Genomic DNA, 57,671 nt, shown 5'->3' with positions numbered 1-57,671 from the left:
CACCGGTTGGCCGCCGGACGCATCGATGACCGCGGCTTGACGCTGCTTGATTTCGCGTCGCTGACCTTCGTGGACCATCAACAAACCGGGCGCCAGCAAGATCAGCAGGACGATGTCCAGATTCCGGACACTCCAGAATCGATGGAAGACAAAGTACAGACCTATGGTTAAAAACGACGACAGGTACACCCATGTCGTCGGCTCTGGTCGCCGATAATACAGCAGCAATTCGCTCATCGATTTTGTTCCCCGGCCGATTCCCCAGGATACTCTCGTCTATGGCCGGTGAATACCGTCGACCACCCGTCCCGGCGATCCTCGGAATCCCGTCTTGTCCCCAACGTTGGCTGGCCCCGCATCCAGGCAATCACCCGAAACACGTCAAGACGATCACGCCCAACAGGATGCCTGCGATGCACATTGCCTTTGCCGCGACTTGGCGTTCCTTCAACGCACCGATTCCATAGACAAACGCCACAACAACGCTGCAGCGACGCAAGGTGGAAATCACTGAAATCAACGCGTCGCTATCCGCCACGGCGTTGAAATAGACCAGGTCGGCGGCCAGCAACAATGGGCTGATCAGGCAAATACTGCGTCGCCACTGTAGCGGCATCCGGCGTCGGTCCATCCGAAACCACCACAGAAAACATGGCACCATCGCGGGCACCAAGTAAAGCGTGAACCAAGCTTGCAGGGTCGCCACCGGGATGCCCACGGTCTGCAACAAGTATTTGTCATAGATCGAACTGACCGCCCCGGTCACCGTCGCCAACATCATGCAGGCGACCCATCGGTCACGGATGAAATGGATGCCTTCGCGACGCCCCACAACCGAAAACATCCAGAACGAAAACAAGACGATCACGATCCCGGCCCACTGAACCGTCGTCGGCCGTTCTCCCAACACCACCGTTGCGATCAAAATCGTCCACAGCGGGCTGGTCGATCGAATCGGCGCAGCGATCGACAGTGGCAAATGCTTGAGCGCAAACAGCGCGAACGTCCATGACGAAGCCACCAGAACACTTTTGGCCACCACCAACCAATGCCCGTGAACGTCCAGCGGTTCAATGGCCAACCAAGCGACCGGCTGTGACGTGGGATCGACGAAGTACCACACGACCAGCGGCAACCACAGCGCGGCACCGATGGACGTGCTGATCAACAACACCGCGGGCACCGCGTTGGCCGAAGCCGCTTTCTTTTTGCTGATGTCGTAACAACCCAGCAAAACCGCGGACACCAGTGACAGCAGGATCCAGTTCATCGCGGCATCATCGGCCCCGAACCCGAAACTGTTAATGGGGGTCCACCTTGCACCGGCGCATCCCCCCGAATTCCCTAAGGTCCGCCGGCGCTGGAAATCGGATTCCGGGCCGCCACGCTGTAAGAATCGGGCCGCCACGCTGTGACAACCAGATCAAACGGTGGGGCTGGGGCGAATCGGCAAACCATTTAGAATTGGCGGTCGACCGCCGCAACCATCCAAGCAAGCTCTGACGCTATGAACACGCCCTCCAACCCCGTCCAGACCGCCACGGCCGCCATGCGAATGCGGAATGACCCGCGGATCGCACAAGCCAAACAACTGATCGCCCAAGCGATGGCCGATCACGCCGGCGAATTGACGGATGTCCGCCCGGCGGACGATGCCCTGGTGGCGGACTATCAAGCGTGGCTGGATCGTGCCGCCGCACCACGCGGCGGTCCGACGATTTGGCCGTACCTTTCGTCGGGGCTGGGCAACGGTCCCTACGTCGAATTGGCCGACGGCAGCGTCAAGTTGGATTTCATCGGGGGAATCGGTGTCCACGGGATGGGCCACAGCCACGAAACGATTGTCGACGCCGCCATCGATGCGGCCATCGAAGACACCGTGATGCAGGGGAATTTGCAACAAAACCCCGCCAGCGTCGTGATGGCCGAAAAACTGATCCAGTTGGCCAGCGCGACGGGCGCCCCGTTGGCCCACTGCATGCTGTCGACCAGCGGTGCAATGGCGAACGAAAACGCACTGAAGCTTGCCCTTCACCACCGCAGCCCCGCCGACCGAATCATCGCGTTTGACAATGCCTTTGCGGGACGGTCTCTGGCCCTGGCGGCTGTCACCGATCGACCCAACTATCGCAGCGGCCTGCCGCTGACGTTGGACGTGGACTACCTGCCATTCCTGGACCCCGATCATCCCCAGCGCAGCACCCGATGGGCCGTCGATGAACTGCAGCGATTGTTGAAGCGACACCCGGGTCGTTACGCCGCCTTTTGGGCCGAACCGATCGCCGGTGAAGGTGGCTACTATCCTGGCAGCCACGAATTCTTCGCCGCGCTTTGCCAGCCACTGCGTGATGCGGGCATCCCCATCATCTTCGATGAAATCCAAACCTTCAGCCGAACATCCTGCCCGTTCGCATTCCAACATTATCAGCTGGAATCGTTCGCCGACATCGTCACCGTTGGCAAGATCACGCAAGTCTGCGCGACGTTGTATCGTGCCGACTTTAAACCGGACGCCCCGATCCTAAGCCAAACGTTCACGGGATCCACCGCGTCGATCGCCACGGGCATTGCGACGTTGGATGCGTTGGAACAAGCCGGCTGTTACGGGCAAGATGGCGAAAACATGAAACGCCACCGCTACTTTGCCCAACAACTGCAAAGCTTGGCCGACAAGTATCCGGACAAGATCAGCGGCCCATTCGGCGAAGGCATGATGATCGCATTCACACCCGGCGGCGGCAGCTTTGACGAAGCCAAATCGTTGATGGATCAGATGTACCAGACGGGTTTGTTGGGATTCGTCTGCGGTTCCGCACCGACGCGTTTGCGTTTTTTGCCTCCACCGGCAACGACAACGACCCAGCACATCGATGCCGCCGTTTCATTGCTCGATCGCTGCCTGGCCGACTGGACCCCACCGGCCCCGCAGGACGCCTGATTGACCGTGCCGAACGTCATCGATGGGACCATCCGCCGACGACCGGTAACGACGCCGCCGTCTGCCCGTTCGTTGGACCATAATGATGAACACACCTGATGCGGCCGACGCCGGCCGCGGGACTTCATCACTTGCTTTTCGTTTGATACGACCGACGCCAGCACCTCGGGTCGGATCGGTCCGGAGAATCAGCCATGTTTCGGTGGACGCATTGGACCCCATTGGTTATCGGGCTTTTCGCCTTCGCGATGCCCCCACACGTCGGCCACTCGGTTTGCCGGGCCGAGCGTCCTCGCGTTTTTGTGCTGACGGACATCTCCAACGAACCGGACGATGAAGAATCGCTGGTCCGCTTTCTGGTCTACAGCAATGAATTCGACATCGAAGGTTTGGTGGCGACCACCAGCACTTGGCTGCGATCCGATCCCCGCGAAGATTTGATTCGCCGGCAAATCGACGCCTATGCGAAAGTCCGTGACAACCTTTCGGCTCATGCCGCGGGTTACCCCACGGCGGATCAATTGCGACTCGTCACCGCGACGGGACAAACCGAATACGGCATGGCGGGTGTCGGTGAAGGCAAATCGACACCAGGTTCGGAACTATTGATCGACGCGGCATTGATGCCCGACGAACGTCCGTTATGGGTTTGCATTTGGGGCGGCGCGAACACGTTGGCGCAAGCCCTGCGCGATGCAGGACGCAAACTGCGATACAACCAGTTCCACCAGATGGTCCGCCGGCTCAGGGTTTACACGATCAGCGACCAAGACGACGCCGGCCCCTGGCTGCGACGCGAATTTGCCGACTTGTTTTATATCGTCAGTCCCAGCACCGAAGACGGCGGGCTGTATCACCAAGCCACGTGGACGGGAATCAGTGGTGATCGGTTCTACAAGAACGGCCCCTTCGAATCCTTTGACATGGTCGACAATCCCTGGCTGGTCGAAAACGTGATCGAAGACCACGGTCCGCTGGGCGAACTGTATCCCGAAGCCAAGTACATCATGGAAGGCGACACACCGTCGTTCCTAGGCTTGATCGACAACGGACTGGGTTGGCACTACAGCCCCAGCTATGGCGGATGGGGTGGTCGCTATCAACTGTTTCAAACTTACGGTGAAACTCGTCCGATCTGGACCAACAACCGAAACAGTCGCGACACCGTATCGACCAGCGATGGAGTCACTGTCACCAGCGATCCGGCAACCATCTGGCGTTGGCGACGCCATTTCCAAAACGACTTTGCGGCGCGAATGGATCGATGTGTGTCCCGTCGATTCGAAGACGTCAATCACAACCCTGTCGCCGTCGTTAACGGCGACGAATCCCGACGCGTCGTTCGAATCGCCGCCCAACCCGAACAGACCATTGAACTGTCCAGCTCCGGCAGTCGCGATCCTGATGACGACCAACTGTCAATTCGTTGGTACATCTATCCCGAGGCGGGCAGCTATCCGGGCACGGTCCAACTGAAGAACGACAAGCGGCCGATCGCCACGATCCAGGTGCCCAAAGACGCGCGCGGTAAACAGACCATCCACATCATCTTGGAAATCGAAGACGACGGCACACCGCCGCTGGTCGCCTATCGGCGCGTGATCATCGACGTGGTGCAGTGAAATGCCCGATCAAGAACGACGAACCAACGCAAAAAAAATGTCTTGACGTGGCCTCGTGTGGTTTGTTAGCCGACCGTCATCGAAAAGCGTTCAAGACGCTGGGCTGACGAAGCAAGATTCTCATTGGAAACACGACGGCGATGACAAGCGAATCGGTGACCCGTTGGACTCAATGGCGCGAATTGTTTGCCGCCACACGTGAACTCTTGGTCGTTTCCGCAATCCTGTTGTTGCTGATCGCACCAGGATGGGTGAAAGAAACCTTGAAGGCGGCCGGAATCAGCAGTGTCGCGGGCATCGAATTTGAGCTGGAACAAGTCGTCACTTCCCAGGCAGAACTGGAAGCCGCGGAAACCGAGATCGAAAAGATTCGTGGCGAATTGCTGGCTCTGCAGTCGTCGATCCAGCAAAACCAATCCGTCATCACGGGGACAAGCACGACCGCGCCGGCGCGTCGCCAGTTCGACCCGGCCAACCGCGACATCAGCCGCATGTTGGCGTCAACGATCACTTCCTGTGACGACGCGAAAAAGCGAATCAGTGTCGCCCACAAACATCAGCAGGATGTCCTTGAACAGGCTGAACGGATGGGCATCAAAACGTCTGCGAATCTGAAGTCGCCCACCGAACTGGTGAAGCAAATCTCGCAACGACAAGCCGAATTGAACGCAGCTTCGGCACAGCAAACACGCTCCACTGATTCCACCACCGCATCGGTCGACATCACCGCATCGGCGGACATCGCGTCGCCGTTGATCGCCACCCCGGACGCAACATCCGTTTCGCAAGAATTGCCCGAACAGTGGCGTCGCTGACGTTCGCCGCACCGTTCGTCCCCATGGCGGCATCGGAGTATCCTGGAAGCATCGCCAGCAAACCGGCACTTCCTTGACTGATACAGGGCAGACCGATCCATCCTCACGCCGCCATGCCCACCTGGGTTGCCGATCTTCAACAACACGCCGACCAGATTCAAAGCGGCTTGGTGGAAATGCGCCGTCATCTTCACCGGAACCCGGAACTGTCCGGTCAAGAACACAAAACCACTCGGTTCCTGGCGGGCTTTCTGGAACAATTGGGTCTGCATCCACAACTGGCGGACGACGACCGCGGACTATTTGCCGATCTGGATGTGGCAACGACCGACGACGGTACGCCGGATCGCCGCATTGCGCTTCGCGGCGATATCGATGCGTTGCCCATCGCCGACCAAAAAATCGTCGACTATCACAGCCACAATCCGGGCGTGATGCATGCCTGTGGCCACGACGTTCATCCAAGTGTCGTCTGTGGTGCGGTGCAAATTTTGACGGCCATGGCCGAACGAAATCAATTGCCATGGCCCATCGCGCTGCGTGCCGTTTTACAGCCGGCGGAGGAAATCGCCCAAGGCGCCAGCCACATGATCCGCAGTGGTGCGATCGAGGGTGTCGATGCGATCTTGGCCCTGCATGTGGACCCGACGCGACCGATCGGCGAAATCGGATTGAAGGCGGGCGTGTTGACCGCTTCCTGCGACATGATCCATGTCGATTTCCTTGGCAAAGGAGGGCACGGCGCACGACCTCATCTTTGCAAAGACCCGATTGACGCTTGCACCTTGTGGGTTCAATCAGCCTTTCGCCGCATCCACCGCGTCGTGTCGGCGGACCAAACCGTTGTCTTCTCGGTCGGACAAATCAACGCCGGCCACAGCGCCAATGTGATCCCTGACCAGGCGGACGTCAGCGGTTCGCTTCGCACGCTTAGTACCGAAGCAAGATCCATCGCTTTGGACGCGTTGCACGATGTCAGCCGTTCAGTCAAACAACAAACCGGCTGTGAAGTCCGCAGTCGGTTGGGCGTCAGCGCGCCCGCGGTGATCAACGACCAGTCGCTGATTCAATTGATCAGCGACGCCGCCGTCTTGGTCGCGGGCCCCAACGCCCCCACGCCGATCGCTGAACCCAGCATGGGCAGCGAGGACTTTTCGTACTACCTGCAAAAGATCCCCGGTGCCATGTTCCGCTTGGGGGTCGCCGGCGATGCGTGCGGGCACCATCCGTTACACACCGCCCAGTTCGATGTTGATGAACGTTGTCTGGCAATCGGTGCAAAGATCATGGCCACCGCGATCATCCAGTACTTTCGTCCTCAATAGGGCATCCGAAACCACGGCAGCCTCGTCCGGTCGGCCACTACGTATCGGCGATAGCGTCTACAATACCAAGGTCTTCTCCCCCCGCTTGTCTTTCGGCGACGTCCGGTAACTCCGCTGCGTCGGATCCGCCGAAGCATTCGTTTACCGAAACGGCATCGCCTATGGCCAAGCTATCGTTCAATGGAAACGAGACTCATTCCATCGGCGTCGAATTGGAACTCGGGATCGTCGACTGCGAAACCTGTGCCCTGGCCAGCCGATCAAGCGATGTCTTGGAAAAGCTGGAAACCAGTGAACCCGACTGTTTCAAGCATGAATTGGCACAATCGTGTGTCGAAGTCATCACGGGCGTTTGCGAAACCGTATCGGACGCCACTGCCGATTTTCGACACAAAACCGATGTCTTGGCATCCACGGCCCAGTCGTGTGGCTTGAAACTTTGGTGGGGCGGAACGCATCCCTTCAGCTTGTGGGAAAACCAACGGATCACCGACCAGGCTCGCTATCAAAGTCTGGTCGAAATGCTTCAGGAAATGGCGCGTCGTCTGATCACCTTCGGCTTACACGTCCACGTCGGTGTTGATTCGGGCGACAAAGCGGTCATGATCTGCGACCGAATCATGCAGCACTTGCCGACCCTGCTGGCGTTATCCGCCAGCAGCCCGTATTGGCAAAACCGCGACACCGGCCTGCATTCGTATCGCTCCAAATTGATGGAAGGCCTGCCCACCGCAGGACTGCCCAGCTTGATGCGAAACTGGAGCGAATATGTTTGGCTGGTCAATCACATGGAAGACACCGGATTCATTCGATCGATTCGTGAAATCTGGTGGGACGTGCGGCCACACCACAACTTCGGCACGGTGGAAGTCCGCATGTGCGACATGCCGGGATGCTTGGATCACGTCGCAGGATTGACCGCTCTGGTGCAATGCCTTGTCAAGGCACTCAACGATGAAATCGACGAAGGCACCTATCAGTTCGATTGCCATCCAATGATGGTTCGGCAAAACAAATGGCGCGCGGCACGACACGGCCTGGACGCACACCTGGTCGATGCTTCGGACTATGGCGTACGGTCGGTCCGCGACATCGCGTTCGGTTTGGTCGATTCGCTGACGGGCATTGCACAAGACCTGCGTTGCGAATCCGAACTCCGGTTCGTCCGCGAAATCGCCGCAGGCCCCAGTTGGGCGACTCGCCAACGAGAAATCTTGCAACAATCCGGCAACCCCGCAGACATCGTTCGACATCTGGGAGCGTGACCATTCCACGCCGCCGACTGATCCGACATTGTTTTTACAATTGCCTGACACCGAAACCACTTTCCCGCCGCGACAAAGTCGTTCAATGCATGTGGGACCGGATTCGCATCCGGTGGGTAAACGACCTTCGAAGGAAAGCATGGTGATTGAATGTCTGTCACATCGATTCATCCGAGAATGAAACCTGCCACATCGGCTTGCCGGATTTTTACCGGATCATGGCTCATACTCGGTCTTCTGTTCGGTTCAAATCTTCACGCCGAACAAGTCCAACTGGACGTTCGCCTGGTCAATCCGACGATCAAGTCGGGTGCGAAACAAACCAATTATTTACGCGTCGCGTTGACCGGGTTTGACATGCCCAGCGATAAGGAACGACCACCCGTCAACGTCGCACTGGTTCTGGATCGCAGCGGATCGATGAGCGGTGAAAAGATCGCTCGTGCGAAAGAAGCCGCCATCACCGCGATCAATCGCCTGAGCGATCAAGACATCGTTTCGGTGATCCTGTACGACTCCAACGTCGAAGTTTTGGTTCCCGCAACCAAGGCCAGCGACCGCGAATCCATCAAGGCGGCGATCCGCAGCGTCCAAGCGAACGGATCGACCGCGTTGTTCGCGGGCGTCAGCAAAGGGGCCGCCGAAGTCCGCAAGTTCCTTGCCGATGACCAAGTCAACCGTGTCATCTTGCTGTCCGACGGACTGGCCAACGTCGGCCCCAAGAGCCCCCAAGACCTCGAAAGCTTGGGGCGTTCGCTGATCAAGGAAGGCATCAGCGTCAGCACGTTGGGTTTGGGACTGAACTACAACGAAGACCTGATGGTCGCGTTAGCATCGGTCGGTGGCGGCAACCACGCCTTTATCGAACAAGCCGACGATTTGGTTGCGGTGTTCAATCAAGAATTCGACGGGTTGCTGAGCGTCGTGGCCAACGAGTTCGAAATCAACATCGATCTGGATCCTTCGGTTCGTCCCGTACGCTTGATCGGCAGCGAAGGTGACATCGACGGCCAATCGGTTCACATTCCGCTGGCGCAGCTTTATGCCAAGCAAGAACGATACTTCATCTTGGAAACCGAAATCGACGCGGGTGAATCCGACACCACACGACCGGTCGCCGACGTGGCGGTGAAGTACCGCAACCTTAAAACCGAAACGATGGACAAGCTGACCAGTCACGTCGAAGTCCGCTTCAGCGATTCAGACACGGAAATCGAAAAGGCTCGTGATCTGGAGATCCTGGCTTACTGCACTTTGCAAGTGACCACCGAACGCAACCGCCGCGCGACCGCACTTCGCGATGCGGGACAAGTCCAAGAAGCCCAGAAGTTGCTGCGGCAAAATGCCGACGAACTTTCGGTCGTCCGATTGCAGTGCGCCGACGCCGGAGTTGATGTGGTTCTGCCCGAATTGTCACAAGTCGAAAAATCGAATTCCGTGCAAGCGGAATCGATCATCGACGTCAAAAAATGGGGCATGCTTCGAAAGGGAATGCGGGCGATGCAAAACCGCGTCGAACAGCAACAAACGTACGGCGAATAGATCGCCGCACCAACGATTTGGAAAGTCACTTTGCCGCTGCGATATGCCATTGCGTTACTTCTGTTGACGGTCGTCCCCCTGGTCGTGATCGGCTGGCTGGGGTCAAGAGTCGTCGCACGACAGAATGAACAACAACGTGCGCAATTGCAGCGGCTGATGCGGTCGCGTTTGGATGAACTGGATCAACGCTTCATCGCACTTTCCAGGCTGTACCAAACTCAACTGACCGCCAACTTGTCCCAGGCCGATCGCAATGTGGATTCGTTGCGTGATTTGCGCCGCCAATCGCCACTGGTCCACGCCACGATGTTGGTCGACCGCGACGGACGATTGATCTATCCCGAACGTCCCGCGACCGATGCTTCCCACGACATCCTTTGGCACGCCGTTCTAAGCGAACTTGCCAGACGCCGGCCGATCGGCGCTGCCGATGACAGTAAACCCGCCGACGATCGGTTGCTGACCTCCATACTTTCACGAAAGTTGGCGACCGGACGCCGCAGCACGGCCAAGCAACCACCGCGTCAATCACGTTGGCAAACCTGTTATCACGACAACGGACTGCAACTGGCCTTATGGCTGCCACGCGACGACCAATCCGCCACAGGAGTCGTCTTGGAACGTGGTCGATGGATGGCTGACTTGATTCAATCGGTCCCGGACAGCGGGGAAAAGGGCGAATCCTTTGCACTTCACAACAGCGACAACGAAACGATTTATCGCTGGGGTGACCCTGTGCCCGATGACGACGCCATTCGGGAAAGCATTCGCATGTCGGCACCCTGGTCGTCTTGGAGCCTGTCCTATGCCTTACCCGAATCGTCGCAATTGCAATGGCCCACCGCACCGTGGCTACCGCTTGCGGCATTATTGGTTTCCATCGTCACGTGCCTGTCACTGTTGGGCATCTACTTGATGACCGCCATGCAACGTCAAATGGCGCTCGCGCAACAACAAGTCAGTTTTGCCAGTCACGTTTCACACGAACTGCGGACACCACTGACAAACATTCGCCTGTACACCGACTTGGCACGTCGTGATTTGGCCAAGTCAAAAGAATCCCCCACGGAATCTGCAGCCAGCAAGCGGTTGGACGTCATCGAAGAAGAAAGTCGCCGTCTATCGCGGATTGTTTCCGGTGTTTTGGAAATGGTATCGGGCAAGAACAAGCTTCGCCTGATTCAGCGTGTCCCCGATGATGTCATTCGTACCACGATCGAAAGCTTTCTGCCCTCGTTACAGCATCGACAGATCCGAACGGACCTGCGACTTGATGCATCGCGTGCAGTGCAACTGGACGAAGACCTGTTGGACATCATCCTGGTCAACCTGATCAGCAACGTCGAAAAATATGCGGGGCAGGGCGGTCGCCTAGAAATCCGATCGGCCCAGACACCCAGCGACACGATCATCGATATCATCGACGACGGACCTGGGATCCCGAGATCGTCCATCCGGAAGGTGTTCGCCCCCTTTCAACGATTGGACGACTCGCTGGAATCCCCCGCCGGTACGGGCCTCGGTTTGGCGATCGCTCGAAACGCCGCTCGCCGACACGATGGTGATTTGGTCTACGTCACGAAACGACAAGGCGCACATTTTCGTTTGACACTGCGGCATGGAAACCAAGTGAAAAGTAACGCCGATGTTCCGACGTTTAAACGGAGCCAATCATGACGCCGCGTATTCTGATCGCCGAGGACGATCGACACACCCGGTCGGCTTTGCAGGAATTGCTGGAATCCGAAGGCTATCACGTCGCGGCGTTCGGTGACGGGCTGAGCGCAGCCGATGCGATCAAGCAACACGCTTTTGATTTGCTGTGCCTGGACGTGATGATGCCTATCAAGAGTGGTTTCGACCTGTGCCGCCAAGTTCGTCAACATGACCAACGCACACCCATCATCTTTATCACGGCAAAGGGAGAACAAATAGACAAGGTGATCGGCTTCGAAATCGGTGCCGACGATTACATCGCCAAGCCCTTTGGTTCGCACGAAGTCATTGCCCGTGTCAAAGCGGTGCTGCGACGCTGCTATCCCGAATCATCAGGGACGTCCCACGATGAGTGTGAGGTCACACAGCATCCGCCCTTTGAAATGTCGGACCTTCGCGTCATACCATCGCAAATGAAAGCCGTGCGAGGTGAACAAACCTATGACCTGACACGACGCGAAATCTTGATTCTGACCATGCTTTTTGACGCCAACGGCGATGTCGTCAGCCGAAAAGATCTGTATCACCGTTGTTGGGGTACCGACAAAATGCCCAACAGCCGCAGCGTCGATCAAACGGTCAGCCAACTCCGCAAAGCCATTGAATGTGATCCGAAACAGCCGGTCATCATCCAAACCGTTTACGGCGTCGGCTATCGATATCCGGTTGCCCCGGCGTGATCGCAACGGCCTGTCATGTGCGAACTGGTTCTTGCCGGGCTAACCCGACTTGCTGACACCCAATCGTCGCTGGATCTCTTCCAAGGGAACCCCCTTCGTCTCGGGCACCAGAAAGATCACCCACAACAGTTGCAACACCATCATGAAACAGAAGAAGCCGAACACGACTGCCGGATGAAATAGTCCGACCATCGTCGGAAACAACAACGTCAACAGGGCGGCAAAGATCCAGTGGGTGAAGCTGCCCAGTGCTTGTCCGGCGGCGCGATGCTGATTGGGAAACACTTCCGAAATCAGAACCCAAATGACGGCCCCTTGACCGACGGCATGGGCGGCAATGAAGGCAAAAATGCATGCCGGCACGACCTGGAAGGTCTCCGAAGCGAACGCCCATGCGCAAGCCCCCAGCGACACGATGTAACCCACCGACCCGATCAACAACAGCGTGCGACGCCCCAACCGATCGATCAGCCACAGACCCACAAAGGTGAAAATCAGGTTGGTGATCCCGATCCCCACTGACTGCAATAAAGCGGCTTGCTTGCCCAAACCCGTCAGTTCAAAGATACGTGGCGAAAAGTACAGAATGGCATTGATCCCAGACAGTTGGTTAAAGAACGCCACCAAAAACGCCAAAGCAATGGGCACCTTCAGAGATCGATCCCAAAACGATTCTCTCGTTCCCGATAGGCCCGATGCGGTCTGGATCTCGTTGACCAGCGAATCGATGGCGACTTCATCCGAATCAGGCATTGCCTGTCGAAAGACAGACTTGGCCGCGTCCACATCTGACCGTTTTGCGATCAGCCAACGCGGGCTTTCCGGCAACGACAGGCACATCACCCAATAGATTAACGCCGGAACCGCTTCGACCCCCAACATCCATCGCCAAGCGGAATCGCCCAGGCCACCCAGCATCGCATTGGAAGCAAAGGCGATCAAAATCCCAAACACAATGTTGAACTGGAACATCCCGGCCAGCCGACCTCGCTGCGCCGGCGGAGCGATCTCCGAAATAAACAACGGGGCGGCGACGGTTGAAATCCCAACCCCCAAGCCGCCGATGAACCGAGCAAGCATGAAAGAATAAACGTCACCGGCCAGCGCCGACCAAACTGCCGAAACGAAATACAGGATTCCAATCCAGATCAAAGTCTTGCGACGCCCCAGATGGTCGGTCGGCCATCCGCCGACCAGCGATCCGACGACGGTGCCCCACAGCGCCATGCTCATCGCCAAGCCATGCTGGACGTCGCCTAATCCCCACAGCGATTGAATCGTTTTCTCGGCTCCGGAGATGACCACCGTGTCAAATCCGAACAAAAAGCCGGCCAACGCCGAGGTGATGGACCAAACGAACAATCGATTTGACATTCGAATTCAATACTTGGGTTCGAAAAGCGGCCAGATTCGGTCAAGCTTCCTGGTGGATTGGAGTGCCCGCAGGGATCAACCGGTCAAAAGTCTTCGCTCACAGAATATCGAATCGCCGCATCGGATTGGGACGCGTCATCAACCATGCGTCTCTCACTGCGAAACCACCATCAAAAAAAGGCCGTGTCGATTGGATTGGATCGACACGGCCTTCGCGAATTTCATCTCGGGCGAACCATCGCCGCGCGTGTCACGGATGTGACGGGCATTGAACCTGGCCACCGATGTACCGGTAACTCATCCCCGTCGAAGGACACGTCGGCAACACGTTTCCCGCGTACTCGCTGGTTTGCAGTTCCCGCAGATCGCGACCGGGTGTTGCACCGGTGATGTCCTGATACCGGGCCACTTGCTCGGCCAATACTTCGCGTCGCAACTCGCAAGCGCGATCCTTCGCCGAATCGCCGGGCAGTCGCAGATAGCTGATCGTCAATGCTGCGGCAGCGGCCGACAACGTCACCGCAAAGATCACCTCGATCAGTGTCAAACCGTTGCGTTGCATCATCATTCCAAGACCTCAAACATATGGAACATGGGGGTATAGATCGACAACACGATGCCCCCGATCAAGATGGCCAAGCCAATCGTCAGTGTCGGCTCCAGCAGGCCAACCGAAGCGTCAATACGACTCTCCAACCGTTCCCTCAAGTGCTTTGCCGTTCCCCGCAACGCTTTGCCCAACTCTCCCGACTGTTCACCCACGGCCACCAATTGGCACAAGGTGGGCGGGAAATACTTTTCGTGACGCGACAATTCGACGCTCAGCTTTTCGCCGCGATTCACGCTTCGGCAAACCTCCTCCACCGAACTCCGCACATCCCGATTGCGAACGCACGCGGCGGCCATCTCAACGGATTCGACTGGGGTGTAGCCGCACTGGATCATCGCAGAAGTGGCGTCGACAAACTGCAACACCGCGGCGTCTCGCAGCCAGGGCCCGACAACCGGCAATCGCAGCAACATGCGATCCATTTGGCGACTGACACGAGGTCGCGATCGACCGATCGCCCACAGCAAACCAACCAATCCGCCGATCGGCAGAACCAACCAGCCCCATGCCATCAATGCACGACTCACCCCCGTAACAACCCGTGTCACCGGAGGCAAATCCACACCGCTGGTGCTGTAGACGCCTTCGAATTCGGGCACGACGAAAGTGCACATGAAGATGGTCAGCCCGATCCCGGCGATGGTGATCAAAATGGGATAGCTGACTTTCTTGACAATTCGCTTCCGCAATGCAACTCGGTTTTCCAGTTGCTCGCAGACCTGTTCCAGCGTGGTTTCCAGCGATCCACTGTTCTCGCCGATGCGGATCTGCTGAACCTGCATCGAAGAAAACGATTTCGGGAAACAAGCCATGCCTTCGCTCAGTCGACCACCGGCTTCGATGGTCCTTCGCATTCGATCCAAGACGTGGCGGTATCGACGGGCCGATCGATCTGACGCCAGCGATTGCAGGGCACGGGGCAGGGTCAAGCCGTTCTGCAGCAGCATCAACAACAGACGCAACAGTTGCGAAAGCGCCGCCGGGCGAATTTTGGTGGAATCGACGCCGGGCTTTTTCGATCCGCCGATTTCGATCGAATGAAGCTTCCGCAACAATCCCATCAAACCGCCTTCGGATCGACCTCGGTTCGATCCGACCGTTTGCCGCGTGCGTGTACCCGCAAAGACTGAATTGCTCATTGATGATTCCTTAGGCTTTGCGATGCTTGTCAAACCGTGGCCAACCGGTCCGTCTCACGGCGTCCCGCTTCCATCGATTCCTGTTGTTCACTGCGGCGATCGCCCGCCGTCTTGAAATAGACTTCTTCAAGGGATGTGGTTCCGGCAATCGCTTGCTGCAACCCGGCGCGATACAGTTCCACCATGCCGTGGCGAACTGCCAGTTCACGAAGCCGGCTGTGGGGAACCCCGGCTTCGACGGCCGACATGATTTCCGGATTGACGGGCATGATTTCAAAAATCGGCAGTCGCCCGGAGAATCCGGTTCCCAAACACTTGTTGCATCCTCTTCCGCGATAAAACGGACGCGCCAGATCGATGGTGCCCTCTGGATCAAGGGCCCGCAACAGATTCTCGTTTGCCTGCACCTCACACTTGCAGTTGTCACAGATGCGTCGCAGCAATCGCTGGGCAACGCTTCCCAGCAACGACCCTGCGATTTTGAAGTTATCCACTCCCAAGTCGGCCAACCGCTGTACCGCCCCCACCGCATCGTTGGTATGCAGCGTGCTGATCACCAGGTGACCGGTCAACGCAGCCTGGATCGCAGTGGTTGCCGTTTCACTGTCGCGAATTTCCCCCAACATGATCACATCGGGGTCCTGACGCATGATGAACTTCAGTGCGTTGGCGAACCCCATTCCGAACTCATTGTCGCTTTGCACCTGGTTGATACCGGGAAGACGAAACTCAACCGGGTCTTCCACCGTCACGATGTTGCGATCTTCGCAGTTCAGATATTCCAACACCGCATACAGCGTGGTGCTTTTTCCGCTTCCCGTCGGACCGGTCACCACCAACATGCCGTGCGGTTTATCGATGATTTGGCTAAGTGTCTGATAGTCGGCATCGGGCAGCCCGATCCCCGCCAAATCGAATGTTTGGCCACCTTCATCCAACAATCGCAACACCAGTTTTTGACCATCCACGGTGGGAATGCAGCTGACTCGAAAGCCGACACGTTTGCCGTTTTCAAACACGGTCAAATGGCCGTCCTGCGGTCGTCTGTTTTCGGTGGTGTCCATATCACCCATCACCTTGATCCGGCTGATCACCGGACTTTCAATGTGATTGGGAATGGTCATCACTTGCTGCAGTTCACCATCAACCCGGTAACGCACCCGCATTTCGGGTTTGTGTGGCTCCAAGTGGATATCGCTGGCACCTGCCGTCACGGCCCCGGCCAGGATTGCCTGGACCAGACGTACCACGGGCGCATCTTCTTGTTCGGCCACCACCACAGCGTTCAGGTCGGCTTCCCCCGAAAGCCGGGCCTCTTCCAATTCAGCGAACTTCATATCGACGATCGTCTGACGCGCGAAAGCACGATCGTCGTAAACGCGGCTGATCAATGCCTCGATGGCGTCACCGAGCGCGACGACGGGTCGAATGCGATACCCCGTCATCAATTCCGCTTCGGCGATGGTTTCGATATTGTCCGGTGCGACCATCGCCAAAGTCATCTCACGACCTTCGACGGAAATCGCTCCGGCGGCTTGGCTGCGCGCAAAGTCTTCGGGCAGCAAACGCGCCACTTGCAGATCGACCGAAGCCGGATCAACGTCCAGATACGGGACCATGAATTGTTCGGCCAGCGCTTCGCCCAATTGCTGCGTGTTCAACAGTTTCCGTTGAACCAACCAATCGCCCAGCATGATGTCGCGGGGCTTGCTTGCGAAAGCCTCTTCCAACTGCGCTTGTGTCAAACGCTGCTGCTCGATCAGGATGTCGCCCAAACGTCTCATCGTGGTTTCCTCAACATTCCGGCGTTGTCGCCGTGCGGCTTCGTGCGTGTCTTACGATTCACTGGATGAGTCACTGGGCCGGGCTCAAGCTGAACTTGGAATCCAACAATCTTTCCACCTTCTGTTCCAACACCGTCGGATCAAACGGCGTCAGCAAATAATCCTGCGCACCGGACATGAACGCCCGCTCAACGGTTTCCAACGACGGGTCTTGTGAAAAGACCAGCGCCGGCAAATCGCCCGGCGCATATTCGGCTCGCAGCCGCGTCAACCATTCCAAACCATCCATATCCGACAAAGTGGTGTCGACGATGATCAAGTCAGGAACAGACTTGGAAATCTCCGACAATGCATCCGTCCCGCTGGAACAAACACGAATGCCATACCCCAGCAGTTCCAAACGAAAGCAGGTGATTTCCGCCAACCGAGCATCGGAATGCACCAGCAACAGATCAGCGTTTCTGACAATCGACACGGATCGACCTAGCAATGAATGATCGGACGAAGGCATCCATTCGATGCCGACGCTCCACCCCGGAGCGCACGTTCACTGGTTAAACGTAGGTCACTCTCCGGTGCATTTGATCGACTGCACACGTGTTTCAGGCCTTCCCCGTCCCCTACAGACCGATCATTCGGTCCATTCGTTACGATCGCCAGCTTCGTTGGATCCCAACATGATTTTGGGTCCCCCAAGGGCCAGACTTTGCTAAGGATGACGAAAGTTTTATTAGCGGACAGACTCGCCATTCATCAGCTTCGCTTTTCTGCTCGGCGGCCCCAACACGCCTCAGGTCGATCACTTCCGTGAACCCGTTCACCGACGTCGTGAACAAGTTCACCAACGCCATGAAACTGAATTTCGCAAATCTCCGGCTCGCGCTCGCCTTTGTCGCTCTAGCGACCACGTTGTTGCTTGTTTTGGCGCAGTGGGGACCGGCCCCGATTGATCACGAAAACCAAACGCTTTCCCCGACCTTTCTGTTGGCGTTCGCCGGGTTAGCCTGGTTGACCTTTGCGTGCTTCACCGGCTTTGTAGCCCCACGTTTCGAAGCGGTCGATGTCGTTCCCAACCGTGTACGCGATGCACTGAACACCTTCACCGAAGGGTTGCTGTTGATCGATGAACAAGAACGCATCGTGCTGGCCAACGACGCATTCGCCCAGATGATCGAACAGCAACCCAACCGCTTGCTGGGAAAACGCGCAAGCCGGCTACGGTGGGTATGCAGCCATGACGCGGGAATCCACGATTTTCCGTGGATGCGTGTGCTGGACCATCATGAACCGGGCAAACCACTTGGCGACCACAGCGGCGAACAACTGCTGCGGTATCAAATGCGAAACGGACAACTGCGTTTTATGGCAGTGACCGCTGCCCGCGTTCGCTCAGCCCGCGATCAATCCCGTGGCGTGCTGGCCACGTTTCGCGATGTGACGCATGTCGAAGAAGAACGCGCGGACATGGAACGCATGCTGGCCGTCTTACGCGCGAATCGAAAGGAAATCAGCGATCGTAATCGCGAACTCGAAAAATTGGCCAGCCATGATGCGTTGACCGACTGTTTCAATCGTCGGTCTTTCATGGCCCAATTGCATCACAGCTTTGATGCCGCCATCGGACGTTCTGGCAGTCTTTCCTGCCTGATGTTCGACAATGACCACTTCAAAAATGTGAACGACACCTATGGGCACAGTGTCGGCGATGAAGTCCTGCGTCGCGTTTCCAGAACACTCAAGGACGCGTTCGATGACGAGGGGTTGGTATGCCGATACGGCGGCGAAGAATTCTGCGTTGCCTTGCCGGGTGTTGCACTCGAAGAAGCTAGCCAGATGGCGGAAGCCGCACGAAAAAGCATCGAAGCCATTCGATTGGACAACCCTGCCGAACTGCGTCTGACCGCCAGCATCGGTGTGACCGATCTGACGTTCAAAGCCCCATCGCCGCAAGCGATGATCGACCAAGCCGACAAGTGCCTGTATGCCGCCAAAAGCCAAGGACGAAATCAAGTCGTCGTTTTCAATGATGAGATCGATCGACTGAGTATCGATAGCCTTAAAGCGCGTCACACCCCCACCAGCTTGCCGGAACTTTCGCAAGAAATTCCCTTTCACGCTGCCATGGGATTGGTCAGCGCGCTGGCCTATCGTGACACCGCCACCGCGTCGCATTGCCGGCGAGTTGCCAACCTTTGCGTGACCGCAGCCGCACGCTTGCTGGATCAACGTTCGACTTATGTTTTGGAGATGGCCGCGTTGCTGCACGACATCGGCAAAATCGCGTTGCCCGATGACATTCTGCAAAAACCAGGGCCTCTTACTCCCGATCAGTGGCGATTGATCGCGAAACACCATCGCATTGGTGTGGAGATCGTTTCGGGAACGTTCCACAACGCCGAACTTTGCGAAATCGTCCGCACTCACCCGGCCTACTACGGCGGTCGATCACTGATCGCGGACATGCCCAGCGGCAAGAAGATCCCGCTGGCGGCACGCCTGCTGACGATCGCCGATACCTACGACGTGATCGTCACCGACCGGCCACACCGCAAGGGCCGATCCCACGACGAAGCGGTCGCGGAGCTGCGCCGATGTGCCGGCAAACAGTTTGATCCTATTCTGGTCGAACACTTCATTGCGACATTGCAATCGTGCCCCGAATCAAGCAACACACGACAATCGGTCTCTCGCCAGACCGCGCTCCAAATCGGCCTACAGATCGAACACCTGGCCGAAGCGATCGACAATCGAAACCTGGGTGAATTGCAACAATTGGCTAGCCGACTGATCGCGATGGCCCAGCACCACAGCCTGGACGATATCGTCGAAACATCCGAACGTTTGCAGGACATGGCCGCCGAACCGCAAGTCCGCTGGCTCCGAATTTTGGAGACCACACAGAAACTGCTGGGGCTGTGCAGGTCCACACAATCCGCGTTCGTCAATGATCCGTCGGATCCACCACCACCCGGTGATGATAACGAAGTGGTTGATCCCGCCACTTCGACCTTCGGTGCCGACCAGTAAACGACTTTCGTCAGCGACGACGCGGAAATCAAAATGCGATTTTGCATCCGCCGCGTCGCCGCAGCTTTGCCATTCGACGTTGATGACTGCCCACTCGACGTACGAATTCGTCGACGAAAGCCTCCTGCAGGCACTGTTCGGTTTCCGACTCCCTCGATTCGTCTGCTTGCCAGGAATCGGAAACGCTAGTCACTTCTTTCACTGGGGACCATCGTCGCGGGAACCACCGGAATCGCTGTCGTTCGTCCGATTGGCCGGCATCGTACCGCACCACTCGCACCATGTCCGTCGACAATTGCTGAAACCCCAGATAGCCCACCAATCGTTCGCGCTGGTTACGGACTCCGACGGCATGACATCCGCAATCCGTTACACCGACCACAGCCAGCGGAGCGTTTTGTAGCCACCTGCGGTAATGCCGGATGCACTCCTCGAATACAGGATCGATGTGCCGGGCCCAATCCGATACGACGAAAACGACAGCGTCATACGCGTCGATCGCCACTTCGTTGGCGATGTCGTGACGCAAGCCGACCATGTCAACCGGCGTTCCCTTACGCTGCATCACCGCACAAAAGTGCCGCGCCACCGCAAGCTCGCCTTCTGAACTTAATCCATACAAAACAATCACTCGCACTGACCAACTCCTTTTCCGCCTGGGTCGCTGCCTGCCGATTGACCACCGATCAACCTTTGCGGTTGTTCAATGACCAGACAGAACGTGGTGCTTCACCGATCCGCCAAACCGATAGCGGCAGCGGTGATTGTGCGACATTGTTAGACCGCCCATGGACTTGAAACAACTGCACCGACACACAGTAGGGCTCACCCGGTCGATCCGTATCAGGAAATCCCCTGGAAGTCGACGATGGGCTTTCTGACAGGACAACAACAGTGAAACATTCGGGACCAAAACAGAACTTTCCCGATTCGCTGGACACTCTGGCGACTTCAGCCAGAAGGATCGGAACGCCGCAATGTTTTCGGGACGCCGCAATGTACGCTGTGCCCCGCGCCCGCCACCCAGAACTAGCACCGCTCCGGGCGATGGGGTTGGCCAGGTCACGCCCCGCATCGCTCGGCCAGCGGTATCGGCGAATTTACGCCGAACCCAACGTCCCGACATGCCCCCAGCGATCCCCGCTGACGCGTCCGCAATCCGTCGACTTCGATTCCGTTTCGACCTTCGTGGTCAATGCCGCGATATATCCTAACCGGCGTTTTTCCCAGTCCCCGGGGACAGGACGCATCGCCGCCAGTTGCCTCATGCCGGTCACCGAATGCGAATTCATGAACTGAACCAGCCCATCCAAAATGGTCCGGATCACGCTGGGCCCCTCACGGTAAATTGCGGACGTCACCATCACCGCGTCCGCGCCAGACAACAATGCCTTGATCGCATCTTCAGTCGATCCAATTCCGCCGTTGGCAATCATCGGGATGGACGGACACATCGCATGCACTTGCGTCAGCCTTCGCAACGAATGGACCACCGACCCTTTCTCCGTCAGCCCCCAGCGGCACTGAAAATGTAAATCATCCAGACACAAATCCATATCCGGTTCGGGGCCGAACAACACCACACCTTGAACTCCCGACTGGATTCGTCGCGCCAAGTGACCCACGCTGGTGAATAGCGGTGGCAACTTTGCAAAGACGGGGATATCAACGACGCTGTCGATCGCGGCGACCGACCGACAAATCTCGTCCTCAATCGCCGCGGAACTCTCATAGCCATCGAAATCGGCGATCGTCAAATTCAGTTCGATCGCATGCGCCCCAGTGACTTCCAGTTCCTTGGCGAAATCGACCCAGACTTCACTTCGTGATCCGTTCAAACTAGCGATCACTGGAATCGTGGACTGAACACTCGCACGGTTAACGAAGGACAAGTACGTTTCGGCATCATGCCATTGAAGATCAAAATCGTGCTTGGCGGCTCGCTCACGAAGCGGTCGTTCACCGACAACGGGCTCTCGCCGATTGCGTTGATTCCATAACGCGACCTGTTCCTCGAACAGCGACGGCAAAACGATCGCACCGGCTCCAGCCGACTCAATCGCCAAGCGAACATTTTCCTTCGCTGTTAACGGGCAAGCCCCCACAATCAACGGACTTGGCAAAACCAATCCGCCAAGCCTTGTTTCAAGATTCAGTGACATCGCTCGAACCTCCCACCAACCGTTATTGAACGTTACACCCTGCCAAGCCTCGCACTTTCCCGCCAAACCGCGTCCCACACGCACCACCACCAACGCTGTGACAAATCCGCGATCCAAATCCCCGCGTTTTTTAGTAGTGCCAAATCAACTCACTCGCGCAACTCGACACCAACCAAAACAACAAGGCAGAGCACTCCGACCCATCTCTTGTTTTACCGCTGGCTAGATGCGACGACAAATGTTTTGCGCTCCGTACCAGCGCACCGCCGATTCATGCGTCCCCCGGACGCGACAATCCGCCACGGCCCATCTCTACCGCTAGACGTCATCGTCTGTCGCCTAGCGCGAGACCTTTGGCACCAACTGGTGTTTATCACCGGGCAACAATGCCTTCGAAACCGCCCGGCGACATTCCGACTGCCCCGCCGGATCATTCCGGCTGCCACCAAGAGTGCGACTTAAGAAACTGCCCGGTTTGCCAAAGCGACAGTACAGCCATCCCGATGAAACCGATGCCGATCAAACGGCAGCACCGCCAACCGATGGCGAGGCATTCGTTTTCACAAACCGCAGCACCGGAATCCCCTCATACGACACCTCTCCTTCACAACGCATCCCGCACTTGCGAACGACACCGATGGAGGCCGCATTGGCCGGCATGACCATTGCGATGATCTCCTTCAGTTGCAAGATACGGAAGCCAAACTCCAAGCACGCAGCGCAGGCTTCCGTCGCGAATCCCCGTCCCCAGAATTCAGGCATCAAGCGATAGCCGACGTCCACTTCATCAAGATCCGGCAAGTATTTCAAACCGCAAAAGCCGATCACCCTTCCGCTTTGCTTCTCCACACAAGCCCACCGACCAAATCCATATCGCTCGAAGTCGGTGTAGCACTCGATCGCCTCTGAGGCCTGTTTCAGTGATGACAACAACGGTTCTCCCGTGAACTTCATCACATCCTGGTCGCTGTTCAACCGAAAAAAGGCTTCCGCATCCCCCAAGTCAAAAGCGCGATGCAACAACCGCCGCGTTTGTGGTCCTTCTCGATACGCCACAACAGACTCCAATCGCAAAGGCTCATCGATTCCATCGGATCTGTCGCGTCACGCGATTCCTAGAAAGTTTGATCCAGAGATCAAAACGTTGGCCGTGATGCGAGACTTGATGACCTGTTTTCTTCCCCAACTCATGACCACCGATCGCGTGAAAGGTTCAGGCGAATCTCAGCATGAACTAACCACAACCAACTTCGCCGATGTCTTCGTTCCACAAGGCGGGACGATTTGCAATGAACTGACGCATCATGCGGATACAGTCGGGATCATCGACGATTGTCAAATCAACGCCTCGCGACCGAACATAGGACTCGGGCCCCTGGAAAGTCGAGTTTTCACCAACGACGATCTTCGGAATCTTATACAACAGCGCCGCGCCACTGCACATGTCGCACGGCGACAACGTCGAATACAAGATCGCTTTGGCATACTGGGCCGCCGTCAACCGCCCCGCATTCTCCAAGCAATCCATTTCCGCATGACGAATCGCGCTGCCGTCTTGCACCCTGCGATTGCGACCACGCCCGACGATCTTTCCTCCGATCACCAGAACAGAACCTATCGGTATGCCGCCTTCACGGGCACCTTGCTCGGCCTCTCGGATCGCTTCTCTCAAAAACGCGTCCATGCCATACTCCTCGCCACTCCTGAAAGGCGTTCATTGTACCGTATTGCGAACACCTGACAGCCAATCGTTTGTGCTGGCTTGATGCCGACTCCACTGGCCAGACCACCCCTGTCCATAGGCAACCCCATCACATGCCACGCCAAACCTGGCGATGGGCGACACAAATCAAACCCAATGCACTGCTGGCAGGTGGATATACCAGCGATGCGAACACCACCTGACCCGGTGGAACAGGTGCAAAGGCACCGGCGGCAATGATCACCATCACGACTGCGAACATGCCGCCGAAAAGCAAACCGTAGACCATGTTTTCGACGCGAAGAATGACGACGGAAACCATCAATACCAGTGGCCCCACCAAAAGCGTGGCGACAAATTCTCCGGCGCAATTGACCAGGAAGAAATAGACCGCACTCAAGTTCACCAACAGGAACAGCGTGCGTAGGTCGAAATGCAGCAACGAACCAAATCCCGTGCGGCGTTCTTTGGGAATCGAACCATTACACATTGTCACAAATCCCGTCAGAATCGAAAAATCGCTTGCAGACCAACTCTAACTTGCCCGCAACAAACTCACCAATGTCTGGATGCATAGCAGTTGCCTGGCGAAAGTGCCCGGCATGCTTACCGAGTGCCGACAATGTGCATCTTCATGGTAGCCCAGTTCGAAACTTGTCGCGTTCCTGCGCCAACTTCTCTCGCGACGCATTGCCAATCCATCCAGTAAGTGCAGGCTCTCCGTACAGATGGAACCAAAATGTGCCGAGCGAAATGAACACCAGCGCATGGATACCAAAGACCCATCCGTTTGTATCAGGCGTCACCTCGAATTGCAGCAAAGAGATGAAGCAGCCAATCGCTGCAAGGGTGGACAGGAAACTTGCACGCGTGGAATTGCGAAGCCGTATGCGTCGATGACAAGTCGGGCATCGCGAAAATGGAAGAACAAGCCGAAGGCGACTCAGTGCCCCGTTGCATACGGGACATCGCGTTCCTGTATCGATCGCACTTGATGCTGGTGGCGATGAAGGAGTCGCGTATGGATTCGGGGCGGTCATTGCGAGCCAAGAAAATGAACTCTGGTCGGGAACGGTCGTCACAACGACTCCGCGCATCCAACCGATAACGCAAAAACAAAAGGCCGTATCCGATGTTGCAACCGATTGCTTGTCGTCCAGCCAAACACAGGAATTGCGATGCATTGTAGGCACGTTCCCTTCTTCGCGCCGCACTTGCTGATGGATTTCAGAGGCCAGCATTTCGCATCCTGCATCATGAAGCCCCCACCGCATCGCCAGTCGAAATGAAAATCAACAACATCAAATTGCTGCTTTGGGCATGCTCAAAAGCGTATTGATGGCTCTCGTTTGTGGACCAATCATCCGTTTCTCCAATCTTCGTGTACTGCTTCAACATTCCCCCAGAAACGCATCCTCCACACGAGTCGCTGGCCTGCAGGAACGATGACCGACTCTCCGTCGCCACACCAACAGACTCTGCAACCTCATTCCATGTCATGGGTTCTCAGTTCAGTCGTTCAGAGGATGTTCCGTCGGTGCATCAGCGGATGATGCAGATCGTTTACGTTTCGGATTATCGGTCGGCAAATTCACGAGCAAATACTGCTTTGACTTCGTCCCCAACACCCTGATATCAGTCGATACCGGATCAAATCCATCGAGTTCAAATTGCAGTTTGTGGTTTCCTTCCGGCAGAACGAATACCGGATTGACGTCCCACATTCCGGCCATTGCGTGACCAACGAAACCACCATCGATCGTGATTCGGATCGGGCGGACATCCGCAGCGGGAACAATGGCATCGCCAACACGCACCATCGACGTTTGACCACCGTCGATTGCACTTGTCCGTTGTTGCGAGTGAGATGTGATGAAGACGATGTGGAGAGTCGAATGTCCAGATGGCACCGAATCATCCGCAAGCACGACGATGGGTGCCAATGCAAACAACGCCACCCAAGCAATCAATCGACGAACCATAGCAACTCCGGTTCTTGTTCCGAGTAAAAAGACTTCTTGTGGGCCGATGAACTTCGCAACCGATCACGAACAGATCGGATCGTGCTCCGATGTCATGCCCGATGCCATGTTAGCGGTTTCGAATCCGTCCGGACGATCGCGCCCTTTACCTCGAGATCAAGCTGTACGGTCTTCGCCCACCAACCAGACTTCGAACCGCCGGGCCAAAGTTCATCCGGAAGATGAGGCAAGATCGCCTTCTGCATCTCCGACTGAGTCATGCCCGGTGCTTTCCAAGGAAGCACTTTCAGAAGCGCATTCTTCATTGCGGTGTACTTTTCAGCATCAACGTTCTTCGTCTGCCCCGGGCAGTTCACGTTTTCGATCTGAATTTTTTCGGAGCTGGACATAAGCGAATCGGGTATCCGTGAGTCGGCACAGGAAAATCAGACCTCGCATCCAGTGCTATCGCGGGCGATATCCCCTTCATCGTCGCTGGCCAATTCACCACTGCAAGAACGCGGTGGAATATTGAAGTAGGCCCAAGAGGCAAGCAAGGACCAAACAACGATCATGGGTGTAAACGTGCGGTAAAAGATCACAACGCCTCTTCGCCCAGCAAGATTGTTCGGCATGAACGACTCAGCAATCGCGATCGACGCCACACATGAAAGAACGACTGCAACGCCGACGCAGATAAATGCGATTGCCTGCTGACGGGTCTTGAACGGATTCATTGCGAATCTTCCTAGCATCAAAACAGTTCGGCCCAAATTTGATCGCGGCAGTGGCTACCAGTTCCGGCATGTTGACGATTCATTCAGGCCAACCGTGCAATCCGGACTTCGATGCACGAAATTGTTTGCTCTAAAAAAACCAACAGCAATCAAAAAGTGTCGGAGGACTTGCCACTTACAACGCCTGACTTCGTGACTCGGGTCCCAGCCTATTAGTCGGAATTCCGACGTGCGAGAAAATCCACCACTTCTGATTTCGATGAACCAAAGCTGACAATGTAGACGCCGAGGTCTGCCCACGCAAACAATCCAAGCGTTCGACGGATGAATGACAGTATCCAATCTGTTACCAAACACGCCACCACCGACAAGCGTCAGGTAGATCGTGCCGGCGCCGGCACAGACCGAACAGACAGGACCTTGCGTCCGGTCGTTTTGGTAGATACCAACACCACCTTCCGGAATAACGTGCGGTGCTGCCCTTTCAAGGCAATTGAATTGCGAGGCAAACTGAAAGACCGCGTTGGCGTTGGCGGCATCTCGGTGTAGGGAACGCAACGTCGCCAACCAATTCCGCAACACGAATGTGGTTGCCATCCCCGGACGTGGTATTGCGTCGAAGCGATGATGTCGAAAAAGATCCCGCGTCAATAGAACGGTCGTTGACTTGCGAATGAAACAGTGCGTTTTCGAGAATGATTTTGGACCGAAACCCATCCCCGGACTGATCAGGAAAGCCGGTTAGCACTTCGACCCACTTTATCATTGAGCCGAATATCGGCAACCGCGACCGGTCAACCATGACGAGGCGATGAATAGGGATCGACGCCAACGCACGTCCCGGTATACGGCACTGCTGGTCGACGACCGAAGGCTCATCACAGTCGCCTATTCCGAAACCTGCTGATTCCCAGCACTCGGTGCCGGGACCACGGAAACGAGGACTGCGGTGTCAGGCGATTTGCCTGAGTAAAAGCTGATGTAGTGGGTGTTTCCGATCGCAGTGGCGTTGGCATTTCCGGCATCGAACGTAACCTTGCTTCCCATAGCAATGGGCTCCGAATCCGGCCAATCCCGCGGGTGGTCAAACACTTTCTCGGGATCGACAACGCGTCGCCGCAGTACGCCGGCGCCGCGATGATAATAGTAGTTGCTCAGGAGCCCTGTCTCCTCATCAAGGATCAAGCTTGGCGTGGAAGCCAAAGCGTCGCCAATATTGGTTTGTTCGCGTTTCCACGTCGCACCGTAATCCGAAGAGACCATCTGGAACTGAGGCGTGCCCACCTCAGTACGGCCGATAGCGAGAATCCTGCCATTGCCGAGGTAAACCGCAGCGGGTTCGGTCGGCCACTGCGCCTTGGATAAACTGGACTCGACGGTGGCCTGTTTCCAGGTTTCTCCATTGTCACTGCTTGTCAGCGCGCCCCACGCGTTCGTCGGCTTGCCTCCATAGTCTCCAGCGAACCACAGCGCCATGAGTCCCACGTTTGGGACGGTGAAGATGTCGGTGATCTGCACAGGGCGGACGTCGAACTGTGGCGTCGCCACCAGGGTGAAGGTGACACCATCGGTGGTGCGGTAAAGGTCGTGGTGCCAATCCCTGCCCACCCGGCGCACCCAAAGGAGCATCGCCCCGTTGGAATCCAGCCCCTTCCCGACCTCGACTTCGCCGTAGCCTGGGGAATTAGCGACGACCGCCTCGGGCGTCCACGTTTCTCCTCCGTCGGCGGAGATACGTGCATAAACGGCGCGTGCGTCCTCGCTGATCGTGTGCCCCGAACCGCGGCTATACACGCAGACGAGCTTTTTTCCGATCGCCTGAATCATCGGCCACGAATTGTAACCTTCCGCATCCTGAACGATCCGCGGCTTCGTGAGCACTCGATGTGTCGTTGGAGTGGCCTGAGAGAATACGCATCGCGGGAATGCGAGAAGCAGAAGGATAGTCGTAGTTGCTTTCATCTGATTGCACACCACACAAAGTAGGCGAACGGTAGGATTCGGTGGAGCCGCGCGGGCGACGCTCCAATTCAAAAAGATCAACTCGCAGCCTCCGCAGCACCCCATGGTTCGTCGTATTCATTCCATCAATTGACGCGAAGAAAGCTGAATCCAAATGATCCGCCTTGCCCACCTGACAGACACAAAACAAAACGCAAAAGTCAGAGCGAAAGCGATCGAGGCGAATCCCCATGACGTAACGACATCTCGAGGTATGTCCCTGTAGAGAAGAGGAGCCCTATTGCACCAAAACGCGTTGAGATTCCCAAAAATAGCACCGACCAAAAGCAATGCTGGTCTGCTGCGGATCCCAGGAAAGTGAATTGCGAGCACACTAAGCAGACCAAGTAAAGCGCCTCCCAAGGGAGGAAATCCCGTACTGAAAGAATCGGTCCAGAACAGCACCCACTGCAGAGCCGTCCCACCAAAGAATCCTGCTGCAAAAGACAGAACTGCCCGCAAACGAGATCTGCCCGAAGACGCGATATCCGCCATAGACGCGGGGGAGTACGGATTTGGTTCTTTGTTCACGGCTTGCCTAGTATTCTTTGCGTCGACGAACTGGAATGCCCCCATTTCCTGATCCACGGTTATGAGAGTACGGGTTGGTTAAACGATTCCACAGTGGGCTGCTTCCGCGAAGGGAGCGCAGCGAACGAAGCGGAAGTAGCCCACTGTGAAGCAAAATCCGCTGGGGCCATTCCACCGATGCCGCTGTGCGGACGTCGATGGTTGTACGTTTGACGCCATGACTCAATGATCGACTGTGCCTCGGACAAGCTGCTGAACAGCTCGCACGATAAACACTCATCGCGAAGCCTGCTGTGGAAGCTTTCGACGTAGCCGTTCTGCCAGGGACTGCCCGGTTCGATGTAGGAAGTCCCCACCTCAATGAAGTCCAGAAAGGAGCGGACCGCCTTGCTGATGAACTCCGGGCCATTGTCGCTGCGGATGAACGACGGGATGCCGCGGCTGACGAATAAGTCGCTCAACAGCGCCACCAAATCGTCGCCGGTGAACTTTCGACCCACTTCCAGTGCAATGCACTCACGAGTGAACTCGTCGATCAGAGAGAGGATCTTCAACGAGCGACCGTCTTCGGTTCGATCAAAGATGAAGTCGACCGACCAAACGTGATTGGGGTACTCGGCCGATCGACGAATGACGCCGCCTTCGGAGTTGCCCAATCGTCGCTTTTTCGCCTTTTTGACCGGCACCTTGAGACCTTGTTGTTTCCAGAGTCGGTGGATTCGTTTGAAGTTCACACGCCAGCCTTCCTGCCGCAGAAGACGAGTGATGCGTCGATAGCCATAGCGAGGAAACTCGCGGACGAGTTCCAGTATTCGAGCAACCAGACGTGGTTCGTCTTCTTTTGTGTTTGGCCGGTATCGTTGGCTACTTCGCGATTGGCCGAGCGTCCTGCAAGCCCGACGCTCCGAGACGCCGAAGCAACTCTGCAACTTGCAGGCTGCTTCACGGCGACGCGTCGGGCTTAGAAGTTTCCCTCAGCGATCACCTTGAGCATTCGCTTATCGAGTTCTGCTTCGGCCAGCAGTTCTTTGAGCTTCTGGTTCTCGATTTCGAGTTCGCGAAGCCGTCGAGCCTCATCGGACTTCATGCCGCCGTACTGCTTCTTCCATCGCATCCAGGTCGATTCAACAATCCCAAGCTTCTGGTACACCTCCGCCAGGCTCTTGCCGGCGGCCAACATGGCTTCACCCTCGGCGATCGCCTTGACGATCTGTTCGGGCTTACGTCGCTTTCGTGCTTGTTTCATCTCGAGAGTCTCCTTGGCCGTTATTGGCCGGTACACTCTCATAACTCATGGACCAGTTTTTGGGGAGCACGCCAGAACGCCTGCGGTAATCGGACACAAACGGGAGGCCTTGAATTCCGTGGCCGCGTGAATAAATGCTCCGGTTCACCGCTTTGTTATGCTGAGGTATCGTGTTTTTGGAGTAAATTCGTGACCGCTCGCTGATCGTGGGCCTCTGCGCGATCTGCAGGAACCTGTCCGTTCGCATCGCGAATCGTCACGTCGGCGCCACATTTTAGCAACGCACGAACGGTTTTTGTGTCCCCATGGGTACAGGCCTCGTGAAGGGGTGTTCGCCCGTTGTTGTTGTCCCTGCTGTCAACAAGCTCCGGTCGCCGTGAGAGGATCTCTTTGACAGTATCCGTGTCATAACTGTATGCGGCCCGAAAGAGAGCGAGAATGTCAGAGTCATCGGAGTCAATCAGATCATCGATCGCGCCGTGTTCGACGAGTAAACGGCAAATGTCTTTGTGCTTGCGTTGTCCAGAGTAGTGAATTGGGTTGCCATCGTCCGCAGTGACACCCGCGCCGTTATCGATAAGCACTTTGGCCACATCACAATGCCCACGGTAGGAAGCGAACACGAGCGGCGTCCATTCGCCGTTGTCGGTCGGGCCATGAATGTCGGCACCAAAGTCGAGCAGCAACTGTGCGGCTTCGGATTGCCCACGACTGGCAGCAACGTGCAGCGGCGTCAGATTTTTCGCGTCGCGCACCGCAACCAGTGTAGCGTCCGCTTCGAGTAGCTTCTTGACGGCGTCGACATCACCATGAAAGGTTGACGCAAAGATCGGATGGTTCGCCATATTCGTGCGTTTTTGGTTTGCAGCAGAACGTCTGGCATTACCGGGCCGCCGCGGTCGATGCTCTACTTGAAAGCGCGCTGTCGGCGGATCCGCGCGTATGCTTTTGTTCGTCGTCTACGTTTTGGAGCAGATGGGAATGACAAAGTCTTGGATGAGTTGGTAAAAATCAATATTCTGATCGTAATCCTTCGCCATGATGACGAGGATCGACTGTAGATCGGGGAACAGAACAAGAAATTGTCCTCCGTGGCCCATCGCCAAGTACGATTGAATCTGCTTGCCATTCGCCGAATACGGCTCTCCGTACCAAAGGTAGCCGTAGTCAATTCCCAACAGCTTGCCGTGAGGGCGGAAACTCTTTTCCAGCCAGCCTGACGAGACTATTTGCCTGCCATTCCATTTGCCGCTTTGCTGGATCATGCGCCCAAGCACCGCAACGTCACGAGGGTACGCGTCAGCCCCAAACCCCATTCCGATGCCATGCTTCGGTGAGCGCTCCCACTCGAATGACTTTATCCCGAGCGGGTCGAACAAATTCTCCCGTGCGAATTCTTCGACGCTTTGTCCGGTCGACTGCTCAATGACCTGTCGAAGCAATTGAGTGCTTGCCGTGCAATAGGTCGACTTCTGCCCTGGCTTCATGCCCATCGGTTGTTGTAGCAAATGGGCAATGCGGTCACTGGAATTAAGCCATGACTTAAACCGTTTCATGTTTGGATCATCATAGTCGTCGAATGCGATTCCATGCTGCATGGTCAGCAAGTGTCGAATGGTTATCATTCGCTTATCTGCAGGCCACGTTTTGGCGTAGGCGGTATCTTGAAAATAGTCCACGACTTTGTCGTCAACACTCGGAATGTGTCCTTTGTCGATCGCGATTCCAATGAGTAGCGAGGTGACGCTCTTCGTTATGGACGCGATGTCGTGAACTTGCTTAGGGCCGTACCCGTTTTGATACTTTTCGAAGACGATCTCTCCATTCTTCAAGACCAGTACTGAGTCAATTTGCTTGAATTCACTCGAGCCAAGTCTGTCGGCTAGCGCATCGAGCAATGTCACGTCGATTCCCAACTCAGTGGCATTGGTGTCCGTCCGCGTTGAAGTGCCGCCATCCGATGTCTGGACACTGGGTTCCGGTTTGCCACAACCAAGAACCAAGATCAAGGGCATTGCAAGATAGAGTTGGCGTAGGGTCATAGACGGTCTTTGACGACGAACGTTACCGATCAGCCGGCGGCGACGGTTGATGCTCCACTTCGAAACGCCTGACTTCGCCGCTCAGTTGCATCGTTTGGTTCGCCGCTTTACCAGTAGCCAGCGCTGATGTAAGAGTCGCCAGTAGACGGTACGTGCCACACAGTATAGCCGCCCCCTCGGTCAGAGCGGCTGACATGCACCTGCAGCATTGATGGGCCGTAAGTCCAACCGGTATCAGGAAAACGGTTGCCGAAAATCTGCTTGTTCAGTTCAAGCAGATCAGGTCGCTGGCGATCGGAAGCCGTTGACAGCCATTCGTCGTCGTCATGATGTTGATTCAAGTCAGGACGTAGCGACCGACGTTCGTCGATCCAGGAACGCAAAGATGGTGTGTCGATAGTAAACTTTGCCCAGTGTCCAGCACCATTGCGGTAAAGTGTAATGTCCGTGGCGGGTGCCGGAAGTTCGATGTATCCATCGTCTGGGATATCTGACGCGGAGGCATAGTCAAAACGTCCGTAGCGTTGTAGGTCGACAAGTGCCATCACGCCAACGCAGGACGGGATGAAGAGGAGAACTGCAGCGAGTGTGAGCCATGCAATCCGCTTTGGTTTCTGAAGCGTCAATGCACCAACGCACCAAAGAACTGCGAACGCAGCGAACGTGATCTGGAAGGGTAGTACGAGTGGTGCAAGCATTCAGTCAGTCGGCGAACGGTTGACATCACGGGGGACGGAGGATTGACCATCCATGCGAGCGAGCGTCGCAAGCCGTCCTCCCGTGCATGTCGTGGTTCTGGCTGTTCGGCGGCATTTGCGGAGCCCGCCACGGGTAACCGTCTTTCTCGCCGCTCATCATACCATCGACTCCTCGACCGCGCGAAGAACTCCCCGGCATGCAAGAATGTTTAACCACAGAGGACACGGAGTTACACAGAGAAAAAGCCCGACATTCGGCTCCGTGGTCTCCGTGTTCTCTGTGGTTCAATCTCGTGCGAAACATCTGAAGATCGAGACCAGCGAAGCGGTCGATTGAATCGAATTGGCGATGATCCAATCGAGTTTGCCAGTCCGTCGTCGGTGCTCGTGCTCGTGCTCGTACTCGTGCTCGATTGCTCGCTGGCGACCCAGCGCACGAGAGTCATCGAGTGTAGCCGCGTGAACAAACAACGTGTCGGTCATGGAAGGCGTCGCGATTCGATTACGAGCACGAGCACCGTGGCTGCGCGACTGAGCACGAGCACGAGCACGATTGAATGCCAGAACGGCGGCGTTAACCGAGCGGGGGCGTGGAAACGTGGTCAGCGAAGCGTCCAAGACGGCTCAACCCCGCTTCGGTTGAACGCATTGTTACACATCGAATCAAGCCGGCAACGTCGCACGGTTTGAAGCATCGAGTTTCTTCCTGTCGAAGTCGGCCAAAGCGTGGCGGGATCGGGGTTGCCGGAGCCGGCGGCCAGACACGTAAAGAAGACACCCAGCGGCCGGCGGCGTAGGGAGCCCCGAGACCGCGGTTGAATCCATGACGAATCAGGCAACGTAGCACATTCACCAAATCGACCGCGGCAACAACGCTTGAACCGGCTTGAAGATCGCGACGTTCCGACGCAAATACTTTGGCGGATGGAAGCATCAATCGATTCAATGCGTCGGTACGTGGTGATCGTCTCAGCATTCAGTCAACGTTGCGAAGCGGCGAAAGACTGAGCACGACCAATGTGTTTCGCGACACAGCCAATCATGACACCGCAATCGATCTTGATTAACTATCAAAGTCGGCCGACCGCGCACCCGAAAGCCAAAGCCTGATGCCGATCAGAGCCAACCCCGTGTAACGTCCGCCGTCACCGGGCGGCGAGAGCAAAACTTTCCATCAGAAAACACGCTGACGCCGCTCCGGTGCACGGAATTGTTATCCGCCAACATTATTCACCCGCTTGTTTACGACAAGCGATTGGAATTTAGTCCAGACGTCGTCGCCGGGACCGTCGAATATACGTTTCATGCACCATGCGAGCGGGTAGATCTTACCGCCATCCCAATGAAGTGGGAATGCATCTTCGCCGAAGCTTTCGCAGTCTCGTTCCCATTTTGCAGGTCCGAAATCGCGTTGAATCACAGTGACGATGTAGGCAGCGAATTCGAGGGCGACGCCCGTCATCCCCTCGTCGGATTCAGATTCGACGTACGCGAGATGCATCTCGGACAATATCGTTTCAACGTGCCACACTGAATCGGGGGTGAAGTCCAGCGTCAACGAAAAATGATCGCGTGCGATTGTTTGGGCAAGTTCACACAAGTGAGCTTGGATGTCAGCGGCTGCCGGGCGTTTGGTCATGAATCTTAGTCGGATAACGGTAGCGTTAACCGAGCGGGGGCGTGGGAACGTGGTCAGCGAAGCGTCCAAGACGGCTCAACCCCGCTTCGGTTGAACGCATTGTTACACATCGAATCAAGCCGGCAACGTCGCAAGGCTTGAAGCATCGAGTTTCTTCATTGTGATGTCGAACAAAGCGTGGCGGGATCGGGGGTGCCGAAGCCGACGGCCAGACACGGAAAGAAGACATCCAGCGGTCGGCGGCGCAGGGTGCCCCGAGACCGCGGTTGAATGCAGGACAGGTCAGGAAACGTAACGCGCTCACCAAATCGACCGCGCAACTAACGCTCGAACCGGCTTGAAGATCGCGACGTTCCGACGCAAACACTTTGGCGGATGGAAGTATTGGCTGAGCCAAAGCGTCGGTACGTGGTGATCGTCTCTGCGTTCAGTCAACATTGCGAAGCGGCGAAAGACTGAGCACGACCAATGTGTTTCGCGACAAAGCCAATCATGACACCCCATTCGATCTTCATTCACCATCAAAGTCGGCCGACCGCGCACCCGAAAGTCAAAGCCTGATGCCGATCAGAGCCAACCCCGTGTAACGGCAGTGATCACCGAGCCGGGACGAGTGATTGACCATTTCAAGACGCATACCACCGCGACTCGGTATGCATTGCATTGTTATCGGGCGAATCATGCAGGTTACAGCGTGGAAGAATGTAGACATTGAAACAGAAGTCACGATTGAAATGGACGACATCATCGCGGAGTTTTCGCAACGGCAGGACGAAGCGACCGAGACGTATTGGCGGCGTCTGATCCCAGCGTTGGATTCAATGACGCGGATCATGGCAAGCATCCCCGACGAAGTGATTGCGGTATTCCCCGATGCAGCGTGTGAAACATTGTGCGAACGTCTGATGACACAGGCATCGCGGTACGACCGGGCACCTTAGTCCCGATAACGGTAGCGATATGCGGGCGGCGGCGAGAGACTCAGCCATTGCCAAAACGGCGACCACCGCCGCTCCGTATCATCGCATGGTTCGCCGCAAATTTGAATCGAGGAAGAGATCGAGCCTGTCGCAAGGTCCGCCCTGGTGTAGAATGCAGGGGTTCAAGTTTCTTGGGAGCCGGAAATGTCTACGATTAGTGTTAATGTACCCGAGCCGATAATGTCGGCGATCGCGGAACGCGCGAAAATCAGCGGCTACGAAGACGTCAGCGAATTCGTATCAGAATTCATCTTGCGAATATCTGAGCGTCAGACCGAAGTAGAGAAGCTCGCGGTTGAAGGGTTGCAGAGCGGCCCAAGTGAGCCATGGAATGGAAATGAAATCGAAGCCATTCGTACAGAGTTGAAGTCAAAGCACGGAAGTTGAATGCCTGGACGCAAAGTGCCGCACCGCAGGCGGCTTGCCATGGACGACATTGCGGGACACTCGAGCGACATTGCCGAGTCGAATCTCGATTCAGCCCTGCGTTTTCTTGATGCGATCGAAGCGACTGTTGATATGTTGTGTCAGTTTCCGGAAGCCGGTGGTGCGGTGCCAACTACACGCCCAGAAGCCGAAGGGCTTCGTGCCAAGTTAGTGAACGGTTTCGGCAACTATGTAGTTCTCTATTTCGTGACGGCGGAAACAATCGACATCGCGCGAGTCATCCGTGGTGGGCAGGAGATCGACCAGATTGCGTTGCAAAGCAGGTAAAGCGCAGTCTTCAGTCGGCGAACGACCGCGATAACCGAGTCGCGGGAGTTGATTCTCAATTGCGAAATCGCCCGGCTCCGCGACTTCGTGTTCATCGCTTGGTTCTGCACGTTCCTGGTCTGTCAAAACACCCGACCATTAACATCGATTGTAAGTTTCGCAGCGTCCCAGAAAACCTCACGCCATGGGTCGATTAGATCTTGTGCGCTAGGTCTCGACTCGGGTGCGAATGTGAGCATTCGATTAATCAGCCCCGCGATACCCTTCCATTGTACGCCCGGAATGTGGTCAAGTGGTTCGAGTTCAACATTCGATAGCAGGTCATTCGATGGGATGCACGGGTTTCGTCCCGTGAAAAGCATTGCTGCAACCAATCCGAGCTGGTAGACGTCGCTTTTGGAAGTGAGAAGTGTTGCGGCGCGTTCAAATCGAACGAGGTCCGGAGTTCGAAAGAAGTAAGGCATCTGTGGGTTACCGGATTCTGCCATCGATCCGCGATCAAACTCGACACAACGGCTACGTTGTGTCATCAGTCCAAAATCCCCGAGCAAACAGCGTTTGCCTGCAATAAAAATATTCTGTGGCTTAACATCACGGTGGATTACCTCGCCGGGCAAGTTGGCGAGGCTCGCAAGAGCAGAGAGTAGTTGCATAATGTAAGCAGCTTTCTCGGCAGTCGATGCAGAGCGTTCACGAATTACGTCAGCAAGTGTTTGGGGTAGGTATTCCGTTACGAAAAACGGAAACGCTGGTTGATCGGGGTGCTCGAGATCAATCCATTGCCCAGAGTCCACGACGTTCAAAATGTTCGGATGCGAATGATCTTTTAGAAACTTGATTTCGTTTAGAAATCGTTTCCGACGCCGCTCATGTGCGTCGGTGAGGCTAATCTTGATTGCAAAGAGCGAATTTGAGTATGGACCATCCGTGCAGACTGCTAGATAGACGACGCTGTTTCCGCCGCGTCCCAAACGTTCGACCAGACGATACCAGTGCCCGCCGTAAGATTTGATGGAGTGTTTGAACTTTAGCGTTGGTGGGCGATAAATCTGATTCACAGCGAAGGTAAATCCATTCTTCGTGCAGAACGGCCGCCGTCACCGGGTACGGCGAGTTGATTTTCCATATGTAAACGCGCGATGCCGTACTCCGGTGCACGGCATGGTTACCCGCCATTTTGGATCGCTGGGGTTGAATCGAGCGTTTGACGTACCCAATCCGCGTACCGGCGAATATAGTTCCGGTCTGACGCTGACGCCACGGTTGCCGCCTCGGCCATTCGGGCAGGTGAAAACCGAATCGCCATCGACAGCTGATCTTTGAATTGTTCAGAGAACCGCCCGTCAATCAGACGGTCAATAATGGCGTCGACCATCCGCTTGGATTGGTCGTCAGTTGGTGGATGGTTCTTGAAATAGCGACAGAGTTTTGCGCGAGCGCGATTGTGCCACATGCCAAAACTCTCCGCAGCAACAAATTCAACGGCGCGAGATGTTGCCTCGAGATCGCCAAGTTTGACTGCATCAACAAGTGAATGAAGTTCCGTTTTGGTCAGCGATCGAATCCAGAGTGCGGCGAATGATGGTCGCATTGTCGACTCAGTGCGCGGCATACATTTCAGTCGGGTAACGGTGCGGATCACCCGGTCGGCGCGAGAGATCTTCCATTGTCAAAACGCCCGACTCGCCGACTCGGGTGCATCCGATGGTTCGCCATCTGCTGAGTCCGGTTGGCGATTCCCGGCTCCACGTCGAAAGTATACAAGAAACGCGATATTAACGACCGCGATCAGCAAATATTGATTGCCGAACCGCAGTCCCCAGAGAACCAAAAATGCAACCGTATGAAGTGCGAGCAGCAGCGATATGGCCCACGAAACTCGTCGCGTCCGAATCTTTCGTGCTGGACTATCTTCAAACTGTCGGCGAAATGCGTCCCAATCGCGTTGCCGATCCTCGGGGACCGCATCACGCAGATGCGCGATGAAAACATCGCGTTGACTCTGAGCAAAGTTGCCAAGTTCGATTTTGAGAGCGCCGTCGGACCCAGAGAGACGTACGCTGCCGCCAGTAGGAAATCGTCGCCACTTAAGTTCAGTTATGGTGGACAGATCCAAGGTCCGATCGAACAAAACACCACGTTGGCGAACCGACTCAGCATTGAACCAAAGGCGGTAACGGCGGTGGAGCAACAGCAGCAATACGCCTAGAAGCACGAAGCAAGCCCAGAACAAACCGAATCCAGTCGCCGCAAGGAGCGGCCTCGGAAAGGAATTGTCGACGTTGAAATACGCCACAAAGACGGACGTTAGACCGATCACTGCAAACAGTGTTGTGCACGCAACGCCTACGTTGCGGAAATAGGGCTTCAAGCGATAGCAGGTGGTTGAACTCGTGACTGCATCCCCAATTGGGGAACGTCCGCGATAACCGAGTCGCGGCGATTAATCTTCCATTGTTAAAAACGACGACTCCGCGACTTCGGTTCATCGCATGGTTCGGCCAACCTTTATCGCTACGGGCGGTGGCACCCGTTGTGATAGCGAACGAGGGATTCTATTCGCGCAGTCGATGCAATGCCGCGACACCAAACGGGATTCCCAGAAAGTAGAACGGAGAAGCGAAGGGCACGCAAGAAAGACGTGCCGACCAAATCACAGTCGGCGACGGCTCGCGACGCCACATCATGAATGCGCCCTTCGCAATCGGATACTGTGCGGCGAGTAGCGGCAACGTCAATGGACATGCAAGTATCAGCGAATCAAACGCGTAGGGGATCCCGCGAAACACCGCAACGACGGTCATTACATTCAAAGCAACGAGTGTTGCGGCGTAGAGCATCGATATGGTCAACAGGCAAATACCAATGCGTTGGATGGGCTCTAGTCGAGAGCGAGGTTGAGTCTGCGCGTAGCGGGTCATTGGAATACCTCGACGAATTCAATCGCTTTGCGTCTCGGTTGGATGGCCGAACGGCCGCCGTCACCGGGCGGCGAGAGTAGAGTTGACCATCAGAAAACGCGACGACGCCGCTCCGGTGCACGGCATGGTTCGCCGCAATGTTTTCGTTGCGTTGAGGGCACATTGTTCAATCCACGATCGGTTCACGCGAGCTCTCCCGACGCAATTGAGCATTCTTTTCATCAACGATCTTCCTGTGGTGCTCCTCCTGCTCTTCGGGCGTACGTGGACGAACACCAGTGAGTCGTGACGCCCAAGCTACGGAAAACGGAAGGTAAACCACCAAAGCAAAAATAAGCGGCACAGCAATGTGCCAACTGGGTTCCGGTCCGGTGACGATTTCCAACAGTCGAAATGGTAACGTCAAGATGGAGAAAACGATTCAAAACGCAATGAAGTGAAACGTCGTCCGCCAAGCGTCACCGTACGATCGAAGGGCAGTTCTAATGTGCATTGTTCAGGGGAGCCGGAGCAAAGATGAAACGCTGTCTTTTGCCAATCGTAGCCGAAGCAGATTTGTGTTTGGCGCAACTCTCAAGTCGGCGAACGTTACCGATCACCGGGCACGGCGGGTTGATTGACAACTTCTAATCGCCTTACGCCGTGCTCCGTGTGAATCGCATGGTTATCGCAAAACCGGAAGCGGTTTGCGCCGCACCACCAGTTTGCGGGTGAATCGCCAATGTATCCGAACAAACCGGGTCAGAGACACGTCATACGGGGATCAATCCGGCAAACCGAAGGTCAAGCGAACGATAAGTACGTCGTCGACGACAAGCAATAAAGGAAATGCCACAGATGCCGTCGGCGACGTTCTTATCGTTCGCGGGAGTCGGAATCACAAGTTGTCTTCCAACACCAAGCCAGCCGCAAGTTTGTCAGCGCAACTCGTTTGCTGCACGTTGAGGCCGTGACGTTCCGAAGCGCTGGCGAAATAGAACCAGTCGGGACCAAGAAAGTCGCCGGCGATTCGGTACGTCATGGCCGATGTCACCATCATGCGAATGTTTGTATCGCCATCACGAATCTGGATTGAGCGCAACAGGAATCGCCCACGAGCATCAAGCAACTACTTTTGTCAAATACGTTCGTCACGACCAACCAACCTCAGTGCCGCCAATGGTGACTGCGATAACGGCGGAATTCACGGGGGACGGGCGAACGACGCGCAAGCAGACCGAAAACCGCAGCTCCCGTCCTCCCGTGCAATTCATGGTTCGCCGCAACCCCAGTCTAGTCGACCGGATACGTTTCGGCGTAGTGTTTCAGTGTATCGGCATATTCACGGTTAAACGATCCGTGAGGCACCTCGCCGTCACGGAAATATCGCTCAAGCGTATCCTTCGGATTGATCCAGTGCGCGGTCAATCCACGAGTTGGATGTATGACATCGCCAGGAAGTTGGTTGGTCCGCCCCGAGTGAAAGTCTGCTAAAGCCTGGAAGTCCACCGAGACGTGTGATGAGGCGTAATCAATTGTGCGCGGCGTTGGAAGATATTGCGTGTGGTATTCGTATCCAATCAAGTCATTCCATTTGGACGGTGGTCGTCCTCCGTGCTCCTCGGCGTAGGAAGCAATGATGCAAGTGACGCCCCATTCGCAGTATGCCGCAACAATCCCGCGGCGAAAAGCGAAAGCGAGCCAAGTGAGTGCGACAACCACGCAAACGGGTACGACGATCCAGAGCGTTCGTTTTGTCCGGCGTCGCATCAGAGTGCAAAGTCGATGTCAGTCATGATGTTCCATCGGCGAACGACCGGGTTCACCGGGCCGCGGCGAACAGCATTGATTTCAAAAACCGCGCGACCCGCGGCTCCGTGTGCAACCCATTGTTATGCCACGATTAGTTTGGGGCCAGCAGTTCGACGAGTTCCTTGGATCGTCTGTGCCAGCCAGCCCAATGATACGGCGTATTACCGTTTGTGTCAGCAATCGAGCGATCGGCCCCAGCGTCAATCAGCATTGCGACAACATCAGCCGGAGCATAGGCAGCGGCACGATGGAGCGGTGTTTCGCCGCGTGTCGGGGTATCGCCATAGAAATTGTAGCTGTATTGCCCGGGTTTTGTTTTCGCGTTTACATCTGCACCGTGCCGAATCAACAAGGCAATCAACTCCGTGCTGGCGTCGTTGGAAATTGCGTGGTGGAGTGGCGTCTCTAACGTATTTGTGCGACCGAGATTTGGATTTGCACCATGTTCGAGTAGCAGTTTGACGCATTCGATTTGATTGACGTAGCAAAGGCCCGCAAGTACCGACGCACCGTTTTCGTTAGTCTGAGTGTCCGGCTTAGCACCGTTTTTGAGCAAATAAGCGATGACAGACGGATGAAATGTCAACAAAGAGCCAGAACCACACTCTCCAGCTGAGTTCGGATCAGCCCCAGCTTCAATTAGCGAGCGAGTCTTTTTGAGGTCGCCCTCGAAGGCAGCCCATTTCAGCTCAGTTGAATTGGCAGGCATGGATCACCTTTAGTGGCATAACGGTAGGGTTCAGCGGGGCCGCGCGAACGACTCACCACTTCAACAACGTCAACTCGCGGCCTCCGTTGCAACCCATGGTTACCCGCGATTGGGATCGGTCGTGACCAAGTACACTCAGGTCAGTCTGGATTGAAGCCATGCTTCACGAGAAAGGCTCGCAATGGTCCGTTCTCAAGCTCGTCTAGCAACGGCATTAGGTCGTCATCAACACGATCGCAATACTTCGATTCTGGACCATTCTCGCCCCAGGAATCGATGATCGAATTGCGTTGATTGATGTCATCAGGAACCTCGTCGCCGAAGAGCCCGCCAAACTGCTCGACGATCTCCAATACGTCGAATGCCTCAAGTTCGGTTAAGGCATCGATCATGTCATCGTAGTCATCGGCCCAGCCGTTGTAAAAGTAGCTCACCAAGCCCCCGTCATGGACAGCATCAATCAATCCGCGAGCGTTTAGCCAAACCTGTTCGGCCTCGTCAAGCGAGTTGTATCCTTGAGTCGACATCTTCGTGCAAACGGCTTTCCAGTTCAGTTGATCTTGCATGGCCATGAAGGTGTATCAACTTCAATCGGGTAACGATTGCGATAACCGGGTGGCCGCGGTTGATTTTCCATTTGTAAACGCGCTGTCGGCCACTCCGCGTTCATCGCTTGGTTATCCGCCCGCTTCAGCCCGTAGCTCGCCGCCAGATTCTCGCAGGCAATCTACGAAAAGCGACCGAAACGTGTCGAAATTATCGAGTTCTGCAAACGTTATGGAAATTCTTGTTGGGCCTAGGTAGATGGAATCACAACATTCAAGTTCGAGCAAGCCGTTCGATAGCCGGTATTGAATGCGGTCATCAATGGTGCATGATGCGCTATGATCGTTGAACGATAGTCGTGTAGCCGAAACCGTTCCGTCCGATTTGCCGCGTGATTGGCCGGTGGCGCGTCTTTCCCTCCTGCTAGTTGCTTCGTGAAATGACAGAGAGAAAGAAGGGGGATTCCGAAAGACGACATCAATGAATTCGCGATCAGCAATCTCTGCCGAGACGATTGGTGCAAATACTTCAATTTCGGTTGGAGGAGGGCCAGGACGTGGGTACGGTTCGCCCCGTTTGAAGCGGTATTGGCATTCCGGGCAAGTGCACATCTCGCCCGGATCTTCAAAGCGATGCTTGCAGCGTGGACACCGTCGCGGATTAGGCCAGTTGTTCATGGGTGCATTTTAGTCGGATAACGGAGGCGTTAACCGAGCGGGGGCGTGGAAACGTGGTCAGCGAAGCGTCCAAGACGGCTTCACCCCGCTTCGGTTGAACGCATTGTTACACATCGAATCAAGCCGGCAACGTCGCAAGGCTTGAAGCATCGAGTTTCTTCCGTTCGAAGCCGACCAAAGCGTTGCGGGATCGGGGGTGCCGAAGCCGACGGCCAGACACGAAAAGAAGACATCCAGCGGCCGGCGGCGAAGGGTGCCCCGAGACCGCGATTGAATCCAGGACCGGTCAGGAAACGTAACGCGTTCACCAAATCGACCGCGCAACAATAGCTCGAGCCGGCTTGAAGATCGCGACGTTCCGACGCAAACACTTTGGCGGATGGAAGTATCAGTTGATTCAACGCGTCGGTGCGTGGTGATCGTCTCAGCATTCAGTCAACATTGTGATGCGGACATCGACCGAGCACGGCCAATGCGTTTTACGACAAAGCCATACATCACACCGCATCCGATCTCGATTCACCATCAAAGCCGGCCGACCGCGCAAACGAAAACCAAAGCCTGATGCCGATCAGAGCCAACCCCGTGTAACGTCCCGGATCACGGGGACCGAGGAGTTGATTTACCATTCAAAACCGACACCGCCGAGGTCTCCCGTGCATCCGCTGGTTCGCTGGCGTTATCATTCGTGTGACAGCGTGACTTCGATTGACAGTCCCGCCTTCATCGCGACCGTACGCGGATACAATCCGTCGTCGCCTAACGCGGCCTCCAGCTGCTCATCAGCAACGTAGATCTTGGCAACCTCTTCTTCGACAATCGGGTCATATTCCACGACGATGCGATCCACTATCACGTGGGAGAACGCGTCACGAATGATTTGCAGCGAATGCTCTTGAGTCATATCCTGAACTCACTTCAAGCCAGCGAACGGCGGTCGTCACCGGGCACGGAGAGACGACTTTCCATTTGTGAAATCATGCAAGCCGTGCTCCGCGTGCACGACATGGTTATCCGCGGTTTGGATGCGGCAAGAACCGCGCGGCCATATCCGCATCACGAGTCTAGCCGTCCAATGACGGCAGTGAAGGCACGAGAGTAGCGAGTTGCGAAGTAAAGTAGTGAAATGCCAGGGAGTCCGCATATTAGGCAACCAGCAGTCGAAACATAGACCGCAGTTTCCGGCCAGTAGGAATCGTGTAGCCCAGAATTGTCGTTGAGGCCAGGATAGGACATGGCGACGAAAATCATGTAGGACAGAAGGGATGCCATTACGCAAACAAGGAACCCACCACCGACATACGCGAACCTAGCCAATGGAGGAATGTGTCGCTTGTCAGTGGCGGCGGCTACAGCAGTCGGAGCGTACGGATTTGGCGTCATGAAACAATTGTGATTATCGCCAGGGATTCGGGAGCTTCCTCAGTCGGATAACGGCCGCCGTCACCGGGCGGCGAGAGTAGAGTTGACCATCAGAAAACGCGACGACGCCGCTCCGGTGCACGGCATGGTTCGCCGCAATGTTTTCGTTGCGTTGAGGGCACATTGTTCAATCCACGATCGGTTCACGCGAGCTCTCCCGACGCAATTGAGCATTCTTTTCATCAACGATCTTCCTGTGGTGCTCCTCCTGCTCTTCGGGCGTACGTGGACGAACACCAGTGAGTCGTGACGCCCAAGCTACGGAAAACGGAAGGTAAACCACCAAAGCAAAAATAAGCGGCACAGCAATGTGCCAACTGGGTTCCGGTCCGGTGACGATTTCCAACAGTCGAAATGGTAACGTCAAGATGGAGAAAACGATTCCAAACGCAATGAAGTGAAACGTCGTCCGCCAAGCGTCACCGTACGATCGAAGGGCAGTTCTAATGTGCATTGTTCAGGGGAGCCGGAGCAAAGATGAAACGCTGTCTTTTGCCAATCGTAGCCGAAGCAGATTTGTGTTTGGCGCAACTCTCAAGTCGGCGAACGTTACCGATCACCGGGCGGCGGCGAACAGGTTGCAAGGAAACGAAAAAGCCGACCACCGCCGCTCCGTGTGCATCGGATGGTTATCCGCCATTTTGTGTCGTCGAATCAGTCGAGATTTCGAGCAATTCGCCGCAACGTGGACAGGAGTGACTGGGAGCGTCCAACACATCAACACAATGGTAGCAGAACAGGTCATTTGATGCAGCGACTTCGGATTGCAGTTGGTGCCATGTCCGCAGCAGGCCGTCAATTACAGTAGGCGAGCAGTCGGCGGCGAGAACGTCATAAACAGTGCCAAAAATTGGCCCATCGCCAGCATGGGGCTGGCCGAATGGAGTTGCAGGACCAACCAGACGCGCTTTGATGCCGCCTTCAACTAAGTAGGCGACCAACGCGTCAGCCGCAGGGTAGCTGCGAGATCGAAAGACGATGGTCGGCTCGGGTAGCGTCATGGATGTATGCCAGGTTCAGTCGGATAACGGTCGCGTTAACCGAGCGGGGGCGTGGAAACGTGGTCAGCGAAGCGTCCAAGACGGCTCAACCCCGCTTCGGTTGAACGCATTGTTACACATCGAATCAAGCCGGCAACGTCGCACGGCTTGAAGCATCGAGTTTCTTCCTGTCGAAGTCGGCCAAAGCGTTGCGGGATCGGGGTTGCCGGAGCCGACGGCCAGTCACGCAAAGAGGACATCCAGCGGCCGCCGGCGAAGGGTGCCCCGAGACCGCGGTGGAATCCAGGACGAGTCAAGCAACGTAGCACATTCGCCAAATCGACCGCGCAACCAACGCCCGAATCGGCTTGAAGATCGCGACGTTCCGACGCAAACACTTTGGCGGATGGAAGTATCAATTGATTCAAAGCGTCGGTACGTGGTGATCGTCTCTGCGTTCAGTCAACATTGCGAAGCGGCGAAAGACCGAGCACGACCAATGCACTTAGCGACACCGCCAAACACGACACCGCATCGGATCTTGATTCACCATCAAAGCCGGCCGACCGCGCACCCGAAAGTCAAAGCCTGATGCCGATCAGAGCCAACCCCGTGTAACGTCCGCCGTCACCGGGCGGCGAGAGAAAAACTAACCATCAGAGAATACGATGACGCCGCTCCGGTGCACGGCATGGTTCGTCGCCTCCCCGCGACGCTCCAAGTCGAACACGGGTTGCACGTCACATTCTACCGCAATCGTCCAGTCAGCGCCATCCACGCCATGGCAACCGCGAACCAGTGAATCCCACCCGTGTCGGCTACAGCACAAACGACACCCAGCCACCAAATACACGGTGATGTATCGAGGAATGGTAGCGTCACCACGATCAGGAACGAACCGACAAGTGGCGCCGCGGAGATCCAACGGTAGTCGTCTTCGGTCCCTCCTCGGATTCGGTGTACCGGATACCGTAGGAATGCCCAATAGAAATTAGTCGCGGACACGAAGCATCCGAACGCGAAAACGATGTGCAACAGGATGTTCAGAACCGTTGGGCCTCAAAATCGTTGTGACAACCGACATTTTATTACGTCGACGAACGGCGGCGTTAACCGAGCGGGGGCGTGGAAACGTGGTCAGCGAAGCGTCCAAGACGGCTCAACCCCGCTTCGGTTGAACGCATTGTTACACATCGAATCAAGCCGGCAACGTCGCACGGTTTGAAGCATCGAGTTTCTTCCTGTCGAAGTCGGCCAAAGCGTTGCGGGATCGGGGTTGCCGGAGCCGGCGGCCAGACACGTAAAGAAGACACCCAGCGGCCGGCGGCGTAGGGAGCCCCGAGACCGCGGTTGAATCCATGACGAATCAGGCAACGTAGCACATTCACCAAATCGACCGCGCAAACACCGCTCGAACCGGCTTGAAGATCGCGACGTTCCGACGCAAACAAAGTCAAAGCTTGAAGCATCAATCGATTCAAAGCGTCGGTACGTGGTGATCGTCTCTGCGTTCAGTCAACATTGCAAAGCGGCTATTGTCCGAGCACGACCAATGTGTTCAGCGACACGGTCAAACATGACACCGCATTCTAACTTCAATCACCATCGAAGCCGGCCGACCGCGCATCCGAAAATCAAAGCTTGATGCCGATCAGAGCCAACCCCGTGTAACGGTAGGGTTCAGCGGGGCCGCGCGAGCGACTCACCACTTCAGAAACGTCAGGTCGCGGCCTCCGTTGCAACCCATGGTTCGCCGCAACGTAGATTGTAACGCAGGGCACCGTAGACGCGTAGATTCAATCGGGTACGTGTCTTACATCGGCAACCCGATCTTCTACAAACGTGACTTCGAGCCACATGTCATCAATCACGCCGTCAGTACCGGCCCAATAGACGTATCTACCAGCGATGATTGAGTCAGGGCCGTTAGACGGCACACCCAGCATCCGTTCAACGTGCGCGCGAGAAACACCGTCCAGCATGCGATTTGAGACCAAATCCGAAACCATCCGGGGCCGTTGCGAGAAGTCAGACTTCCATCCTTCTGACGTGAAGGGAATGTCACGATTTCGATAGGCGTAGACGGAAACACTTGCCACGATGGCGACGAAACTGAGCAGGAGTAGCTTGCGATTCACCTAAATAGCGTCACTCACGAGTTAGCGATGGGTTCGGTGTCGGGCTGGTCAGTCGGCGAACGTCCGCCGTCACCGGGCGGCGAGAGCAAAACTTTCCATCAGAAAACACGCTGACGCCGCTCCGGTGCACGGAATTGTTATCCGCCAACATTATTCACCCGCTTGTTTACGACAAGCGATTGGAATTTAGTCCAGACGTCGTCGCCGGGACCGTCGAATATACGTTTCATGCACCATGCGAGCGGGTAGATCTTACCGCCATCCCAATGAAGTGGGAATGCATCTTCGCCGAAGCTTTCGCAGTCTCGTTCCCATTTTGCAGGTCCGAAATCGCGTTGAATCACAGTGACGATGTAGGCAGCGAATTCGAGGGCGACGCCCGTCATCCCCTCGTCGGATTCAGATTCGACGTACGCGAGATGCATCTCGGACAATATCGTTTCAACGTGCCACACTGAATCGGGGGTGAAGTCCAGCGTCAACGAAAAATGATCGCGTGCGATTGTTTGGGCAAGTTCACACAAGTGAGCTTGGATGTCAGCGGCTGCCGGGCGTTTGGTCATGAATCTTAGTCGGATAACGGTGGCCATCACCGGGCACGGAGAGTGATGTATCCATTTGTGAAAACGTGCAAGCCGTGCTCCGTGTGAATGGCTTGGTTATCCGTCGTTCTGCTGTGTCACCGTGCAACACCAGCAACCCAGATCGCGAACATGGTCAGCGCAGCAAAGAGGATGGAATAGATACCTGACACCAGGAACCCCTTAGATATTCCAATCGGTTTTGTCTTGCGTTTTTCGTTGAATTGGGTGTAGTCCTCGACAGCGTAAGAATACACGAGGCCGCCGGCAAAGAAAAACGACGTAACGGCGAATGCGAGAGTCATCCGTGGAGATCCGATGCTCCAATGAGCAATTGACGCTACAAAAGTCGTTGCGCAAATCACGATTACCATTGATTGCATCGCAGAATCCAGTGAAAGTTCGCGATCAACGACCATGCTCGAGACAAGCGTCAATACCGCGCCCGTGAGGTATGTCGCGGCGTAAAGTAAAAGGAGCGGCCCAACGAAGTAAATCGCAAGCTTGAGGGAGAACACGTCAGTCAACGCTATGCTCTCAGATTGCTATTTCGGGTAACGAGCGGCGACAGTGTGCGCAATTAGATTTCAGTCGGATAACGGTCGCGTTAACCGAGCGGGGGCGTGGAAACGTGGTCAGCGAAGCGTCCAAGACGGCTTAACCCCGCTTCGGTTGAACGCATTGTTACACATCGAATCAAGCCGGCAACGTCGCACGGCTTGAAGCATCGAGTTTCTTCATTGTGATGTCGAACAAAGCGTTGCGGGATCGGGGTTGCCGGAGCCGGCGGCCAGACACGTAAAGAAGACACCCAGCGGCCGGCGGCGTAGGGAGCCCCGAGACCGCGGTTGAATCCATGACGAATCAGGCAACGTAGCACATTCACCGAATCGACCGCGCAAACACCGCTCGAACCGGCTTGAAGATCGCGACGTTCCGACGCAAACAAAGTCAAAGCTTGAAGCATCAATCGATTCAAAGCGTCGGTACGTGGTGATCGTCTCTGCGTTCAGTCAACATTGCAAAGCGGCTATTGTCCGAGCACGACCAATGTGTTCAGCGACACGGTCAAACATGACACCGCATTCTAACTTCAATCACCATCGAAGCCGGCCGACCGCGCATCCGAAAGTCAAAGCCTGATGCCGATCAGAGCCGACCCCGTGTAACGTTACCCGTCACCGGGCCGGGAAGGTTGATTGTCCATTCGTGAAACCACGCAAGCCCGGCTCCGGTGCACGGGATGGTTCCCCGCTTTATTCTGGCTGTGGCTGATCGGTTTCATCCCCTGATGATACCACGACGCCGTGACCCACAATGCGTCCGCCCTCGCGCACCGTGAACGTGGCCCCCGTTTTCAGTGTCGTGTAATCGACGCGGGGATAGTACATGAGACAAAGTGGGTATCGTCCGGAACCAGTCGCAGTGTCGGTAACCGACAATGCCGGCTCGAACTGAACGCCCATGTAGTGTTCGGTGGATTGATTTTTCGAGTCAGTTCTTGCGACGCGGTTGGTGCGATCATCAATCGCCAGATGCGGCATGTACCGCGCATTCACATCGATTTCGATTCCGCGTTTCCGTCCACCTTCAGATGCCGTGAGCATCACGATGTCTGCGACGATCTTTGGTTGGGATTCAACGTCAATCATTCGTCTGCAAGTCAGTCGGGGAACGATACGGATCACGTGGTCGCCGCGAATGACTGACCACTTCAAAAAAACTAACTCGGCGACTCACGTGCATCCGCTGGTTCGCCGATCTCCCCATGCGAAGGATTTAGGTCGGACGAAAGCCAAGACCTCCTAGAAGGATCAGGAACGCTCCGCCGATATTTCACTTCAGCGACTGTACCTGCCGCTAGAATCCAAATCACTGGAATCCACAACGTGTCCGCTATCGTTGACAACAGTGAATCGTAATACGGGCGTAGTACGGGAACCAAACATACGAGCAGGACGGTGGAAAATACGACTGCGTCGCGTGTGCCTTGCGCGAATCCGTTCAATCGGAGCCGGTGAACGCCCGATGTTGCGTCGGATTCGGTTGGGGCATACGGGTTGGGTGTCATGCAACAATTCAAACTATCGATTACGGCGAACGGCCGCGATCACCGAGTCGCGACGATTGGTTTTCCATTTGTACCGACCTTACCCGCGACTTCGGTGCATCGCATGGTTCTGCCTTTACAAATTACGGAATCAAAAAGTGACAAGCGTGTAATAAGGTTAATGCCCCAGACGTCTCCATGCAAACACGACGCGAGAAGCTACCACCACCGTAGACGCCCAGCAAAAACGAAATCACCAGCAGCAATGAGAATCCCACAATAGTTGAACGCTCAATTTGAGCCAACGTCAGCGACGCGATTGTTGGCGTATGCCAAATAGTGGGAAAGGCAATCGGAAAGAACGTCAATACGATGATCAGATGTATCAAGCCGAGGAAGCCGACGAATACGATAACGCCAACACGAAGCGTAGGTAATTCGCGCCGAGGAGTTCGCCACCGCGCAAACGGCGCAGTGACATCGAGTCGACTGGAACGACGCGCCACCAAGGCAAAATGCGCCAACACAAAGTAGTGAAGAGCAGTTGATGCGAGGATCCACAAAAAGTAGACAGCGCCGACCCAAATCAATAACGCTGAAAACGTCGTCAGCACCAAGCACGCGCGTAAGCTAAGAGGGGAGGGCGAGTTATCGCTCCGTCTGATTCTCATATTGTGGTGGAGAAAAACTCCATGGCAGAACGTCACGCGTCACCCGGCACGCGCGAGAGATTCTCAATTCCAACACCGCCGGACTCGCGTGCTCGGGTGCACGCGATGGTTCGCCGAATCTTCGACGTGCCTGCCGAGCCCAGCAGCCCATGGCTGTTTTGACGAACATTTGTGCGTCAGTCCCAATAAGCAGTCTCGTTGTCATTCACGGTCAGCGGAAAGTTGTTTGTTTCGCACCATGATTTCAATTGCGGGTGCAATTCAGCCCAGTGGTCCACCAACAATGGTGGAGCAATGCTGCGCCATCGGGGTTCCGTCGGAAGACAAACGTTTGGGCGTCCCATCGGAAAGTCGAGTACAAACGAGCCTCCGTCGTGATGGACGACGAGCTCTTCTTTCCATCGTGGTTCGAAGCGAAATTCCACTGTTGCGGTATCCATCTGCTTCATCGGCGAACGGCAGCGATCACCCGGTCGCCGCGGGCAATTCTCCACTTGAAAACGCGCCGTCGGCGACTCGGCGTGCATCGCATTGTTCTGCCTCTTTGTCAGGAGACATCAAGCAAACCATTTTACGCGAGACCTTCGTTCTCAAGCAACGCACGCGCAACTTCCGGGCGTTCATATGTCCGTGACAGTTCGTATAGCTGGGTTCTCAAGTCATCAAAATCGACGCCGTCAACGTCCCCGTCAACGTACCAGTCATTGAAAGACCCCATTCCACCATAAACCGATCTGATGCGGGATGCTGCGGTATGTTTCTGTTCCCACGTCTCTGCCCCGGTCAATTCTTGTCGCACGGTTTGAAAATGCTTTGACCAGTGACCATTTCCGAGCAATGTCAGGATCTGGTCTAGTTTGCCAATCAGCTGTGAGTCAGCATCGGCGATGATTCGTTGATTGTCATCGTCCATTGTGTTGAGCTTGCCGTCGCAGAAATTCCTCGGTGGCAGAACGGCACGGTTCAGCGGGGCCGCGCGAACGACTTACCACTTGAAAACAGTAACTCGCGGCCTCCGTTGCAACCGATGGTTATCCGCCGTAGTGACTTCACACGTATCGGCTGCACCTAGAACATGCGTTCTGTACGCGGGTTGTAAATGGACGGCTAGCGATTCGGAATGAGTCGACCGGTCGAATGCGAAAGGATCACGATCGAGATCCCAAATACGATGGTGGACCATCCTCGGTACAGAATTGATGAATCGCCCGCAGTGTCTAAGGCTTGAATCAGACCAAGCACAACGAGCACCATGCCGATCAACGCGACCATCAGCATTGCCCACCGCCCTTGCCCAGCGTCTCGAATCCGAGCGGTCGGTGAATCCGGGCGGCGGGACATGTCGGAGTTAGGTCGCATTGGATTTTCAATTGGGAGAGTAATGTTGGACGCGTCAGTCGGATAACGGTGGACATCACGGGGGACGGAGAGTGAACTATCCATTGCAAGAAAAGCGGCAAGCCGTCCTCCCGTGCATGTCATGGTTCGCCGCAATACGGTAGCGCGACGATGCGAAACCATGCTGACGATATTGATCGGTGTCTAGCTATCACGAATTGTCGTCTTTACTGAGAAGGACCAGACAATAGGCTTGAATATCACTTCGCATTATTCCCATGTTTGCAGCACCGACCGGTGTTTCTCGCACAGGTATCCAACCGTCGGCGAGCAGGTCGGGAAGTACTCCCAACGCTTCTGATGGATACGGTTTTTCGCGAGGACGGTCCTTATCGCCGTAGAGATGCCAGCTACCGCCATCTCGGAGTTCAACGACAATGTAGCGGTACTGCATGGATGAGAGCTTCGGTGTGACGGGTACGTGGTGACACATGGGTCGGCGAACGTCAGCCGTAACCGGGCGGCGACGAACGAGTAACCATGTGAATGCGGTCGCCATCGCCGCTCCGTGTTCACGGCATTGTTATGCGTTCTTTCTCATGTCAGCGGTCACCACTGGCAAGGAAAGTTCACCAATTAAAACACCATTTTCTTTGTTGGAGATTTTCAATGTGTAGTCATGTTTCGACATTTCAAAATGGAACTCAGCAACCAGTTGAGCAACACATAGGTCCGTTAGTGTCCTGTGCGGAGTCACGGGAATCTCAGCCGTTGCCGCATGTGTGCCTTCGTAGTCTATCAGTTGAAGAAGGAGGGTCATCGGCGGTTGAAGGTCGTCAGTCTCGATTTGAATTGCCGCAAGACAGTGGTATTCACATGGAAGTGACTGGACATCCGCGTAGGAGTACGCACGAAGAATAGTCATGCGTTGGTTGACAACATCGGCGTAATCAGCCCATGTGGCAAGTTTGAGCTTCGGGGGTTTCATAAGTGATTCTCCATTTATTTTGCACGCATAACGCCGGCAATCAGCGGGCGGCGTGAGTGGACGCCGATTTTAGAAAACGCGATGCACGCCGCTCCGTTGCATTGCTTTGTTCCTGATCCGATAGTTGAAACATGGATACCGAAGTACCAACTGAAACCTTCAGTGTTGAAATGCAAGAACGAATTTCGGCGTACCTAGACGCCGTCGAATCCTCGGCGGACGTCGCTGGCAATTTTGTTCTTGAGCAAACGCCACTTGTCGCTCAGGAGTTTCTGGCGTGGACGTTTTGGGGAAGCGTCATCAACGGTTGCTTGTGGGGAGTCCTCCTGGTCGCACTGGCGGTTCCTGCGGTCAAGCTGCTTCGGTACGCGTGGAAGTTTGACATGAGCGAGAATGGACTGAAGGGTGAGACACCCCCGGCGTCGGTCTTCGCGTTTTTGTTTCTGGTGGTTGTGCTCATTGGTCCAGCCACAGGTGCGATCAGCGAATTCAGGACGGCTGCAAGAACGGCGATCGCACCACGAGTTGTCTTGCTGGAAAAAGTAGCGGACATGCTTCCTTAGGTATCAGGAACGGTCGCGTTAACCGAGCGGGGGCGTGGAAACGTGGTCAGCGAAGCGTCCAAGACGGCTTAACCCCGCTTCGGTTGAACGCATTGTTACACATCGAATCAAGCCGGCAACGTCGCACGGCTTGAAGCATCGAGTTTCTTCATTGTGATGTCGAACAAAGCGTTGCGGGATCGGGGTTGCCGGAGCCGACGGCCAGACACGGAAAGAAGACATCCAGCGGCCGGCGGCGTAGGGTGCCCCGAGACCGCGGTGGAATTCAGGACAGGCCAGGCAACGTAGGACGTTCACGACATCGACCGCGCAACCAACGGTTGAAGCGGCTTGAAGATCGCGACGTTCCGACGCAAACACTTTTCCGGCTTGAAGTATCAGTTGATTCAACGCGTCGGTGCGTGGTGATCGTCTCTGCGTTCAGTCAACATTTCGAATCGGCGAAAGACCGAGCACGACCAATGTGCTTCGCGACACAGCCAATCATGACACCGCATTCGATCTTGATTCACCATCAAAGCCGGCCGACCGCGCATCCGAAAATCAAAGCTTGATGCCGATCAGAGCCAACCCCGCGTAACGGTACGGTTCAGCGGGCCGGGAGAGTTGACTGTCCATTTCCAAAACGCTTGCAAGCCCGGCTCCGTTGCAACCGATGGTTATCCGCAATCTGAGTCATGCGTGATAGTCCGGTACGGATACAGACCGATGGCGACAGCCAACAACAGTAAGCCGAGGCAAACGACGCCGATCACGTCGTACAGAATCGGCGGCAGCCATGCGAAGCGAACGATCAGAAAGCATAGAGAACCAACGATCGCCGCCAGCGCGGGAACAGTGTAAGCGATCAGCGGAGTATGATCATCGCGAGAAACGAAACGTATCGCAGATATCAATGCTGAAATGACAGACAGAGATGCGAGCGCGAGAAGCAGCAGACCAACGCCGATCATCCATCCCACGCTTGTGCCTCTTTGTTCGTGTAGTGATTGGGTGCGGTGAAATGCATTTTAGTCGGATAACGACCGCCGTCACCGGGCGGCGGGAGGAAAACTAACCATCAAAAAACGCGCTGACGCCGCTCCGGTGCACGGCATGGTTCGCCCTCACTCTGAGTTCTGGAGATAAACGGCGATTGGCCCAACGACGGCCAGCAGTGAGAAAAGCAAGTAGTGCCAATAGACGAGCACAAACTCGGCACGGACCTTGAGCATAAACCACCAATTTACGCCGTATTCCTTCCGGTACATTGGAGTCTGCATCTGCATTACGCGAAAGTCGAGGTTCAAGTGGTTGTCAAACCGATCGAGAACCTTCGCGTATTCTTCAGCGGCCCGGTTGTACTGGTCGGTTTTGGGCTCTTCTATCGTGTGCTTGTAAACCGTGCTGCGGATCTTGTTCAAAGCCATCGCACATTCATGGTGTCGATAAGACTGGAGAGCAAAGTCACTTTTACTGAGGATCACGGAATATACGAGTACGCCGACCGCACAAAAGACCTGAAGGAAGGATGAGAACTTCTCAGCTTCTTGTGGAAGCATGTCCAAAGAATCGAAGAGAGTAAGTGCGATCACAGCACACGACATCAAAACCACGGTATAGAGCGATAGGGTTTCGTGCAGCTCGAATCGACGAGCAGCGATAAACCGCGACCGAGCGGTTTTGTCGAGTTTGTCGTGTAGACGCTCGTATTTCTGTGCGACGGTGCCGAAAGTTGAATCGGCGTCATCATCTGCGGCTGGGGCGTCAGAGCCGGGCACAGCGTCGTTTGGATTCGGATCGTCAGACAAAGCTATCCTTGTTGGGCGAACGGCGGCGATCAGCGGGCCGGAAAGGTTGATCTTCCATTCGTGAAATCTTGCAAGTCCGGCTCCGTTGCATCGCATGGTTCGTCGGCAACTGTGCATCGCAAATTCGTCAGGCGTCGTCGTCACCAGTCGCCCAGTTTGCAATGTCGTTGTCTGTGACCGCACGCATGAGTTTGAATCCGCGTTGCGCATTCAGTTTATTTGCAACCGAGTCGTGGCGGTAGATGTGCCGAAATAGACCCTCCAGTTCAGCGATCTCTTCGTCACGAATATTGTCCCAAACCTCAAATACAGAGCAGTGAGTCCAAAGATTGGCTTTCTTGGCGCGGTGGCGTTTGAGACGTGCGCGAATCCCGCCACGCCCACCCGTTGTCATGCCGACATAGACAACGTCGTCGTTGTCGTAGAGCACGTAGATGCCACGCAAGCCTTTGCGCATCGAGTTGATGTCGTCAATCGACACGTACTCGGCGCAACGCTTGATGAGTCTGAGTGGACTTTGTTCCATGTTGAAGCGAAATCTTAGTCCGACGAACGGTAGTGATCAGCGGGGACGGGCGAACGACTTGCAAGCAGACGAGAAAACGGACCACCCGTCCTCCGTTGCATCACATGGTTCGTCGTTGGTTCGGAATGTAAATGGCCCGAACCCAAAAGTACAGATTCTAACACATTGCCAGTGTCACTCGTCGCTATCACTTACATATGTCCCCATAATCACGTACTCGCGATCGTCACGCGTACCGAACTCTCCATCCTCGCCTGCACTGGCCCAAGCCAACGGGCGCCCAAGTCCGCTTAGTTGCCTCAACTCAATTGGGCGATCCCAGGCATCGACACCACTAAGCAACATTCGAGTGCCGTACTCGTATGAATGTGGCGTGAGCAACTCTGGCCGCGCCCAATCTGTTTGCGCAACAAATTCCTGCAGATCGCGCAACGATTGTGGGTGAGTTCCGCGTTCCTCGTAGAAATCTAGCGACGCGGCTTGGCACACGCGAAGTAACACATCAGTCTGAGCAGGCCGGACATCGTGCCCACGGGAACAGCCAAGCATGCTCGCGGCAGCAAGAAGGAAGAATGCACATTCAGGTCGCATCTACGGCTCAATAAAAAGATTCAAAATGCGAATAGAGCCCAACCGATCCATGCGGCTATCCGTTGTCGACGAACGTTACGCGTAACCGGGAACGCGCGGAAAAGTTTCTAACGGCCAAATCGCTTAGCTCGCGTTCTCCGGTTCACGCGATGGTTATCCGTCCGTATTGGAGTACGCATCGTTAGCAGTGTAGTTTACACATTTTGGCACTCGGCGCAATACCACGCAAGTTAAGTACGCGCCAAGAGTCCCGACGACAAACGCGAAAGCGATCCCGAGAGCCGTCGCAATCCAGGGCTCAACAAACACCACCGTCGGACCGTTCGCGTTCTCGTTCAGTTGTCCAGTACTCAGTCCCATTGCAATCGTGCGTATTGTTAAAAATGTCAGTACGACACCAATCGCGAGAAAGACAGAGACGACAGCAATAAGCACGCCCGGCTTCAACGTTCGGACGCACTCGTTGACCTCGTCGATCGTGGATGGCGAATAGGGGTTAGTCATACGCGGGAGCGAACTTCAGTCGGATAACGGTACGGATCACCGGGCGGCGGGAGAACGGCAACCACTTGTGAAAACTGACCACCGCCGCTCCGTGTGCATCCGGTGGTTATCCGCCCGCATGGGAACGCCAAGGTATCCGGTCAAAACCACTGGTCGTAGACAGTGAAATGGCAATCGGGGAATTCGTCTTTCATGGCAGCAACGCCATCGGGAGTAAGCGATGTTGCGTACAGTTCGATGTACCGTAAGCCGTCCACGCTGTGGATTATAGGGTAAAGAAGCGCGACGTTGCTGTCGTCTAGTTCCGGGCAGACGAACCGAACGCGATAGTCGTAATGGAACCAGAGAGGGTACCCGGACCATTCATTTTCGGCGAAAACGGTTTCGCAGCGTGCTTGAGCATCGGCGTAAACACGCGCCGGACCAAACCATGCGATTTGAAGGAGCAGATAAGCAGCCAGCGGAATCGAGAGCAAGGTAACAACGGCAAGCGACGAGAGTACGTTTTTGCGTCGATCACTCATCGAGCATCGTCAGTCGGATAACGGCCGCCGTCACCGGGTACGGCGAGTTGATTTTCCATATGTAAACGCGCGATGCCGTACTCCGGTGCACGGCATGGTTACCCGCCATTT

Annotated in this window: 60 protein-coding genes (2 of these 60 cut by a window edge); 15 read left to right on the top strand and 45 right to left on the bottom strand. The window is 55.6% G+C overall.

Annotated features, from left to right (window positions below; genetic code table 11):
- Window positions 1-237, bottom strand: partial view of a hypothetical protein gene (locus tag Mal65_RS01395; protein WP_145292966.1) — the 5' portion only. It extends 1,407 nt beyond the left edge of the window; the window shows 237 of its 1,644 coding nt (coding positions 1-237); the start codon lies at window positions 235-237; the stop codon falls past the left edge of the window.
- A 130-nt stretch (window positions 238-367) separates the two neighbouring features.
- Window positions 368-1,270: an EamA family transporter gene (locus tag Mal65_RS01390; protein ID WP_145292964.1), complete on the bottom strand. Its 903-nt coding sequence runs from the start codon at window positions 1,268-1,270 to the stop codon at window positions 368-370.
- Window positions 1,271-1,507: 237 nt separating this feature from the next.
- Here Mal65_RS01390 and Mal65_RS01385 point away from each other — a divergent pair, with 237 nt between their 5' ends.
- From Mal65_RS01385 to Mal65_RS01350, 8 genes are all read left to right on the top strand, one after another.
- Complete coding sequence (locus tag Mal65_RS01385) at window positions 1,508-2,938, top strand: class-III pyridoxal-phosphate-dependent aminotransferase (protein ID WP_196784475.1); 1,431 nt, start codon at window positions 1,508-1,510, stop codon at window positions 2,936-2,938.
- Between the two features lie 248 nt (window positions 2,939-3,186).
- Window positions 3,187-4,560: a DUF1593 domain-containing protein gene (locus tag Mal65_RS01380; RefSeq protein ID WP_145292962.1), complete on the top strand. Its 1,374-nt coding sequence runs from the start codon at window positions 3,187-3,189 to the stop codon at window positions 4,558-4,560.
- A 140-nt stretch (window positions 4,561-4,700) separates the two neighbouring features.
- Window positions 4,701-5,375 (top strand): hypothetical protein, encoded by a 675-nt coding sequence (locus tag Mal65_RS01375; protein WP_145292960.1) that lies wholly within the window; start codon window positions 4,701-4,703, stop codon window positions 5,373-5,375.
- Window positions 5,376-5,488: 113 nt separating this feature from the next.
- Window positions 5,489-6,700 (top strand): M20 metallopeptidase family protein, encoded by a 1,212-nt coding sequence (locus tag Mal65_RS01370; RefSeq protein ID WP_145292958.1) that lies wholly within the window; start codon window positions 5,489-5,491, stop codon window positions 6,698-6,700.
- A gap of 161 nt (window positions 6,701-6,861) precedes the next feature.
- Entirely contained in the window at window positions 6,862-7,965 is a 1,104-nt protein-coding gene (locus Mal65_RS01365) for a carboxylate-amine ligase (RefSeq protein WP_145292956.1), read from the top strand.
- A 177-nt stretch (window positions 7,966-8,142) separates the two neighbouring features.
- The gene (locus tag Mal65_RS01360) at window positions 8,143-9,507 is read left to right on the top strand and encodes a vWA domain-containing protein (protein WP_145292954.1); all 1,365 of its coding nucleotides are present in this window, start codon (window positions 8,143-8,145) and stop codon (window positions 9,505-9,507) included.
- 30 nt (window positions 9,508-9,537) lie between these two features.
- Window positions 9,538-11,184, top strand: a complete 1,647-nt coding sequence (locus Mal65_RS01355; RefSeq protein ID WP_145292952.1) for a sensor histidine kinase — start codon at window positions 9,538-9,540, stop codon at window positions 11,182-11,184.
- Window positions 11,181-11,903 (top strand): response regulator transcription factor, encoded by a 723-nt coding sequence (locus Mal65_RS01350; protein WP_145292950.1) that lies wholly within the window; start codon window positions 11,181-11,183, stop codon window positions 11,901-11,903. The genes Mal65_RS01355 and Mal65_RS01350 overlap by 4 nt, the downstream gene beginning before the upstream one ends.
- Window positions 11,904-11,942: 39 nt before the next feature.
- Here Mal65_RS01350 and Mal65_RS01345 read toward each other — a convergent pair whose 3' ends face one another.
- From Mal65_RS01345 to Mal65_RS01325, 5 genes are all read right to left on the bottom strand, one after another.
- Window positions 11,943-13,277, bottom strand: a complete 1,335-nt coding sequence (locus tag Mal65_RS01345) for a sugar porter family MFS transporter (protein ID WP_145292948.1) — start codon at window positions 13,275-13,277, stop codon at window positions 11,943-11,945.
- A gap of 250 nt (window positions 13,278-13,527) precedes the next feature.
- Window positions 13,528-13,845, bottom strand: coding sequence for a prepilin-type N-terminal cleavage/methylation domain-containing protein (locus Mal65_RS01340; RefSeq protein ID WP_145292946.1), 318 nt, complete (start codon window positions 13,843-13,845; stop codon window positions 13,528-13,530).
- Window positions 13,842-15,026, bottom strand: a complete 1,185-nt coding sequence (locus tag Mal65_RS01335) for a type II secretion system F family protein (protein WP_174820114.1) — start codon at window positions 15,024-15,026, stop codon at window positions 13,842-13,844. The genes Mal65_RS01340 and Mal65_RS01335 overlap by 4 nt, the downstream gene beginning before the upstream one ends.
- Before the next feature lie 29 nt (window positions 15,027-15,055).
- A complete protein-coding gene (locus tag Mal65_RS01330) occupies window positions 15,056-16,810 on the bottom strand; it encodes a GspE/PulE family protein (protein ID WP_145292943.1) in 1,755 nt (584 codons plus the stop codon).
- A gap of 70 nt (window positions 16,811-16,880) precedes the next feature.
- The gene (locus tag Mal65_RS01325; RefSeq protein WP_196784474.1) at window positions 16,881-17,285 is read right to left on the bottom strand and encodes a response regulator; all 405 of its coding nucleotides are present in this window, start codon (window positions 17,283-17,285) and stop codon (window positions 16,881-16,883) included.
- A 374-nt stretch (window positions 17,286-17,659) separates the two neighbouring features.
- On the opposite strand from Mal65_RS01325, the gene Mal65_RS01320 reads away from it, so the two are divergent.
- A complete protein-coding gene (locus tag Mal65_RS01320) occupies window positions 17,660-19,837 on the top strand; it encodes a sensor domain-containing diguanylate cyclase/phosphohydrolase (RefSeq protein WP_165700998.1) in 2,178 nt (725 codons plus the stop codon).
- A 28-nt stretch (window positions 19,838-19,865) separates the two neighbouring features.
- On the opposite strand, the gene Mal65_RS01315 is transcribed toward Mal65_RS01320, so the two are convergent.
- From Mal65_RS01315 to Mal65_RS01280, 8 genes are all read right to left on the bottom strand, one after another.
- Window positions 19,866-20,474: an NADPH-dependent FMN reductase family protein gene (locus Mal65_RS01315; protein ID WP_145292937.1), complete on the bottom strand. Its 609-nt coding sequence runs from the start codon at window positions 20,472-20,474 to the stop codon at window positions 19,866-19,868.
- A 463-nt stretch (window positions 20,475-20,937) separates the two neighbouring features.
- Window positions 20,938-21,999 carry a tRNA-dihydrouridine synthase gene (locus Mal65_RS01310; RefSeq protein WP_146440392.1) on the bottom strand — a complete coding sequence of 354 codons (1,062 nt, stop codon included), beginning with the start codon at window positions 21,997-21,999 and terminating at the stop codon, window positions 20,938-20,940.
- Window positions 22,000-22,518: 519 nt separating this feature from the next.
- Complete coding sequence (locus Mal65_RS01305; RefSeq protein ID WP_145304524.1) at window positions 22,519-23,055, bottom strand: GNAT family N-acetyltransferase; 537 nt, start codon at window positions 23,053-23,055, stop codon at window positions 22,519-22,521.
- 178 nt (window positions 23,056-23,233) lie between these two features.
- Entirely contained in the window at window positions 23,234-23,683 is a 450-nt protein-coding gene (locus tag Mal65_RS01300) for a nucleoside deaminase (protein ID WP_145292933.1), read from the bottom strand.
- A gap of 127 nt (window positions 23,684-23,810) precedes the next feature.
- Window positions 23,811-24,191, bottom strand: a complete 381-nt coding sequence (locus Mal65_RS01295; protein ID WP_145292931.1) for a hypothetical protein — start codon at window positions 24,189-24,191, stop codon at window positions 23,811-23,813.
- A gap of 1,021 nt (window positions 24,192-25,212) precedes the next feature.
- Window positions 25,213-25,683, bottom strand: a complete 471-nt coding sequence (locus Mal65_RS26300; protein WP_165700997.1) for a hypothetical protein — start codon at window positions 25,681-25,683, stop codon at window positions 25,213-25,215.
- 92 nt (window positions 25,684-25,775) lie between these two features.
- Entirely contained in the window at window positions 25,776-26,072 is a 297-nt protein-coding gene (locus Mal65_RS01285) for a DUF6958 family protein (protein ID WP_145292929.1), read from the bottom strand.
- A 36-nt stretch (window positions 26,073-26,108) separates the two neighbouring features.
- Window positions 26,109-26,399, bottom strand: coding sequence for a hypothetical protein (locus Mal65_RS01280; protein WP_145292927.1), 291 nt, complete (start codon window positions 26,397-26,399; stop codon window positions 26,109-26,111).
- Window positions 26,400-26,723: 324 nt separating this feature from the next.
- Between Mal65_RS01280 and Mal65_RS01275 the strand changes: the two genes are divergently transcribed.
- Window positions 26,724-26,948, top strand: a complete 225-nt coding sequence (locus tag Mal65_RS01275) for a hypothetical protein (protein WP_145292925.1) — start codon at window positions 26,724-26,726, stop codon at window positions 26,946-26,948.
- A 339-nt stretch (window positions 26,949-27,287) separates the two neighbouring features.
- Here Mal65_RS01275 and Mal65_RS01270 read toward each other — a convergent pair whose 3' ends face one another.
- From Mal65_RS01270 to Mal65_RS01245, 6 genes are all read right to left on the bottom strand, one after another.
- Window positions 27,288-28,280 carry a sialidase family protein gene (locus tag Mal65_RS01270; protein ID WP_174820113.1) on the bottom strand — a complete coding sequence of 331 codons (993 nt, stop codon included), beginning with the start codon at window positions 28,278-28,280 and terminating at the stop codon, window positions 27,288-27,290.
- A gap of 710 nt (window positions 28,281-28,990) precedes the next feature.
- Window positions 28,991-30,177 (bottom strand): IS3 family transposase gene (locus Mal65_RS01265; RefSeq protein ID WP_145292924.1). Its coding sequence is split into 2 segments (ribosomal slippage): window positions 28,991-29,907 and window positions 29,907-30,177, totalling 1,188 coding nucleotides; the frame shifts between segments, so codons are not numbered across the junction.
- A gap of 155 nt (window positions 30,178-30,332) precedes the next feature.
- On the bottom strand, window positions 30,333-31,022 hold the full coding sequence (locus Mal65_RS01260; RefSeq protein ID WP_145292923.1) for an ankyrin repeat domain-containing protein: 690 nt from the start codon (window positions 31,020-31,022) through the stop codon (window positions 30,333-30,335).
- A gap of 114 nt (window positions 31,023-31,136) precedes the next feature.
- Window positions 31,137-32,219, bottom strand: coding sequence for a serine hydrolase domain-containing protein (locus Mal65_RS01255; RefSeq protein ID WP_145292921.1), 1,083 nt, complete (start codon window positions 32,217-32,219; stop codon window positions 31,137-31,139).
- A gap of 107 nt (window positions 32,220-32,326) precedes the next feature.
- Window positions 32,327-32,917: a hypothetical protein gene (locus Mal65_RS01250; protein WP_145292919.1), complete on the bottom strand. Its 591-nt coding sequence runs from the start codon at window positions 32,915-32,917 to the stop codon at window positions 32,327-32,329.
- A gap of 1,213 nt (window positions 32,918-34,130) precedes the next feature.
- On the bottom strand, window positions 34,131-34,556 hold the full coding sequence (locus tag Mal65_RS01245) for a hypothetical protein (RefSeq protein ID WP_145292873.1): 426 nt from the start codon (window positions 34,554-34,556) through the stop codon (window positions 34,131-34,133).
- Between the two features lie 734 nt (window positions 34,557-35,290).
- Here Mal65_RS01245 and Mal65_RS01240 point away from each other — a divergent pair.
- The 3 genes from Mal65_RS01240 (at window position 35,291) to Mal65_RS01230 (ending at window position 36,250) form a co-directional block, all read left to right on the top strand.
- Entirely contained in the window at window positions 35,291-35,497 is a 207-nt protein-coding gene (locus Mal65_RS01240; RefSeq protein ID WP_145292917.1) for a hypothetical protein, read from the top strand.
- Between the two features lie 183 nt (window positions 35,498-35,680).
- On the top strand, window positions 35,681-35,923 hold the full coding sequence (locus Mal65_RS01235; RefSeq protein ID WP_145292799.1) for a ribbon-helix-helix domain-containing protein: 243 nt from the start codon (window positions 35,681-35,683) through the stop codon (window positions 35,921-35,923).
- Window positions 35,924-36,250, top strand: a complete 327-nt coding sequence (locus Mal65_RS01230; RefSeq protein WP_145292797.1) for a type II toxin-antitoxin system RelE/ParE family toxin — start codon at window positions 35,924-35,926, stop codon at window positions 36,248-36,250. It abuts the gene before it with no gap.
- Window positions 36,251-36,372: 122 nt separating this feature from the next.
- Here the strand turns inward: Mal65_RS01230 and Mal65_RS01225 are convergent, their stop codons facing one another.
- Both Mal65_RS01225 and Mal65_RS01220 read right to left on the bottom strand, forming a co-directional pair.
- On the bottom strand, window positions 36,373-37,308 hold the full coding sequence (locus Mal65_RS01225; RefSeq protein ID WP_145292915.1) for a serine/threonine-protein kinase: 936 nt from the start codon (window positions 37,306-37,308) through the stop codon (window positions 36,373-36,375).
- Window positions 37,309-37,415: 107 nt separating this feature from the next.
- Entirely contained in the window at window positions 37,416-37,841 is a 426-nt protein-coding gene (locus Mal65_RS01220; RefSeq protein WP_145292913.1) for a hypothetical protein, read from the bottom strand.
- Window positions 37,842-37,979: 138 nt separating this feature from the next.
- On the opposite strand from Mal65_RS01220, the gene Mal65_RS01215 reads away from it, so the two are divergent.
- Complete coding sequence (locus Mal65_RS01215; RefSeq protein WP_145292912.1) at window positions 37,980-38,459, top strand: hypothetical protein; 480 nt, start codon at window positions 37,980-37,982, stop codon at window positions 38,457-38,459.
- A 346-nt stretch (window positions 38,460-38,805) separates the two neighbouring features.
- Here Mal65_RS01215 and Mal65_RS01210 read toward each other — a convergent pair whose 3' ends face one another.
- The 17 genes from Mal65_RS01210 to Mal65_RS01135 all read right to left on the bottom strand — a co-directional run bounded on the left by Mal65_RS01210 (window position 38,806) and on the right by Mal65_RS01135 (window position 53,062).
- Window positions 38,806-39,090, bottom strand: a complete 285-nt coding sequence (locus Mal65_RS01210; RefSeq protein WP_145292910.1) for a hypothetical protein — start codon at window positions 39,088-39,090, stop codon at window positions 38,806-38,808.
- Between the two features lie 247 nt (window positions 39,091-39,337).
- Window positions 39,338-39,556 carry a hypothetical protein gene (locus Mal65_RS01205; protein WP_196784471.1) on the bottom strand — a complete coding sequence of 73 codons (219 nt, stop codon included), beginning with the start codon at window positions 39,554-39,556 and terminating at the stop codon, window positions 39,338-39,340.
- Between the two features lie 492 nt (window positions 39,557-40,048).
- Window positions 40,049-40,210 (bottom strand): hypothetical protein, encoded by a 162-nt coding sequence (locus Mal65_RS26295; RefSeq protein WP_165700995.1) that lies wholly within the window; start codon window positions 40,208-40,210, stop codon window positions 40,049-40,051.
- Window positions 40,211-40,443: 233 nt separating this feature from the next.
- Window positions 40,444-40,920, bottom strand: coding sequence for a hypothetical protein (locus Mal65_RS01200; protein WP_145292908.1), 477 nt, complete (start codon window positions 40,918-40,920; stop codon window positions 40,444-40,446).
- Window positions 40,921-41,053: 133 nt separating this feature from the next.
- Window positions 41,054-41,671, bottom strand: coding sequence for an ankyrin repeat domain-containing protein (locus Mal65_RS01195; RefSeq protein WP_145292906.1), 618 nt, complete (start codon window positions 41,669-41,671; stop codon window positions 41,054-41,056).
- A gap of 140 nt (window positions 41,672-41,811) precedes the next feature.
- Entirely contained in the window at window positions 41,812-42,243 is a 432-nt protein-coding gene (locus Mal65_RS01190) for a DMP19 family protein (RefSeq protein WP_145292904.1), read from the bottom strand.
- 1,333 nt (window positions 42,244-43,576) lie between these two features.
- Window positions 43,577-43,798 (bottom strand): hypothetical protein, encoded by a 222-nt coding sequence (locus Mal65_RS01185; RefSeq protein ID WP_145292902.1) that lies wholly within the window; start codon window positions 43,796-43,798, stop codon window positions 43,577-43,579.
- Window positions 43,799-44,443: 645 nt separating this feature from the next.
- On the bottom strand, window positions 44,444-44,662 hold the full coding sequence (locus Mal65_RS01180) for a hypothetical protein (RefSeq protein WP_196784471.1): 219 nt from the start codon (window positions 44,660-44,662) through the stop codon (window positions 44,444-44,446).
- 283 nt (window positions 44,663-44,945) lie between these two features.
- The gene (locus Mal65_RS01175) at window positions 44,946-45,317 is read right to left on the bottom strand and encodes a hypothetical protein (protein WP_145292898.1); all 372 of its coding nucleotides are present in this window, start codon (window positions 45,315-45,317) and stop codon (window positions 44,946-44,948) included.
- Between the two features lie 1,775 nt (window positions 45,318-47,092).
- Window positions 47,093-47,434: a hypothetical protein gene (locus Mal65_RS01170; protein ID WP_145292896.1), complete on the bottom strand. Its 342-nt coding sequence runs from the start codon at window positions 47,432-47,434 to the stop codon at window positions 47,093-47,095.
- Between the two features lie 137 nt (window positions 47,435-47,571).
- Window positions 47,572-47,997, bottom strand: coding sequence for a hypothetical protein (locus Mal65_RS01165; protein WP_145292873.1), 426 nt, complete (start codon window positions 47,995-47,997; stop codon window positions 47,572-47,574).
- 116 nt (window positions 47,998-48,113) lie between these two features.
- Window positions 48,114-48,542: a hypothetical protein gene (locus tag Mal65_RS01160; RefSeq protein ID WP_145292841.1), complete on the bottom strand. Its 429-nt coding sequence runs from the start codon at window positions 48,540-48,542 to the stop codon at window positions 48,114-48,116.
- 729 nt (window positions 48,543-49,271) lie between these two features.
- Entirely contained in the window at window positions 49,272-49,622 is a 351-nt protein-coding gene (locus Mal65_RS01155) for a hypothetical protein (RefSeq protein WP_165700994.1), read from the bottom strand.
- Between the two features lie 586 nt (window positions 49,623-50,208).
- On the bottom strand, window positions 50,209-50,679 hold the full coding sequence (locus Mal65_RS01150; RefSeq protein ID WP_145292892.1) for a hypothetical protein: 471 nt from the start codon (window positions 50,677-50,679) through the stop codon (window positions 50,209-50,211).
- 628 nt (window positions 50,680-51,307) lie between these two features.
- Window positions 51,308-51,649, bottom strand: a complete 342-nt coding sequence (locus Mal65_RS01145) for a DUF6966 domain-containing protein (RefSeq protein WP_145292889.1) — start codon at window positions 51,647-51,649, stop codon at window positions 51,308-51,310.
- 636 nt (window positions 51,650-52,285) lie between these two features.
- A complete protein-coding gene (locus Mal65_RS01140; protein ID WP_145292887.1) occupies window positions 52,286-52,528 on the bottom strand; it encodes a hypothetical protein in 243 nt (80 codons plus the stop codon).
- Between the two features lie 129 nt (window positions 52,529-52,657).
- Window positions 52,658-53,062: a hypothetical protein gene (locus tag Mal65_RS01135; RefSeq protein ID WP_145292885.1), complete on the bottom strand. Its 405-nt coding sequence runs from the start codon at window positions 53,060-53,062 to the stop codon at window positions 52,658-52,660.
- 131 nt (window positions 53,063-53,193) lie between these two features.
- Here Mal65_RS01135 and Mal65_RS01130 point away from each other — a divergent pair, with 131 nt between their 5' ends.
- The gene (locus Mal65_RS01130) at window positions 53,194-53,625 is read left to right on the top strand and encodes a hypothetical protein (protein WP_145292883.1); all 432 of its coding nucleotides are present in this window, start codon (window positions 53,194-53,196) and stop codon (window positions 53,623-53,625) included.
- 659 nt (window positions 53,626-54,284) lie between these two features.
- On the opposite strand, the gene Mal65_RS01125 is transcribed toward Mal65_RS01130, so the two are convergent.
- The 5 genes from Mal65_RS01125 to Mal65_RS01105 form a co-directional block, all read right to left on the bottom strand.
- Window positions 54,285-54,587, bottom strand: a complete 303-nt coding sequence (locus tag Mal65_RS01125; RefSeq protein WP_145292881.1) for a hypothetical protein — start codon at window positions 54,585-54,587, stop codon at window positions 54,285-54,287.
- A 144-nt stretch (window positions 54,588-54,731) separates the two neighbouring features.
- Entirely contained in the window at window positions 54,732-55,559 is an 828-nt protein-coding gene (locus Mal65_RS01120; protein WP_165700993.1) for an SLATT domain-containing protein, read from the bottom strand.
- Window positions 55,543-55,941, bottom strand: a complete 399-nt coding sequence (locus Mal65_RS01115) for a GIY-YIG nuclease family protein (RefSeq protein WP_145292877.1) — start codon at window positions 55,939-55,941, stop codon at window positions 55,543-55,545. Before Mal65_RS01115 ends, Mal65_RS01120 begins: the two co-directional genes overlap by 17 nt.
- A 1,235-nt stretch (window positions 55,942-57,176) precedes the next feature.
- On the bottom strand, window positions 57,177-57,560 hold the full coding sequence (locus Mal65_RS01110; RefSeq protein WP_145292875.1) for a hypothetical protein: 384 nt from the start codon (window positions 57,558-57,560) through the stop codon (window positions 57,177-57,179).
- A 98-nt stretch (window positions 57,561-57,658) separates the two neighbouring features.
- Window positions 57,659-57,671, bottom strand: the final stretch of a protein-coding gene (locus tag Mal65_RS01105) for a hypothetical protein (RefSeq protein WP_145304521.1). Its footprint extends 413 nt past the window's final position; the window shows 13 of its 426 coding nt (coding positions 414-426); its start codon lies off the right edge, out of view — the gene reads right to left on this strand; it ends in the stop codon at window positions 57,659-57,661.

The sequence above is a fragment of the Crateriforma conspicua genome (genome assembly GCF_007752935.1).
Lineage (GTDB): Bacteria > Planctomycetota > Planctomycetia > Pirellulales > Pirellulaceae > Crateriforma > Crateriforma conspicua.
The sequence above is the reverse complement of the archived record's forward strand: the minus strand, read 5'-3'. Positions and strand labels throughout refer to the sequence as shown.

Coding starts and splice junctions, on each gene's coding strand:
- Mal65_RS01390 (WP_145292964.1), bottom strand. CDS start 1,270: ATGAACTGGATCCTGCTGTCACTGGTGTCCGCGGTTTTGCTGGGTTGT.
- Mal65_RS01385 (WP_196784475.1), top strand. CDS start 1,508: ATGAACACGCCCTCCAACCCCGTCCAGACCGCCACGGCCGCCATGCGA.
- Mal65_RS01380 (WP_145292962.1), top strand. CDS start 3,187: ATGCCCCCACACGTCGGCCACTCGGTTTGCCGGGCCGAGCGTCCTCGC.
- Mal65_RS01375 (WP_145292960.1), top strand. CDS start 4,701: ATGACAAGCGAATCGGTGACCCGTTGGACTCAATGGCGCGAATTGTTT.
- Mal65_RS01370 (WP_145292958.1), top strand. CDS start 5,489: ATGCCCACCTGGGTTGCCGATCTTCAACAACACGCCGACCAGATTCAA.
- Mal65_RS01365 (WP_145292956.1), top strand. CDS start 6,862: ATGGCCAAGCTATCGTTCAATGGAAACGAGACTCATTCCATCGGCGTC.
- Mal65_RS01360 (WP_145292954.1), top strand. CDS start 8,143: ATGAAACCTGCCACATCGGCTTGCCGGATTTTTACCGGATCATGGCTC.
- Mal65_RS01350 (WP_145292950.1), top strand. CDS start 11,181: ATGACGCCGCGTATTCTGATCGCCGAGGACGATCGACACACCCGGTCG.
- Mal65_RS01345 (WP_145292948.1), bottom strand. CDS start 13,277: ATGTCAAATCGATTGTTCGTTTGGTCCATCACCTCGGCGTTGGCCGGC.
- Mal65_RS01340 (WP_145292946.1), bottom strand. CDS start 13,845: ATGATGATGCAACGCAACGGTTTGACACTGATCGAGGTGATCTTTGCG.
- Mal65_RS01335 (WP_174820114.1), bottom strand. CDS start 15,026: ATGAGCAATTCAGTCTTTGCGGGTACACGCACGCGGCAAACGGTCGGA.
- Mal65_RS01330 (WP_145292943.1), bottom strand. CDS start 16,810: ATGAGACGTTTGGGCGACATCCTGATCGAGCAGCAGCGTTTGACACAA.
- Mal65_RS01320 (WP_165700998.1), top strand. CDS start 17,660: ATGAAACTGAATTTCGCAAATCTCCGGCTCGCGCTCGCCTTTGTCGCT.
- Mal65_RS01310 (WP_146440392.1), bottom strand. CDS start 21,999: ATGTCACTGAATCTTGAAACAAGGCTTGGCGGATTGGTTTTGCCAAGT.
- Mal65_RS01300 (WP_145292933.1), bottom strand. CDS start 23,683: ATGGACGCGTTTTTGAGAGAAGCGATCCGAGAGGCCGAGCAAGGTGCC.
- Mal65_RS01295 (WP_145292931.1), bottom strand. CDS start 24,191: ATGTGTAATGGTTCGATTCCCAAAGAACGCCGCACGGGATTTGGTTCG.
- Mal65_RS26300 (WP_165700997.1), bottom strand. CDS start 25,683: ATGGTTCGTCGATTGATTGCTTGGGTGGCGTTGTTTGCATTGGCACCC.
- Mal65_RS01285 (WP_145292929.1), bottom strand. CDS start 26,072: ATGTCCAGCTCCGAAAAAATTCAGATCGAAAACGTGAACTGCCCGGGG.
- Mal65_RS01280 (WP_145292927.1), bottom strand. CDS start 26,399: ATGAATCCGTTCAAGACCCGTCAGCAGGCAATCGCATTTATCTGCGTC.
- Mal65_RS01275 (WP_145292925.1), top strand. CDS start 26,724: ATGAATGACAGTATCCAATCTGTTACCAAACACGCCACCACCGACAAG.
- Mal65_RS01260 (WP_145292923.1), bottom strand. CDS start 31,022: ATGGCGAACCATCCGATCTTTGCGTCAACCTTTCATGGTGATGTCGAC.
- Mal65_RS01255 (WP_145292921.1), bottom strand. CDS start 32,219: ATGACCCTACGCCAACTCTATCTTGCAATGCCCTTGATCTTGGTTCTT.
- Mal65_RS01250 (WP_145292919.1), bottom strand. CDS start 32,917: ATGCTTGCACCACTCGTACTACCCTTCCAGATCACGTTCGCTGCGTTC.
- Mal65_RS01245 (WP_145292873.1), bottom strand. CDS start 34,556: ATGACCAAACGCCCGGCAGCCGCTGACATCCAAGCTCACTTGTGTGAA.
- Mal65_RS01240 (WP_145292917.1), top strand. CDS start 35,291: ATGGACGACATCATCGCGGAGTTTTCGCAACGGCAGGACGAAGCGACC.
- Mal65_RS01235 (WP_145292799.1), top strand. CDS start 35,681: ATGTCTACGATTAGTGTTAATGTACCCGAGCCGATAATGTCGGCGATC.
- Mal65_RS01230 (WP_145292797.1), top strand. CDS start 35,924: ATGCCTGGACGCAAAGTGCCGCACCGCAGGCGGCTTGCCATGGACGAC.
- Mal65_RS01220 (WP_145292913.1), bottom strand. CDS start 37,841: ATGCGACCATCATTCGCCGCACTCTGGATTCGATCGCTGACCAAAACG.
- Mal65_RS01210 (WP_145292910.1), bottom strand. CDS start 39,090: ATGCTCTACGCCGCAACACTCGTTGCTTTGAATGTAATGACCGTCGTT.
- Mal65_RS26295 (WP_165700995.1), bottom strand. CDS start 40,210: ATGATGGTGACATCGGCCATGACGTACCGAATCGCCGGCGACTTTCTT.
- Mal65_RS01200 (WP_145292908.1), bottom strand. CDS start 40,920: ATGCGACGCCGGACAAAACGAACGCTCTGGATCGTCGTACCCGTTTGC.
- Mal65_RS01195 (WP_145292906.1), bottom strand. CDS start 41,671: ATGCCTGCCAATTCAACTGAGCTGAAATGGGCTGCCTTCGAGGGCGAC.
- Mal65_RS01190 (WP_145292904.1), bottom strand. CDS start 42,243: ATGGCCATGCAAGATCAACTGAACTGGAAAGCCGTTTGCACGAAGATG.
- Mal65_RS01185 (WP_145292902.1), bottom strand. CDS start 43,798: ATGACTCAAGAGCATTCGCTGCAAATCATTCGTGACGCGTTCTCCCAC.
- Mal65_RS01175 (WP_145292898.1), bottom strand. CDS start 45,317: ATGACGCTACCCGAGCCGACCATCGTCTTTCGATCTCGCAGCTACCCT.
- Mal65_RS01165 (WP_145292873.1), bottom strand. CDS start 47,997: ATGACCAAACGCCCGGCAGCCGCTGACATCCAAGCTCACTTGTGTGAA.
- Mal65_RS01155 (WP_165700994.1), bottom strand. CDS start 49,622: ATGCTCACGGCATCTGAAGGTGGACGGAAACGCGGAATCGAAATCGAT.
- Mal65_RS01145 (WP_145292889.1), bottom strand. CDS start 51,649: ATGGACGATGACAATCAACGAATCATCGCCGATGCTGACTCACAGCTG.
- Mal65_RS01140 (WP_145292887.1), bottom strand. CDS start 52,528: ATGCAGTACCGCTACATTGTCGTTGAACTCCGAGATGGCGGTAGCTGG.
- Mal65_RS01135 (WP_145292885.1), bottom strand. CDS start 53,062: ATGAAACCCCCGAAGCTCAAACTTGCCACATGGGCTGATTACGCCGAT.
- Mal65_RS01130 (WP_145292883.1), top strand. CDS start 53,194: ATGGATACCGAAGTACCAACTGAAACCTTCAGTGTTGAAATGCAAGAA.
- Mal65_RS01115 (WP_145292877.1), bottom strand. CDS start 55,941: ATGGAACAAAGTCCACTCAGACTCATCAAGCGTTGCGCCGAGTACGTG.
- Mal65_RS01110 (WP_145292875.1), bottom strand. CDS start 57,560: ATGAGTGATCGACGCAAAAACGTACTCTCGTCGCTTGCCGTTGTTACC.